Annotated in this window: 42 protein-coding genes; 29 read left to right on the top strand and 13 right to left on the bottom strand. The window is 53.2% G+C overall.

The window, feature by feature from the left end:
• Both KK062_RS26490 and KK062_RS26485 read left to right on the top strand, forming a co-directional pair.
• Nucleotides 1–184, top strand: a 184-nt coding sequence (locus KK062_RS26490; protein WP_254087402.1) for a hypothetical protein, incomplete at its 5' end; no start/stop codon positions are given.
• A gap of 192 nt (nt 185–376) precedes the next feature.
• Nucleotides 377–1045, top strand: a complete 669-nt coding sequence (locus tag KK062_RS26485; protein ID WP_254087401.1) for an OmpA family protein — start codon at nt 377–379, stop codon at nt 1043–1045.
• Between the two features lie 13 nt (nt 1046–1058).
• Here the strand turns inward: KK062_RS26485 and KK062_RS26480 are convergent, their stop codons facing one another.
• The 5 genes from KK062_RS26480 to pckA form a co-directional block, all read right to left on the bottom strand.
• Entirely contained in the window at nt 1059–2234 is a 1176-nt protein-coding gene (locus KK062_RS26480) for a lactonase family protein (RefSeq protein ID WP_254087400.1), read from the bottom strand.
• A gap of 46 nt (nt 2235–2280) precedes the next feature.
• Entirely contained in the window at nt 2281–3483 is a 1203-nt protein-coding gene (locus tag KK062_RS26475) for a family 1 glycosylhydrolase (protein ID WP_254087399.1), read from the bottom strand.
• Nucleotides 3484–3485: 2 nt separating this feature from the next.
• Nucleotides 3486–4262: a M15 family metallopeptidase gene (locus KK062_RS26470; protein WP_254087398.1), complete on the bottom strand. Its 777-nt coding sequence runs from the start codon at nt 4260–4262 to the stop codon at nt 3486–3488.
• A 215-nt stretch (nt 4263–4477) separates the two neighbouring features.
• Entirely contained in the window at nt 4478–4957 is a 480-nt protein-coding gene (locus KK062_RS26465; RefSeq protein ID WP_254087397.1) for a hypothetical protein, read from the bottom strand.
• Nucleotides 4958–5139: 182 nt separating this feature from the next.
• A complete protein-coding gene (gene pckA / locus KK062_RS26460) occupies nt 5140–6753 on the bottom strand; it encodes a phosphoenolpyruvate carboxykinase (ATP) (RefSeq protein WP_254087396.1) in 1614 nt (537 codons plus the stop codon).
• 188 nt (nt 6754–6941) lie between these two features.
• On the opposite strand from pckA, the gene KK062_RS26455 reads away from it, so the two are divergent.
• From KK062_RS26455 to KK062_RS26445, 3 genes are all read left to right on the top strand, one after another.
• Entirely contained in the window at nt 6942–8441 is a 1500-nt protein-coding gene (locus KK062_RS26455) for a peptide MFS transporter (protein WP_254087395.1), read from the top strand.
• Between the two features lie 27 nt (nt 8442–8468).
• Complete coding sequence (locus tag KK062_RS26450; protein WP_254087394.1) at nt 8469–10517, top strand: OPT family oligopeptide transporter; 2049 nt, start codon at nt 8469–8471, stop codon at nt 10515–10517.
• 170 nt (nt 10518–10687) lie between these two features.
• Nucleotides 10688–11941 carry a hypothetical protein gene (locus tag KK062_RS26445; protein ID WP_254087393.1) on the top strand — a complete coding sequence of 418 codons (1254 nt, stop codon included), beginning with the start codon at nt 10688–10690 and terminating at the stop codon, nt 11939–11941.
• A gap of 530 nt (nt 11942–12471) precedes the next feature.
• On the opposite strand, the gene KK062_RS26440 is transcribed toward KK062_RS26445, so the two are convergent.
• The 6 genes from KK062_RS26440 to miaB all read right to left on the bottom strand — a co-directional run bounded on the left by KK062_RS26440 (nt 12472) and on the right by miaB (nt 18084).
• Entirely contained in the window at nt 12472–13323 is an 852-nt protein-coding gene (locus tag KK062_RS26440; protein ID WP_254087392.1) for a transketolase, read from the bottom strand.
• 143 nt (nt 13324–13466) lie between these two features.
• Entirely contained in the window at nt 13467–13826 is a 360-nt protein-coding gene (gene secG / locus KK062_RS26435; RefSeq protein WP_254087391.1) for a preprotein translocase subunit SecG, read from the bottom strand.
• A 3-nt stretch (nt 13827–13829) separates the two neighbouring features.
• Nucleotides 13830–14783 (bottom strand): DUF8458 domain-containing protein, encoded by a 954-nt coding sequence (locus tag KK062_RS26430; RefSeq protein ID WP_254087390.1) that lies wholly within the window; start codon nt 14781–14783, stop codon nt 13830–13832.
• A 34-nt stretch (nt 14784–14817) separates the two neighbouring features.
• A complete protein-coding gene (gene lptE, locus KK062_RS26425) occupies nt 14818–15366 on the bottom strand; it encodes an LPS assembly lipoprotein LptE (RefSeq protein WP_254087389.1) in 549 nt (182 codons plus the stop codon).
• Nucleotides 15350–16612, bottom strand: a complete 1263-nt coding sequence (locus KK062_RS26420) for a sigma-54 interaction domain-containing protein (RefSeq protein ID WP_254087388.1) — start codon at nt 16610–16612, stop codon at nt 15350–15352. The genes lptE and KK062_RS26420 overlap by 17 nt, the downstream gene beginning before the upstream one ends.
• 14 nt (nt 16613–16626) lie before the next feature.
• Entirely contained in the window at nt 16627–18084 is a 1458-nt protein-coding gene (gene miaB / locus KK062_RS26415; protein WP_254087387.1) for a tRNA (N6-isopentenyl adenosine(37)-C2)-methylthiotransferase MiaB, read from the bottom strand.
• Nucleotides 18085–18254: 170 nt separating this feature from the next.
• Between miaB and KK062_RS26410 the strand changes: the two genes are divergently transcribed.
• The 10 genes from KK062_RS26410 to KK062_RS26365 all read left to right on the top strand — a co-directional run bounded on the left by KK062_RS26410 (nt 18255) and on the right by KK062_RS26365 (nt 27901).
• Entirely contained in the window at nt 18255–18764 is a 510-nt protein-coding gene (locus KK062_RS26410) for a gamma carbonic anhydrase family protein (RefSeq protein ID WP_254087386.1), read from the top strand.
• A gap of 182 nt (nt 18765–18946) precedes the next feature.
• Complete coding sequence (locus KK062_RS26405) at nt 18947–19465, top strand: hypothetical protein (RefSeq protein WP_317195814.1); 519 nt, start codon at nt 18947–18949, stop codon at nt 19463–19465.
• Nucleotides 19466–19537: 72 nt separating this feature from the next.
• Nucleotides 19538–20161: an OmpH/Skp family outer membrane protein gene (locus KK062_RS26400; RefSeq protein ID WP_254087384.1), complete on the top strand. Its 624-nt coding sequence runs from the start codon at nt 19538–19540 to the stop codon at nt 20159–20161.
• A gap of 98 nt (nt 20162–20259) precedes the next feature.
• Entirely contained in the window at nt 20260–23418 is a 3159-nt protein-coding gene (locus KK062_RS26395; RefSeq protein WP_254087383.1) for a cyclic nucleotide-binding domain-containing protein, read from the top strand.
• Nucleotides 23415–23603, top strand: coding sequence for a hypothetical protein (locus tag KK062_RS26390; RefSeq protein ID WP_254087382.1), 189 nt, complete (start codon nt 23415–23417; stop codon nt 23601–23603). The genes KK062_RS26395 and KK062_RS26390 overlap by 4 nt, the downstream gene beginning before the upstream one ends.
• A gap of 593 nt (nt 23604–24196) precedes the next feature.
• Complete coding sequence (locus KK062_RS26385; RefSeq protein ID WP_254087381.1) at nt 24197–24556, top strand: hypothetical protein; 360 nt, start codon at nt 24197–24199, stop codon at nt 24554–24556.
• A 6-nt stretch (nt 24557–24562) separates the two neighbouring features.
• Nucleotides 24563–25105: a YceI family protein gene (locus KK062_RS26380; RefSeq protein WP_254087380.1), complete on the top strand. Its 543-nt coding sequence runs from the start codon at nt 24563–24565 to the stop codon at nt 25103–25105.
• Nucleotides 25106–25109: 4 nt separating this feature from the next.
• Nucleotides 25110–26018 (top strand): DUF5777 family beta-barrel protein, encoded by a 909-nt coding sequence (locus tag KK062_RS26375; protein WP_254087379.1) that lies wholly within the window; start codon nt 25110–25112, stop codon nt 26016–26018.
• Nucleotides 26019–26087: 69 nt separating this feature from the next.
• Entirely contained in the window at nt 26088–27485 is a 1398-nt protein-coding gene (locus tag KK062_RS26370; protein WP_254087378.1) for a high affinity choline transporter 1, read from the top strand.
• On the top strand, nt 27482–27901 hold the full coding sequence (locus tag KK062_RS26365) for an OsmC family protein (RefSeq protein WP_254087377.1): 420 nt from the start codon (nt 27482–27484) through the stop codon (nt 27899–27901). The genes KK062_RS26370 and KK062_RS26365 overlap by 4 nt, the downstream gene beginning before the upstream one ends.
• 83 nt (nt 27902–27984) lie before the next feature.
• Here KK062_RS26365 and moeB read toward each other — a convergent pair whose 3' ends face one another.
• Nucleotides 27985–29145 carry a molybdopterin-synthase adenylyltransferase MoeB gene (gene moeB, locus KK062_RS26360; protein WP_254087376.1) on the bottom strand — a complete coding sequence of 387 codons (1161 nt, stop codon included), beginning with the start codon at nt 29143–29145 and terminating at the stop codon, nt 27985–27987.
• Nucleotides 29146–29734: 589 nt separating this feature from the next.
• Here moeB and KK062_RS26355 point away from each other — a divergent pair.
• The 12 genes from KK062_RS26355 to KK062_RS26300 all read left to right on the top strand — a co-directional run bounded on the left by KK062_RS26355 (nt 29735) and on the right by KK062_RS26300 (nt 46804).
• Entirely contained in the window at nt 29735–31150 is a 1416-nt protein-coding gene (locus KK062_RS26355) for a hypothetical protein (protein ID WP_254087375.1), read from the top strand.
• Between the two features lie 13 nt (nt 31151–31163).
• Nucleotides 31164–32579, top strand: a complete 1416-nt coding sequence (locus KK062_RS26350) for a hypothetical protein (protein WP_254087374.1) — start codon at nt 31164–31166, stop codon at nt 32577–32579.
• Between the two features lie 9 nt (nt 32580–32588).
• Nucleotides 32589–33998, top strand: a complete 1410-nt coding sequence (locus KK062_RS26345) for a hypothetical protein (protein WP_254087373.1) — start codon at nt 32589–32591, stop codon at nt 33996–33998.
• Nucleotides 33999–34016: 18 nt separating this feature from the next.
• A complete protein-coding gene (locus KK062_RS26340; protein WP_254087372.1) occupies nt 34017–35411 on the top strand; it encodes a hypothetical protein in 1395 nt (464 codons plus the stop codon).
• Nucleotides 35412–35453: 42 nt separating this feature from the next.
• The gene (locus KK062_RS26335; protein ID WP_254087371.1) at nt 35454–36851 is read left to right on the top strand and encodes a type 2 periplasmic-binding domain-containing protein; all 1398 of its coding nucleotides are present in this window, start codon (nt 35454–35456) and stop codon (nt 36849–36851) included.
• Nucleotides 36852–36891: 40 nt separating this feature from the next.
• On the top strand, nt 36892–38307 hold the full coding sequence (locus KK062_RS26330) for a hypothetical protein (protein WP_254087370.1): 1416 nt from the start codon (nt 36892–36894) through the stop codon (nt 38305–38307).
• Between the two features lie 53 nt (nt 38308–38360).
• Complete coding sequence (locus KK062_RS26325) at nt 38361–39770, top strand: hypothetical protein (protein WP_254087369.1); 1410 nt, start codon at nt 38361–38363, stop codon at nt 39768–39770.
• Between the two features lie 683 nt (nt 39771–40453).
• Entirely contained in the window at nt 40454–41230 is a 777-nt protein-coding gene (locus KK062_RS26320) for a hypothetical protein (protein WP_254087368.1), read from the top strand.
• Between the two features lie 46 nt (nt 41231–41276).
• Nucleotides 41277–42707 carry a hypothetical protein gene (locus KK062_RS26315; protein WP_254087367.1) on the top strand — a complete coding sequence of 477 codons (1431 nt, stop codon included), beginning with the start codon at nt 41277–41279 and terminating at the stop codon, nt 42705–42707.
• Nucleotides 42708–42753: 46 nt separating this feature from the next.
• Complete coding sequence (locus KK062_RS26310; protein WP_254087366.1) at nt 42754–44181, top strand: hypothetical protein; 1428 nt, start codon at nt 42754–42756, stop codon at nt 44179–44181.
• 49 nt (nt 44182–44230) lie between these two features.
• On the top strand, nt 44231–45655 hold the full coding sequence (locus KK062_RS26305) for a hypothetical protein (RefSeq protein ID WP_254087365.1): 1425 nt from the start codon (nt 44231–44233) through the stop codon (nt 45653–45655).
• 144 nt (nt 45656–45799) lie between these two features.
• Nucleotides 45800–46804 (top strand): hypothetical protein, encoded by a 1005-nt coding sequence (locus tag KK062_RS26300; RefSeq protein WP_254087364.1) that lies wholly within the window; start codon nt 45800–45802, stop codon nt 46802–46804.
• Between the two features lie 72 nt (nt 46805–46876).
• Here KK062_RS26300 and lhgD read toward each other — a convergent pair whose 3' ends face one another.
• A complete protein-coding gene (gene lhgD, locus KK062_RS26295; protein ID WP_254087363.1) occupies nt 46877–48073 on the bottom strand; it encodes an L-2-hydroxyglutarate dehydrogenase in 1197 nt (398 codons plus the stop codon).
• 462 nt (nt 48074–48535) lie between these two features.
• Here lhgD and KK062_RS26290 point away from each other — a divergent pair, with 462 nt between their 5' ends.
• Nucleotides 48536–49039: a YfiR family protein gene (locus tag KK062_RS26290; protein WP_254087362.1), complete on the top strand. Its 504-nt coding sequence runs from the start codon at nt 48536–48538 to the stop codon at nt 49037–49039.
• Nucleotides 49040–49047: 8 nt separating this feature from the next.
• Nucleotides 49048–50364, top strand: coding sequence for a HAMP domain-containing protein (locus KK062_RS26285; RefSeq protein WP_254087361.1), 1317 nt, complete (start codon nt 49048–49050; stop codon nt 50362–50364).
• Nucleotides 50365–50374 lie beyond the last annotated feature (10 nt).

Genomic DNA, 50374 nt, shown 5'->3' with positions numbered 1-50374 from the left:
CCTCTTCGGGGGACAAGCGGAAAAGCAAAGCCAAAGCCCAAACCTCAACCCGGAGCCAAGCCAAAGCCAAGCAGCCGACCAAAAAAGCGAAAGTAGCGGCGAAGAAGACGCCTCGAAAAAAGCGGTAGACAATGACGGTGACGAAGGCGACATACTCGGCGCCGGGCAAACCGTAGAATGGTAAAGAAGCGCAGCCTGCCATGCGGCAGTAGCTGTCACAGATAAAAGACGCCGGACACCCTGTTCTTAGACAGTGGTTTCCGGCGTTTGCTTTTTAGCCCGTTAAAGCTTCGCTTGCGGCGGTATACATCCTTGATTGGCAAGGACTTTGCAAATAGAACCTGTAAGTTTGCATTTTAAACTAAAAGCAACCCCCATGAGAACGATTGGAATGACACTTGTTTTGCTCACCGTGTTTCTGCCGGCATTTGCACAGACGGACGAGATGCTGGCGCAGGGCAAAATAATGGATTCGCGTACGGGCAAGGGCGTGAAGGCCAGCATCCGTTACAGCAGCATTCCTACCGGCAGTATATTCGGCCGTTTCAATGACAGCACGTTTTCATTCCCCATCTTTGGCACCGCCAAGTACCAGATTACGGCAGGTGCGGAAGGCTATAATCCGAAGACAGTGATTGTCGACCCCAAAGATGTTGACGGTAGCAAACGCATTTTGCGCGACATCACGCTGACGCCCAAAGGCCAGACGGTGGTGCTGAGCAGCCTCATCTTTGCACAGGGTAAGGCAGCCATCGACCCGAAGTCGTATGGCGAGTTAGACGAGCTGGCGCAGATGATGAAAGAGAACACGAATATGGAGATTCAGCTGGAAGGTCACACCGACAACACCGGTAGCCCGAAGGCCAACCTGGAGCTTTCACAAGATCGCGTCGATGCCGTGAAGAAATACCTGGTGGAAAAGGACATCGCCAAAAAACGTATCCTGACGAAAGCCTTCGGCGGCAGTCAGCCGCTGCGGAATGAAATGACTCCCGAAGCGCGCGCCGCAAACCGACGGGTGGAGATGCGTATTCTGAAAGACTAACGCAACGGGCGCACTAGTGCGTCAGCATTTTTAAGCATACCGGCGACGGGACTTTAACGGGTTTGCCCACTTGTGTGAGCAGACCCGTTTTTGCGTTTATACGGAACAGCACGATCGTGTCGGTGTCCTGGTTGGCGGCAAAGAGGTATTCGCCCCGCGGGTCGATCATGAAATTGCGCGGGGTCTGACCACCTGTGGGCTGCTGGCCCACCAGCTTGATCTTGCCGGTAGCAGCGACGGTAAAGATGCTGATGCCATTAAAGCCGCGGTTCGACATGTACAGGAACTTGCCATTGGGGGTGATGTGTATATCAGCGCTGCTGTTCTTGCCGGTGAAGCTCGCGGGCAGGGAAAGTACCGAGTCTTGCAGCACGGTCAGTGCACCGGTCTTCTTATCGATCTTAAAGGCGCAGACAGAAGAAGTCATCTCTTCTGACAGGTATAAGAAGTTGCCGTTCGGGTGAAAGGTAAAGTGCCGTGGGCCTGAGCCCGGAATGACGGCGGCTTCTTTCTGCTGAGAGGGCTCGAGCTTGCCCGTGTTCAGGTTGAAGTTATAGCTATAGACTTTGTCGGCGCCCAGGTCGGCCGCATAGAGAATACGGTTGTCGGGTGAGATCAGGGCCGAGTGAATGTGCGAGCTTTCCTGCCGGGCGGGGTTGACGCTGCTGGCAATATACTTTTTCGAATCGGAGGGGTTGCCAACCAGGCCGTCTTCAAATAACGGCAGTACCACCAGGTTGCCTTCGCCGTAGTTGGAGACAAAGGCGTATTGACCGGTTTTATCAAAGCTGATGTGGCAAGGATCGGCACCAAAGGAAGAACGATTGTTGAGATCACTGAGGCGGCCGGTCTTGGCGTCGATGGCAAAGGCACTGACGGAGCCTTCCAGGTCACTGTCCTTCGCCCTGCCGCGGTTGACCGAGTATAAGAATTTGCCGGTGGGATGAATGCCCACAAACGACGGACTTTCGGGTGTCGGCGCGGTTTGTACCAGCGTGAGCGTGCGCTTGGCGCGGTTGAAGTTATAGACGTACAGCCCGGCACTGCCGCGCACACTGAAGGTGCCTACGTAGAGAAGCTCTTTTTTACCCGAGGTCTTCGTTTTTTGTGTTTTGGTTTGTCCCCATCCCCATATGGTTGGGGCAAGCAGACACAGGATGACTGGCAACAGGCGTAGTTTTCGGTACATAGGTTCTCAAGGTTCAGGTCGCTTGCCGGAAGGTACTTAACAAATGTCAGATTGCCACTTCCTGGTATTGCTGTACAGTAATTTTCTTGGAGTGCGCCAGGGAGGCGTAGAGGGCGCCGCTGGGTTTCATAAAACGATTACGGGTCTTGGGGTCGGTTTGATACAGGCCGAACCGCATAGAAGGACCGAGGTGCCACTCGACATTGTCCCACGTGCTCCAGTGGTAGTACCCCTGGATGTCGATGCCGTCGTGAATGGCCTGGTGTATGATGGCGGCGTAATCCTGGATGGCCTGTAGCCGCAGGAAGTCGCTCTCGTCGCAAACGCCGTTTTCAGTGATGATAATGGGCTTTTTATACTTGTTCCAGTACCGGTCCAGGCAGGTGCGCAGGCCTTCCGGATAGTACTCCCAGATGTCGTCGTGTTTGCGGCCCAGGTCTTTGATCTTCTGCGGGTGGTTGAGGTAGGTAATCGGCAGCGGGTCGTGCGAAATGCGGCCATAGTAGCTCATGCCAAAAAAGTCAACCTTTTCGAAATGCTGGGGCACGTAGTCCATGAACCACCAGTCGCTGAGGCGGGCGGGGAACCAACCCAGGATGTTTTCGGCTGCGAAGACGGCGCAGTTGTGCGAAATGCCCACGGGGTGGTGCGGGAACCGCGATTTCAGGTAGTCGTAAATCTGGTCGTGGGCCTTGCCCATGTTGACGACCACTTTGCCGGCCGCCAGCGGGTTGATCTTAAACGGGGGAAAGAAGCCCGTGAGCCATCCGAAGCTGGCGTATACATTCGGCTCATTAAAGGTATTCCAATACGATACATACTCGCCGTATTCGTCGATGACACGGCGGGCGTAGTCGATCCAAAGGGGGATATTTTCCTCCTTTTCCCAGCTATTACGTTTGGAAAACCACAGTGGGTTGGAGAAGTGGTGCAATACCATCATGATGGATACACCACGGGCTTTCAGGCTTTTAAGGAGGGTATGATAATGCAGGCGTGTAGCTTCGTCGAAGGCGCCGTAAGGCTCGCGCTGCAGCTTGCTCCACATGAGGCTCATGCGGTAGCTCGGGGCCAGCGTGGCGATGATGTTCACATCTTCTTCCAGTCGCAGCTCGTGGTCGGTCGTTTGATCGAACACGTGTCCATCACGGCACTTGATGCCCTGCCAGTCGTGCTCGAAGGCCGTCTCGACCTGCACGGCCGCGGTGCTAGTTCCGAAGATAAACTTTTCGGGAAACGTTAGCCTCATGATTATTTGCGTGTCACTGCGCTCTGCGCAGTCTCCCATTCTTTCCAATACCGGCGCAGCACGCGAACGTCTTGCGCCATGCACGGATAGAGATCTTCTACCCTGGGAACAGGCGGCAGTACGCCGACGGCCAGGTGGGAGGAGGTAAGTCCGCCAGTCCACTCGAAGTGCCCCGGGTCATACGGCTTGCGCCAGCGACCGCCCCAGCGGAGGCCCAGCTTTTCGCCTTCCACGCCCACGCTTTTCCAAAGGGCTTTGTTGTCCCACACGGCTACGCCGTTCACCACCGGAACAACGTCCACCGCCAGGCCATACTGATGTTTGGATTTGCCGGCGCCCGAGTTGGTATATTTCTTTCCCATGACCTTGTATTCGTTTTGTTTGGCATGGGTGCGGTATGATTCTACGACTGCCAGGGTAATGCCCTTGGCTTCGCACGTTTCGATCAGGGTTTTGATGCGGTCGCGGAAGTAGGGGTGCAGCGCATTCAGATCGGTGATCATGGGCATGGCACCACGGTCTTTTCCAAAATGAAAGTTCTCCACATACTGCCAGTGTTTCCAACCATTCAGCGTATCGATGGCCTCGACGGCTTCTTCCACCTCCAGCGACACCGTAACGTCGGCATCGGTTACGATCACTTCCTCTACCGGGGCGCTGTAAAAAAACTCGGCGTGCTCGCGGCAATCATAGGAGGCAAACAATGAGCTGTGTTGCGCCTGGGCAGTGAAGCATATGCTGCACAGCAGGGCCGCGGCAAGTAGGAGGGATTTAGGCATTTTTTTCAATGTCATACAGGGCACAAAGATATGACTTTTAGCAATTTAGCACTTTATCCAAAAGTTAAGCTTCGAAGGGGATTTTACCGGTGTAATATTTTCGGCATTACAGATGGTCGCATTCGTTTCCGAACGCTGAAAGTGTACAAAACGAAAGAGGCCGCCCGGAGAGCAGCCTCTTGTATGCCGGTTGACGGTATCTGGTCGTCAGGCCGTTAGTTGACAGCGTTGTCTTTGCCCAGCTCATCCATCATGGACTGGTATTTGGTCTTCAGGGCTTCGTCCGTTGTAAGGGCTTTCTTCACTTTGTTAAAAGAAGCCACTCCCACGTAGTCCTTGGCCAGCAGTTGATACGTTTCCTTGATCTTGGCAGTACCTTGCTCGCGAAGGGCAATGACTTCTTTTACAAAGCGGATCTCGTCGGTCGTTGCCTGGGCTTCGAGCAGTTTGGTCTCGTCGCCAATGATCTTGTACAGCTCATTGTATCGTGCCACAGGCATGGCCTGGTTGTCTTTCACCATGGTCTTGATTTCACCTGACAGTTCAGTCTGCATCTCGTTGATCGAGTCCATGGCCACTGCATACTTCTTCAGCTCTTCATCGGTTACGGCAGCCGCGCTCTGCGCATCTTGTGCAAACAGTGGTGCGGAAGCCAGGGTCAGGAAAAAGATTCCCGTTAAAAATGTTGACTTCATACTCGCGATGGTTTTTTTATTGTTGTAGATACGTTTAATAAGCATGATACTAACGCAAAAGCTAGAAGCCATCGTGTTTCCCGTGAGCGGTTAATTTTGCTTTTTATTGGAAAAAAAATGCCACCCCAGACAGTGGGGCGGCATCGATCAATCCCTTCTATTCACAGCCAACAACAGTATTATCAGGCGTCAGCCTTGAGCTTGGGTGCGCCGGCGAGTATTTCGACGTCGGCCAGGGCGGCGAATTTCTCAAAGTTCTTGAGGAACGCTTCTGCCAGGTACTGCGCCTTGTGGTCATAGGCATCTTTATCATTCCACGTTTCGCGTGGGTTGAGCAGGCCGTCTGGCACGCCCGGGCAGGCGAGGGGTACGGCCAATCCAAAGATCTCGTGGTTTTCGTATTCGACGTTATCGAGCTTGCCTTCCAGTGCAGCGGTAATCAGTGCGCGGGTATATTTCAGGCTCATGCGCGTGCCGGTGCCATAGGGGCCGCCCGTCCAGCCGGTGTTGACCATCCATACACGCACGCCCGCTTCCTGCATCTTGTTGCTGAGCATGGTGGCATATTTAGCCGGATGCAGCGGCATGAACGGCGCACCGAAGCAGGCCGAGAAGGTCATGGTCGGCTCCGTCACGTCGGCTTCCGTGCCCGCTACCTTGGCAGTATAGCCGGAGATGAAGTGGAAGGCCGCTTGCCCCGGCGTGAGTCGCGCGATGGGCGGTAATACGCCGTAGGCATCGCACGTCAGGAAGAAGATATTCTTCGGGTTCCTGCTCAGAGACGGCTGCACCGTGTTACAGATGTAGTCGATCGGGTAGCTCACGCGAGTATTTTCGGTGCGTGTGCCATTGGCGAAGTCAACCTCGTCGGTGCCTGTTTTATAGCCTACGTTTTCGAGGAGGGCGCCGGCGCGTATAGCCCGGTAGATGTCAGGCTCTTTTTCTTCCGTCAGGTCGATCGTCTTGGCGTAGCAGCCGCCTTCAAAGTTGAAGATGACGTTGTCGGGTGTCCAGCCGTGCTCGTCGTCGCCGATGAGCTTACGATTGGGGTCGGCCGACAGCGTGGTCTTGCCCGTGCCCGAAAGGCCGAAGAAGATGGCAGTGTCGCCGGCCGCGCCGACGTTGGCTGAGCAGTGCATGGCGAGGACATTCTGCTGATGGGGTAAGATGAAGTTGAGCACGGTAAAGATGCCTTTCTTGATCTCACCGGTATACCCGCTGCCACCGATCAGGATCACCTTGCGGGTGAAGTCGATGATCGAGAAGTTATGCTGGCGGGTGCCGTCGACAGCCGGATCGGCGTGAAAACCCGGCGCGTTCAGCACCAGCCACTCGGGCTCAAAGTTGCCAAGCTCTTGTTCGGTCGGGCGGATGAACATATTGTGCACAAACAGGTTCGACCAGGCGTATTCGTTGACCACGCGCACACGCAGGCGATAGCGTGGGTCGGCGCAGGCAAATACATCGCGCACGTAGAACTCCTTGCCTTCCAGATACTGCAGCATCTTCTGATGCAGTTGGGCAAACTTGTCGGGGGAAAAGGGGATGTTGAACTGGTTCCACCACACGGCGTCCTGCGTCAAAGCGTCCTTGACGGTAAACTTGTCTTTTGGAGACCGCCCGGTGAACTCACCCGTGTCGATTGCCAGCGCGCCACTTGTCGTCTTCTTCGCTTGTCCCAGCTTGAGCGCTTGCTCCGCCAGCGCACCGGGCGATACATTCCAATGCGCTTTTCCTCTGGGAATACCAAAGCTGTCCGTCCCGACGGATCGGGACTTAGTTCCGGATTCTAACATGTTTGTTGGGTTAATGAGTTGAACAAAGTTAGGTATTTTGATAGTGTTTCAATCGTTTGCAATGAATTTTTTGTTTCCTTTGCGCCCGGAATGGTCATTTGCGAAAACCAAATTCTCGCCCTACTTTCGGGCGTTTTTGGAATAACATTTTGCCGGAAGACCTATACCTAAGCTGATCATCTGTTTTCATGAGTACAGACAAAACTTTTTTTGGCCACCCCCGTGGTCTTGCGACGCTGTTTTTTACCGAAATGTGGGAGCGATTCAGCTACTACGGGATGCGCGCCTTGCTCTTACTCTTCATGGTTGCCTCCGTTGAAAACGGCGGCATGGGCCTGGATGACAAAACGGGCGGCGCCATTTACGGCCTTTACACCATGTTTGTGTACCTGTTGGCACTGCCCGGCGGGTGGTTGGCCGACAAATTCTTCGGATTGCGCAAATCGATTTTTTATGGAGGGTGTATCATCGCCCTGGGCCACTTTTGCCTGGCATTTCCTTCACAAGAGACATTCTTTGTAGGCCTGCTTTTTATCGTGATCGGTACGGGGCTGTTGAAACCCAACATCAGCAGCATGGTGGGCGAGATCTACCCGCCGGAAGATCAGGTGCGACGCGATGCAGGATTCTCTATATTTTTCATGGGCATTAACTCCGGCGCGCTGGTCTCGCCGATCATCGTCGGCTACCTGGGGCAAAATGTAAATTGGCACTATGGTTTTGCGGCCGCGGGCGTCGGAATGATCCTGGGCGTCATTCAATATAAACTGACGGAAAACTATCTCGGCACGGTAGGCCTGGAACCGGCACGCCATGCGGACCCTGCACAGCAAAGAACGCAGGAGAGAAACATCCGCTATGCTTTGTGGATCATTGGTTTGGGCCTCGTAGCGCTGGTGGTATTATTGTGGACCCGCACGATTACCATCAACCCGGTGGCTTTTGCACAAGGCTCCGGCGTGGTGTTGCTGATTAGCGTGCTGCTATACTTTATCTACGTGTTTATCTTTGAAAAGCTCAGTGCCGATGAAAAGAAAAAGGTGCTGGCCATTTTTATATTCTTTGTCGTGACGACGGCATTCTACGCTGGCTACGAGGGACAGGGCTCTTCGCTCAACCTGTTTGCCGACCGTTATACGGACCGGCTCTTTGGCAGCTTCAACATGCCGGCCAGTTGGTTGCAGTCTGCGCCGCCCATCTTTGTCATCTTGTTTGTACCGGTCTTTACCTGGTTGTGGTCAACGTTGGCCAAGCATAAACTGAATCCGATCACGCCTGTGAAATTGGCTTTGGGCCTATTCTGGATGGGCCTGGGCTACCTGGTCATGATGGGCGCCGCCGAGATTGTTATGAACGGTAATAAGCCGGGCATTTCGTGGCTGGTGATAACCTATATGTTACATACCTTCGGTGAGATCTGTTTATACCCCATTGGCCTGAGCGGTGTGACCAAGCTGGCGCCCAAACGGTTGGTGGGCCAAATGATGGGGGTGTTTTTTATGGCGTTGGCCCTGGGCAACTTGTTTGCCGGGTTGTATGCCGGCGAGTTTAGCGAAGACGTGCTCGCAAAAAATCCTTCGCTGATGATCGACTTGTTCGCACTGATCGTGAAGATCATGTTTGTGGCCGGTGTGATCGTGCTGGTGTTTGCCAAGCCTATTCGCAAGCTGATGGGCAACATCCGCTAATGACTGTGTAACTCATTATACCTACCTATGGATGTAAATAAAACGTTTAAGCCGTATGTGCCGCCGGAGACCACCATGGCGGAGTTTACGGTGAAGTCCGTATTGGTCGGCTCGCTGTTCGGCATTTTGTTCGGCGCGTCGACAGTATACCTGGCGTTGAAAGCGGGACTCACGGTGACGGCCTCGATTCCCATTGCGGTTATTGCCATTACGCTGGGACGGAAATTTCTCAAGACCACCATTCTCGAAAACAACATCATTCAAACCACGGGTTCGGCGGGCGAGTCGATCGCCGCAGGCGTGGTGTTTACGCTGCCGGGCTTTTTGTTCTTGTCGCCCGATGCCAGTGGCGAGAGCATTGGCGAGCACTACTTCAATTACTTAACAATCCTGATCCTGGCGGCCTTTGGTGGTATGTTGGGTACGCTCATGATGGTGCCGTTGCGCCGGTCGCTGATCGTAAAAGAACATGGCGTGCTGCCATACCCGGAAGGCACCGCCTGCGCATCTGTGCTGCAGGCCGGCGAAAAGGGTGGGGTGTTTGCACAGACCGCCTTTATCGGCATGGGCGTGGCCACAGTCTACGCCTTGCTGCAAAAAGTACTTCACGTCATTGCCGAAGTGCCGTCGTTTGTCACGTCGCAGGCCAATAAATACTGGCCGTCGGCAGCGACCCGCGGTGAGATCACTCCGGAGTACCTGGGTGTGGGCTATATCATCGGCCCCCGCATTTCCGGCATCCTGGTGGCCGGCTCGGTGCTGGCCTGGTGGGCGCTGACGCCACTGTTGACCACGCTGGTGTCGCCTGATACTATAGCCCTCCAGTTGGTAAAGCTGGGCTACCTGGCCGACATCAACACGTCGGGTGGACCCGGCGCGTGGGATGCCGGTGCGCATACCTTTGGTAGCTATGCCGATGCGATCTACCGGGCGTACATTCGCCAGATCGGTGCGGGTGCTGTGGCCGCCGGTGGTTTTATTACCCTGCTCAAGACCATTCCAACGATCGTTTCTTCCTTCCGCGAAAGCATTGCCTCCATGCGCAGCGACGCGGGCACGCAGACCAACGTGGTGCGTACGGAACGTGATCTTACCTTTAAGGTCGTCATCATCGGTAGCATTGCCCTGGTATTGCTGACGGCCATGCTTCCGGATAACATCATCCCCGGCGACAATATTTTGCAAAAGCTGATCATCGGTATCCTGATCGTCGTCTTCGGGTTCTTCTTTGTAACGGTCTCCAGCCGCATCGTTGGTTTGGTGGGCACGAGTAACAATCCTATTTCGGGTATGACCATCGCCACGCTGATGGGTACATGTTTGATCTTTACCAGCGTGGGCTGGTCCGGTAAGTTTTATGAGCCACTGGCACTGGTCGTAGGCGGTATGATCTGTATTGCCGCTTCCAACGCCGGGGGGACTTCGCAAGACCTCAAGACGGGTTATATCGTGGGGGCTACACCACGTTACCAGCAGCTGGCATTATTTATCGGTGCCATCGTTTCGTCGGTTGCCATTGGTGTGGTCGTGCAGATTCTGGATACGCCTACACCCGAGATGGTCGCGCAAGGCCTGCAGCATGCGATTGGAAGCGACAAATATCCGGCTCCGCAATCTACACTCATGGCTACGCTGGCCAAGGGCATCCTGTCGTATAACCTGGACTGGCAGTTTGTGATGGTCGGGGTGTTTATCGCCATTACCATGGAGCTGTGCGGTATCAAGGCATTGGCGTTCGCCATCGGGCTGTACCTGCCGCTCTCCACTACGTTGCCCATCTTCGCCGGTGGTGCGCTGAAGGGATACATTGACTGGAATGCAGAACGCAAGGGTGAGAAGAAAGAAGAAGACGAGCTAAGCCGTGGTAGCCTGTTTGCCACAGGCCTGATTGCCGGTGGCGCCCTGACGGGCGTGCTGGTTGCCATCCTGGCCGTATTCCTGCCGACAGTTATGGACTCGATGAATGTGGAGCACCACCTGGTGGCTGGTATCGGTACCGATGTGTACCAATTGCTTGGAGTTGCGTTTTTTGTTGCGATGATGTTTATGTTGTATCGTTTGGCGAAGGAGAAGTAATTCGTCGGTCGACGACACGATAGTATCAAAGTATAAGGCCGCTCCCGGGATGGGGCGGCCTTGTGCTTTTATACGGGTATAAACTTAATATTGGGAAGACGGAGATTGGCCCGATATTGGCATCATGCGGGATATAAAGTTATTGATATACGTTAAATCTCTACAGACACATGATACGGAAATGGCTACCGTTACTGGTTGGACTGGTGACACTGTTCGGTTGTGACAACGACGACGATCCAAAGAGCAATAAGGTGCTGCGCTTTTCGGCACCGGATGATTTTCAGCAGGAGGAAAGTTATTGGATCGTTATATCAGACGCCGGGGGCAATGTATTGGATACAAAGCAGCTTCACGGCATGAGCACCTATACATTCGGATTCCCGTCGAACCTAACAACCGAGTCGGTTACGATGACGCTGGTTCGTAATTTTACATTCGGGGAATTGGGATCAACTACCTTTGTCACAACGTATACGGATGTGCGCCCGGGAGACTATCATTTTCCAGACTATAACAATACAAGCGGATATCGTAATACTGCATACCTGACGCTTCCGGGTTTTCGGACGGAGGATGACCGGTTTGACTGGATCTTTCCCGGGGGCTTAACGGTAGAGGATGTAGAAGGTCCGGAACCGGCGTCGGAAGCCAGGGTGTGGTACGAAGGCGACAAGTCAGGATTTTTGCTGATGTCAAAGGAACGACCATATCGATATCAGTATACGGAGTTGTTTAAGGACTTCCCGCATTATACACTGAATCCAGATTACCTTGAATTCTGCAGCCATCGAACAATTGGCAGGCCTGCCGGCGACATTTCATACTTACGGGTGACCGGTATTAATCCATACGGTGAGTTTCCGTACTATTTCACACAAGACCAGCAGATATTAGCGGGAACAAGCCTTGAGGTTCCTGTCATGCCTCCTTCTGTTTTCAATTCGTATGCGCTTGCTTTTTTGTTAAAGAATACTCAAACAGGCAAAATGTATGGTGCCTCTTGGAGATACTCCGAGCTTCCTGCCGAATTGCCGGTGCTGGAAAGCAACGTAGAGAATTTCGCCGTAGGCGTAAACAGTGTTCATTGGGAGACAAGCGCTACCCAGGCGCTGGACGCTGTCAGCATCGTTGCTTCAACTTCTTCCGATGATAACAGCGTGAGCTGGGAAATAAATGGTGCCAGTGGCAAACAACGCGTCGTCATTCCTGATATTCCGGACCAGGTTCCTATGTCGGGCATACGCGATCAGGAGGCACTAAGAAAGTTTACGACATTGGCGCATGAAAATGGAGCGCAGGTCACCCTGATAGCGTCTCAGGACTTTAACGGATATTGGGAATACATTTTAAAAGAGGCTTTGCAAAAAACGGAATTCACCACACGCTACTGCCTGACCATGACACAATTCGTAACGCCGTAGACGGACTACACCCCAGGTTTTATCACAGAAGGCCGCCTCATTCGGGCGGCTTTTTCATATGTAAATGCTTGTTTAGTATCAGTATAAATATTAACTGGAGTATAAGATTATATATTTCGGGTAAGGAATCCTGGCGGCAATACGAAATTATTACCTGTATATACTTGAGTGTGCACATACATGGCAGACGTTGCCCGTGCCCGTGGCACATGAAGGGCGAGTGTACGAAGCATGTATATTTACCTATATAACTATTAATCCTTAAGTATCTATGAAAATGAAATGTTGGCCCCTGGTTGTGCTACTGGCAACGATTTCACTACGAGCTTAAGAGAATATCCAGAACATACCAGTTACCTGGACGTAGATGTAAAGCCGAACCTGGTGCCAGGCATCTCGTTAACCTGGACGGAGTTTTTGACTAAGTCGGAACAGGTGATCCCCCAATAACATTATCCAATCCGTACAAACAAAAAAAGCCTGGCCGTCGATTGACAGCCAGGCTTCTTTTATGATGAGATGTTTAAGGCTTAGTAATCGCCAAGTGTTTCTTCCAGCTGTGCAAGCGCTTTTTTCAGCTCTTCGTCGTTGGGGGCAACACCGTGCCACTTGTGCGAGCCGACCATGTAGTCGACGCCGTGGCCCATTTCGGTTTTCATAAGGTTCATGACGGGTTTACCGCCTTTGGCAAGCTTCTGGGCGTTCTCCAGGCCGGCTACGACCTCGTCCATGTTATTGCCATTGAACTCTTGCACGATCCATCCGAAGGATTCCCACTTGGCACGCAGGTTAAGCAATGGCAGGATCTTATCTACGGGGCCGTCAATCTGCTGACCGTTGTAATCGACGGTCGCTATGAGGTTATCTACCTTGTTTGCGCCAGCGTACATGGCGGCTTCCCAGACTTGTCCTTCCTGAAGCTCGCCGTCGCCCATGAGGACGTATACAAAACGGTCGTCGTTGTTCAATTTTTTGGCTTGTGCTGCGCCGTTGGCTACGGAAAGACCCTGGCCTAACGACCCGGAGGCTATACGAATGCCCGGCAGGTGCTCATGCGTGGCTGGGTGACCTTGCAGGCGGGAGTTCAGCATACGGAACGTAGCGAGCTCTTTTTTATCGAAGTAGCCGGCATGTGCCAGCGTAGAATAAAACACCGGCGAAATGTGGCCGTTGGAAAGAAAAAATATGTCTTCACCCTTGCCGTTCATGTTGAACTTGGGGTCGTGCTTCATGATCTTAAAATACAGGGCCACAAAAAAGTCTGTACAGCCCAGCGAGCCGCCCGGGTGGCCTGATTGACAGGCGTGTACCATGCGAACGATGTCTCTGCGGACCTGGGAGCTTAACTGGCGAAGTTTATTGATGTCTGTTGTCTGGCTCATGCAAATGGCGATGTTTGGTCGCGAAGATGCTGTAAATTTTGGAGAAAACGAAAGCGGCCTTCCCAAAAGTCAGGAGCCCTCCAAACAAAAAAACCATCTCGTTGCTGAGATGGTCTTTTCTATATTCTTAAGTCGTTACCTTCTTACGGAGCAGGTGTTTCAGTGGCCGGTGCGCCGGCAGCGCTGTCGGTACCGAGGTTCATGTCCGGAGCGGTTTGTGCGGGAGCTTGCTCACCAGCACGGTCCAGCATTTTGTTGGAGCCTTCTGTACCACGGCTTACGCCGATATAGTTGGTAGACAGTACCAGGATCATGATGGCGATAATGAACGTCCAGGTTAGTTTTTCAAGCAGGTCGCCGGTCTTCTTTACACCAATGATGTTGCTCGCGGCAGAACCGCCAAATTGGCTTGTAAGACCACCGCCTTTAGAGTTTTGGGCCAGGACGACAAGCACCAACAGTACAGCGAACAGGATGATCAGGCTAATGACAATTGTATACATAAGTTATTTTTTCAACTCTTCAATTTGAGCCGCAAAGTAAGCCTTTTTTTGTGGAAACTTCCAAATAAGCTTCTTTAAAACCTCGATGGCTTTGTCTTTCTTTCCTTGCTTGAGCAAGATTTCGACCAGCGTCTCGGATACGATGTTGTCGCCAAACTCGCCGGCCTTGATGGTAGAAAGGTCACCTTGCGGCGGCGGCAGGGGTTTTTCTTTGGATTGTGCAATGCTGGGCGCACTCCTGATGAAATGATCGATCATTTCGAGCTGCTCTTTCAGCTTCTCGTTTTCGGGTGTGAGCGTTTCTTTATTGGCAATCTCATCGATCAGCTCTTCGCCGTTATTGTCCTTCTTCTTGCGTCTACGTGCGGCGGCAGGCGTTTCCACTTCCTGACTGGCGGCCCGCGCCAGCTCGATGATACGCTGCTTTTTGGACTTTATCGGGCTTTGGTCATTGTCCGATGCGGCAGTATCGTCGTCGTCCGTGTCTTCATCACCAATCGGAGACAAGACAGGAGTGGAGGGTACTTCGGGCACCGCCATCGTGGACGGGGTGTCGGAGAACAATAATTCAAAATTTGCCTTCAGTACATGCAGGCGTTCCAGGTCCTGGATCACCTCTTGGGCTAGATTGTCGTCATCCTCTTGTGTAACCGTAGCGGGCAGATTGCCATACGTAACGGAGGGGATGACGCCAAGCGCACCCGGTGCCATTTGCCTGGGGGCTGTTTCCGCCGTCATCATTTCGCGGAGCACACCGCGGTCAGCCGCATACACGGCTGCCTGTTGCAGCTCGGCTTGATGATTGATGAACCCGTGGTCTTTGGCCACGCGGGCAGAAAGCGTGTGCAGCAATTGGCTGTAGGGGAAAGCCTCCTTCAAAGAAAGGACGGCCTGCGCTTCCGCCGCAGAGCTCTCGGGGTAGCGTCTCAGTACGTGTATGAAGAGGTTTTTTTCCACAGTCAAGGGGCCTGATTGGTAAAAATACTAAATTTTACCAGTTGGCAACAGACGCGTTGTAGATGTCGTTGACGAGACGTGCAAAAATGTCTTTAGTCAGTCGCTCTTCTATGTCAGTGAAATTTTGGTCGTTCGTAAAATCCTGATAAAACGAGAACGATTTGTCCTTGAAGGACATGGTCTCGTCCAGGGTATTGACGTACGTAACCTTTATCGTGATCGTCAGCCGTGTCGACGAAGCGTTGCTGAACTGGCCCTGGTCACCCGTGGCTACCGGCGCGATCGGGGTCAGGCGAAAGTCGGTGATCTCCCCGTCCATTTGCAGTTCGCCATTGTCGGTTATCACCGACAGGTTGGAGTTCTGAATGAGGTAGTTCTTCAGGTCGTTGGTAAAGGTCTGGCCCATGTTGGCAGGCCCCAGGTCGGCGTTGTTGTAAAACTCGCTCATCGAAATGGTCTTGGCCTGGGTGGCCGACCCGTTGAACGAGTATACGCCACATCCCTGCAATACAACGGCCAGCACGGCCACAAGGGTAAAGGCCTTCACCTGCGCAGAGGCGATGGTATTATTCTTCCAAATCATACTGTTTGATTTTACGGTATAGGGTTCGTTCGGAAATACCCAAATCCCGTGCCGCATATTTACGACGGTTATTATTTTTTTGAAGCGCCCGCATGATCAGCTCTTTCTCCTTCTTCTCGATCGAGAGTGAGTCGTCCTCGGTCTCGTGGGTGATGTCATGTACATCCTCTACGTTGGCGTCATCATCGGGCAGAGACGACGACACATTTAGCAATACCGGTTCAGAGGCTGTAGCCGGGTGATGCTCGTTGGCATCAAGGCCTTCAAACAGATCCGGGTGGTCTTTCACCACCTGTGCCTTGCTCTGGTTGGAGTAGTTGTCCAGCACAAGCTTCTTCAGATCATTGAAGTCCTTCTTCATGTCGAACAGGACCTTATATAGTATGTCGCGTTCCGACACGCCGTCCTTGTCGTTGTTGGCCGTTTTATAAAGGGCCGGTAAGCTGTTTTGCTTGGGCAGGTAGCGCAGCAGGATGTCGGCATTGATCTCTTTCTCGTCTGTCGACAGCACGGAGATTTGCTCTACGAGGTTTTTCAGCTGGCGAATGTTGCCGGGGAAGCGATACTTCAGCAGTACTTCCTTCGCGTCGTCCGTCAGTGCGATGGGCTTGACACGATACTTGTCGGCAAAGTCCGATGCAAACTTGCGGAAGAGCAGCTCGACGTCGCGGCCACGCTCGCGCAGCGGCGGTACGTAGATCGGCACGGTGCTAAGGCGATAATATAGGTCTTCGCGGAACTTGCCTTCCTCTACGTTGCGCATCAGGTTGACGTTGGTGGCCGCGACGACACGCACGTCCGTCTTTTGTACTTTCGAAGAACCGACTTTCAGGAACTCTCCATTTTCCAACACGCGCAGCAGGCGCGCCTGCGTACCCAGAGGCATTTCGCCAATTTCGTCCAGGAATATAGTGCCCCCGCTGGTCACTTCGAAATAACCTTTGCGGGCTTCGTGGGCCCCGGTAAAGGATCCCTTTTCGTGTCCGAAAAGCTCGGAGTCGATCGTGCCTTCGGGAATGGAGCCACAGTTAATGGCGATGAATTGTCCGTGCTTGCGCGCGCTCAGGTGGTGAATGATCTTCGAGAACGATTCTTTACCACTACCGCTTTCGCCGGTGATGAGGACGGACATATCGGTTGGTGACACTTGAATGGCCACACTTACGGCGTTGTTCAGTAGCGGCGAGGTGCCGATAATGCCAAACCGCTGTTTTACACTTTGTATTTCTGCGTCTGTAATTGCCATAACTCGGTTGTTTGTTATTGCACCGCGCGGCCAATCAGCGTGCCGCCGGTACACTCGTCTACCAATACCTGTACATACTGCCCTTTCTGGTATTGTTCACGCGGGAAGACGATCACCTTGTTCGCCGTGTTACGGCCATGTAGGAAGTCTTCCGATTTTTTTGAAAATCCTTCGATCAGTACTTTGTGCACCTTACCAACATCGCGTAGGTTGCGTTGTAGCGAGTGCGCGCGTTGTTTGACAATGATCTCGTTCAGGCGACGGGTCTTTACCGCCAACGGAATGTCGTCGGGGTACTTCTTCGCCGCTGGCGTGCCGGGGCGTTCCGAATAATAGAACATATAGGCAAAGTCATACTGCACGGCGTCCATGAGCGTGAGCGTGTCCTGGTGTTCCTCTTCGGTCTCCGAGCAGAAGCCCGCGATCATGTCAGATGACAGACCGCAGTCTTCGCCGAGGATACGGCGAATGCTGCTCACTTTTTCCAGGTACCATTCGCGCGAGTAGTCGCGGTGCATCAGGTCGAGCACACGCGTGTTGCCACTCTGTATGGGCAGGTGTATATTTTTACAAATGTTTTCGTGACGCGCCATGGTGTGTAGCACGTCGTCGGTAATGTCTTTGGGGTGGGAGGTCGAGAAGCGAATGCGCAAGTCGGGGCTCACCTGTGCCACCCGGTCCAGCAGGTCGGCAAAGGTGATCACGTCGTTGGCGCCGCGTTTTTCAATCCACGCCTTGTTGTTATTCTCGGGACTCCATTTGTAGGAGTCTACATTCTGACCCAGCAGTGTTACCTCGCGGTAGCCACGGTCGAAGAGATCTTGTGCTTCGGCCAGGATCGACTGCGGATCACGGCTGCGCTCACGGCCGCGGGTGAACGGCACCACGCAGAACGAGCACATGTTGTCGCAGCCCCGCATAATAGAAACGAAGGCCGTAACACCGTTGGAGTTCAATCGTACCGGGCTGATGTCGGCATAGGTCTCCTCGCGCGACAGAAACGTATTGATGGCTTTTTCACCTTCGTCCACCTGTCCGATCAGGGCCGGCAGGTCGCGGTAAGCATCGGGGCCGGCGACGAGGTCGACAATCTTCTCTTCCTCCAGGAACTTCGCCTTCAGGCGCTCGGCCATACAGCCCAGCACACCCACCAGCATCTCAGGTTTGTGTTTCTTTAAGCCGTTGATGTGGTTCAGGCGGTGGCGGACGGTTTGCTCGGCCTTTTCGCGAATAGAGCAGGTATTTAAAAAAACCACGTCGGCCTGCAGGATATCCGAGGTTGTGTCAAATCCCTCTTTTTGTAAGATGGACGCGACGATCTCACTGTCGGAATAGTTCATCTGGCAGCCGTAGCTCTCAATGTAGAGCTTGCGGGCTTTGCCGGTATTTTGATCCTTGGACACCTGGAAAGTCTCGCACGCTTCGGTCTCACGGGGCGTTATGACGTCCAGGTCTTCGATCAGGTTTTTCATGGTCGATGGTCGTTGCTCAGTAAATCGCAAAAATACAATTTTTAGTGTTTAAAGTGACATCTTGTCAGTAAAACCTGTCTTGGATAACGCGATTTTACGCCAAATGCGCGTAGTCACTGTGGATTCCGGTTTGTACCTTGCCGCCAATATCGTACTGACAACCTGATAACATGGCGCTGATTAAATCCGTTCGTGGACACGAGCCCCGCTTTGGGAAAAACTGTTTTCTGGCCGACAACGCCACGGTGGTGGGAGAGGTTGTCATGGGCGACAATTGCACCGTGTGGTTTAACGCCGTGGTGCGCGGCGATGTACACTCCATCACCATTGGCGACAACACCAATATCCAGGATGGCGCGGTGATCCATTGCACCTACCAAAAGGCTAAAACGGTCATTGGCAGCAATGTATCCATTGCCCACAACGCTATTGTGCATGGATGCACCGTGCACGATAATGTGCTGGTCGGCATGGGCGCGATCGTCATGGACGACGCCGAGATCGGCAGTGATTCGGTTATTGCCGCGGGCGCCGTGGTGCTCGCAGGCACCAAGGTGGAGCCGGGCAGCATCTATGCGGGCATGCCGGCGCGCCGGGTCAAAGACATTACCGACGAGATGCGGGCGGTGATTCGCCGTACGGCCGGAAACTATCCGATGTACGCCGAATGGTTCAAATAAACACATATTTGACATTGCTTTTTTACGTAAGCCCCCGGAAATTGCAACGAGAATAAAGCCCTTCATTGCGCCGTAAAGCGTGCGGCGTTTACCATTTTATTTTTTAAATTAAAGCAAAAGACATCCTTAAGGATAATCGAGGTATGGCAACACCAGAGAACATAGGGTTTACCCAAGACGTTTTGAACGACTACCGGGCCCAGATAGAAGCTTCGGGCAGAAGCTTTGTTTACGACGACGAAGACGAGAACTCGGACGAATACGCCCATTTCTACTTTATTGGCAAGTACGAAGGTCGCGACGTAGTATATGACGCCGTGATCTATACGCTTCGGCTACAGCACGAAAGCGAGCTTTACGAAATTGCCGAACACCGCGCCGCCAAACATTTCCCGCAGTATAAAAAGATCTCCTACGAGGAAGACGAGAACGGGAACCTCGCAGCGCTTGACCCGCTCGAAGAGGAGATCGGCCTGTTTATGGCCGAAGTAATCATGGAGCTGGAGGAGGATGAAGCCGTCAAGGTAAAGGAGCACGTCGATGTCGACGCCAATGTCGAGTTTGGCGTAAGCCTGGATGCAGGCCTGCATGTGGAGGTCATCAGCCCCAAGGTCATCGATAAGTTCATTCGTGAATTCAACGACGACACCCTCAAGCTGGACGCCACCCTGTATACGTTTCAGACCCAGGAAGCCGATTAGGATCAGCGGGGCGCCCCGTTTGCCATTTATTAAATTCTGACCATATTTGCGCCCTGAACTTGAACCTTAACCATGAAGAATCTTTCATTGATCCTTAACATCGTGCTGCTGATTGCGGTTGGTGTCCTGTTTTTCCTGCATTTTTCAAAAGATAAGCCGGCTGGCGGCACCGCAACCTCTGCACTGGAGCCCGGTGATCTGCAAGTAGCCTACATCGATTCTGACACCGTACTTAAATATTACGAGTATCTGAAGGTGAACAAAGCCACCCTGGAAGAAAAGACCCAGAAGATGGAGCAGGATTTCCGTAACCGTGCACAAGGCCTGCAAAATGAGATCGCGGCATATCAACGCAACGTATCCAGCATGACCCTGGGACAAGTACGCTCGACGGAAGAAGAGCTGGGCAAGAAGCAACAGAATCTGCAAATGTACCAGCAGAGCCTGAGCCAGGCGTTGATGGAAGAAGAAGCTAAATTGAACCGTGAGCTTTACACCCGCGTAACCGAGTACCTGAAGAAATACGGTAAGGACAAAGGCTTGCAGGTGGTACTGAAGCACGACCCCACCAGCGACGTGCTGTGGGCCAACAACGCCCTGGATATCTCGCAAGATGTTATCACGGGCCTGAACACCGAATACACCGCTGAGAAGAACGGCACCACGCCGAAGAAAGACTCGGCCGCTACAAAATAACCCGGTAAACCCGTAAGGGTATACGGACAACACTTCTAAAATCCGGCTCTGATGTTTCATCGGGGCCGGATTTTTTTATCTTTGATGATTATCCCCGTATGGCAAAAGGGTTAGCGAACGCGTTGCGCATCAAAAGCGAAGAGCAGAAGCAGATTGTACTGATGCTCTGCACAGGCTTTTTTATGGGGGTGTTTATTGCCACCTACCAGGTAACGGCCGACTCGCTATTCCTGAACCGCATGGGCAGTTACCTAGACAAAGCTTTCCTGGTGGCCGGGGGCCTGGGCATCATCACGACCTCTACCTTTGCCTTTTTTCAAAACCGCATCCGGTTTACAACGCTGGCCTTGGGGGCCGTTAGCCTGATTTTGGTGTTTACCCTGGGTGCCTACTGGCTGCTGAACTTTGGTGACCAGGCCTGGCACAATTACTTCATCTTCGCATTGTACTGTATGTCCGGCCCCATGACTGCCATCTTGCTGCTGAGCTTCTGGGGCATCTTCGGCCGGCTGTTTAACTTCCGGCAATCCAAGCGTATCATCGGCTGGATCGACACCGGCCAGCTTATTGCCGCCATCCTGGCGACGCTGGTAGCCATTCCGTTCACGTCTGAAATTATAGAGGATACTTCCGACTACCTGTTGGTTTGTGCCATCAGCATCGCCATCGTATCGATCCTGCTGCTCGCGATCGCATCGTCGTTTACGTTGTCCAAAAATGACCCGCGTGAATTCGGGCAGGCTGTCCGCCGCGAGACACGACTGGTCAAGCTGTTTGGCGACAAATACATTCGCACCCTGTGCGTGTTTCTGCTCATCTCCATGGTTATGTTTGTGCTCGGCCAGTACTCCTTCCAGGAGCTGGTAACCAAACAATATACCGACGAGCGATCGCTCACGAACTTCAACTCATTCTTTGTGGGCGCGGTGTACGGCATCAGCCTCATCATGCAGACGTTCGTGAACCAACGCATCATCAGCAGCTACGGTCTACGTGTATCGTTGATCATTTTGCCGGCTGTAACCGCCTTGTTCGCCGCAGGCTGTATCGGCTTCGGCCTGAGCTTTGGCTTTGAAAAAGAGCTGGCGCCCACGGGCTTCATCTATTTCTTCCTGTTTGTGGCCCTGACACGCCTCTTCAACTGGACGCTGCGCGACTCCCTGGAGAACCCGGTATTTAAGCTCTTCTTTATTCCCCTCGACAACCGGCTGCGTTTCAGTGTACAATCTAAAGTAGAAGGGTTGATGAACGAGGTGGCGCGCTTTGTCGCCGGTCTGGCCATCTTTGGGTTGGCCTTCGTGCCGTTCTTTAACATGCTGTATATCTCAGCGTTTCTCATTCTGCTGGCCGGGGCCTATTTCTTTGTCGTGGGCGGCATGTACCACGGATATCGCAACAAAATCCGCCTCAAGCTCGAGGGATCGGACATCCGCCAGGAGAAGCTTGAAAAAGGATTTACGCTAATCACCCAGAAGCTGGAGCGCATGCTCGACATCCCCCAGGGATCAAAGGCCGTCTTTTCGTATAAGCTCCTGGAAAAGATCAACGCCGGACAGGTCCGGGTGTGGGTGAATAGCCTGATGAAGAACGAAGCAGAGCCCGTGCGTCACTACGCGCAGGAGAAAATGAACGAGCTCAAAGGCCTGTCGGTATCCGACCAATACGTCATTCGTTTGGACGAGAACAAGGTAGACGGCGCGCAAAAAAACATCCTGAGCCGGAGCGAGCTGCAGCTTATCATTCAGCACGGCGGCGACATTACCCAAGCCCGCATTCGCAAGCTGGCACGGTCGAACAACTCCAACGACCGCCTCTATGCGTCCGAGCTGTTGCTGCACACCTCGCGGGAAGAATGTACGTCGTTCCTCATGGAGCTACTGATCGACAGCGAGCCCACCGTGCGCAATACGGCCATCAAAACATCCATCAAGAAATATACCCCCGAGATCATCAATGCCGTGATCGAAAACCTCGGCAGTCCCATCTATAGCAACCAGGCCATGAACGCGCTGGTGCAGATCGGTGCGCCGACCTTGCAAGCACTCGACACTGCGTTTTACCGCAGTGGCCAGAGCACGCAGATGATGCTGCGCATTGTACAGGTTATTGGCCGGGTAGGAGGGCAGCGGGCCAAAGAGATCCTTTGGAACAAGATCGACTATCCCAACAAGGTGGTGGTGTCGCAGGTACTCCTCTCGTTGGGGGAATGCGGTTTCAAAGCAGGTATATCGCAGATCACCCGTATCAAATACGCCATTGAATCCGATATGGCCGACATTAGCTGGAACCTGAGCGCCATACAGGAAGTCGGCAGCGAAAGCTTCAGCGAGCAGATCAAAACAGCGCTGCAGCACGAGATCAAGGGTGACATCGAGCACATCTACATGCTGCTGACGATGTTGTACGACACGCGCTCGATCCAGCTTGTAAAAGAGAACATCGACAGCGGTACGGCTGAAGGTGTGACGTATGCCATCGAGCTACTTGACGTCTTTTTGTCTGAACAGCTCAAGCAACGCGTGATTCCCATCCTCGATGACATATCCGAAGCCGAGCGCATCAGCCGGTTGGAGAACTTCTACCCGCGCATCAAGCTCGACTCGCGCCTGGTGCTGAAGTTTATCATCAACCGTGATTTTACCCAGTCCAACCGGTGGACGAAGGCCTGCGTATTGTTCCAGATCGGCACGCAACGCATCGAAGAATTTAAGCTCGACCTGATCGCGCAGCTGTTCAACCCCGACCTGCTCATCCGGGAAGTGTCGGCGTGGGCGTTGCACCAGATCAATGCGACCGAGTACGAGATGAACACGAAACGGCTAGGCGCCGACATCAAACGTGATCTCGATACACTTATCATCCACTCACGGCGCATGACCCGGTTTGAAAAGATACTCTTCTTCCAGAAGAGTGATATTTTTGAAGGTGTGCCCGGCGTGACCCTGTCATACCTGGCCGACCTAAGCGAAGAGCTGCGGCTAAAAAGCGGCGAATCGCTGACGCTGGACGAACGAGCCAATAACCACTTTTACGTGCTCGTAAAAGGAGCGGTGGCGTTGCAACAACGCGGTGAGCACGCGGCCAGCTTCGCGCCGGCGCAGTTTATCGGCGAAATGCTGGGTTTTCCCAACGACGTGAACACCAATATACTATTGGCGACCTCCACGGCGGTGATCTTGAAATTAAATAAAGACCAGTTTTACGAGCTGCTGTCCGACAACGTCGAGCTGGCGGACAAAGTAGTAGAGTATATATGACACGTAGTAAAAAGATTTTTGCCGGCATGGCAATCGTGTTTGTGTTGGGCATCGCCTGGATAAGCTATGACATCAGCCGGCGGACCACTTTTCCGGGCTCAAAACCGCAATTACAGGAGCGTATCAAGGACACCTATCTGCAAAAAAACGACACGCTCGCCGCCGACTCGGCAACCCATCGGTAACGTTGGAAATCGAATAATAATTTTGGGGAAACGGTCAGGTGATAGAAATTTTGTACAATTTCTTGCGCAATCGGTTGTAGAAATCGAATTAAACCCTAATTTTGATACAGATTAAAGCCAACTATAGACATGACAATCCCCCTTAGTCGAGAACTTCGGGGGATTTTCAATTATATAGACCGTTGTTAAATGCTCTTCATCGCCCATAACATTCCATTCATCTGCGATATTTTCAAGTGGTCGATTTAATGCTGGCGGAAAAGCCCCCGTACTATATCTTTGATTCAAGATTAAAGCCAACTATAGACAGTGATTATCCCCCGGAATCCAGGATTTCGGGGGATTCTCATTTTATACCGTTTTAGAAATTACCGAGCTTTTCTGCGTTTACCCGATTTTTTAAGGTGTCTGCTCATCCCGAAAGGTATCCATAGCTTTGATATAGGTATGACAGGCAGGGGTCATACCCGTATCAAAGCCGTACAAAAGCCCTACTAACGCCCTACTAAAGGCATCCGTAAGCCATCCCAAGCTCACGCCGGTTTTCCGGTCCTGCGCTCACTCTCACGCTGTTTTTTGCTGTATATTTGAGTATGAAGACCCTTCTGTGCGCCTGGATACTACTGCTTGCCGCCATGCAAGCCTGTGTCTACCACAACCTGGACGAGCCGACTCCCGGCGGCGTGAACTGTACCACGGTCGACGTGCAATACGCCGAAAACATTGTCCCCATTATCGATACCAAATGTGCTTTTTCGGGCTGCCACGACGGTGCCAGCGGAATTCCTAACTGGAACGTGCTCACCAATTTACAAGAGCACGCCGCGGAAATCCAGCGTCGCACCCAGTTGCCGGCCAGCGATCCTGCCCACATGCCGCGGGTGGGGAGCCTCACGGAGTCTGAAAAGAACGCTTTATATTGTTGGATCGAAAACGGGGTAAGGGGGGATTAGGTGCGCATGAGGTTTACAGTTTTATTCCTGATTGGCCTGTTGCTCACCTCCGTGCAGGGCTTTGCACAGCATCGGTTTGTACTGGAGCAGTCCACCATATCCTTTTATTCCGACGGCGTTATTGAAGACATCGCCGCCACCAACACCAAGGTTAGAAGCATCTTTGATGCTTCTAAAGGCGATATCGCCTACCTGCTCAATATGAAAGATTTTCAGTTTCAGAAGAAACTGATGCAGGTGCACTTTAATGAAAAGTATGTAGAGTCGGAAAAATATCCGCAAGCTTCCTTCCAGGGACAGATCGTGGGGTTCGACCCGGCGGTGGAAGGTGTGCAACAAGTTAACGCCGTCGGTAAGATGACCATTCACGGTGTGACCAAAGACATACAGTTTCCCGGAACCGTCGAACGCAAAGGCGGTACGCTGGCCATGAAGTCGAACTTTATTATCAAGCTTCAGGACTATGCCATAAAAGTGCCGCAAATTGTCTGGCAGAATATCGCCCAGCAGGTGGAGGTCACCGTCGATTTTAATTACCGCGCCCAATAACCCTATGATCACAAGAATTCTATTTTTTGTCACCCTGTTGCCGCTGCTGGCGCAAGCCCAAGACGACCTGCTGGACGAGCTCAACAAAACCAAACAAGAGACGGATTATACCATCGCCACCTTTAAGGGCACACGGTTGGTCAACGGGCATACCATCGAGACCAAGCAGGCAGGTACGCTGGAGTTTATCTTCGCCCACCGCTTTGGCCCGCTCGACGGTGGCTTGTACGAAATGTTCGGCCTGGACGAAGCCTTCGTGCGCCTGGGGTTGGACTATGGCATTACCGACAACCTGTCGGTCAGCATCGGTCGCAATTCCGCCGACAAGATCATGGACGGCTACCTGAAGTATAAAGCCTTATCGCAGCGCACCGGCAAGAACAGCTTTCCCTTTACCTTGACGGCCCTGGGCGGCGTGGCCTATAGCATTTCGCCCAAGCGCGATAACGAGCCCGAAGGGTTCGGGACGGCCGACCGCCTGGCGTACACCGCGCAGCTATTGCTGGCGCGCAAGTTTTCGCCTCGCTTATCCCTGCAGCTCATGCCGACATTTATTCATAAGAATGCCGTTCGCAAGACCGTTGAGCGCAACGATCACGTAGCGCTCGGTATCGGAGGCCGGTTAAAGCTTACCCGTAGCGTGGCGCTGACCACCGAATATTATTACCGCATCGATCCGCCCGACAACGATGTGCTCGAGGCCCGGGAGCTCTTGCCCCGGTACAACGCGCTGGGGTTTGGTGTCGATATCGAGACCGGTGGTCACGTGTTCCAGCTGGTGCTGACCAACACGACCAGCCTGACGGAGCGTACCTTCATTACCCAGACACAAGGCGATTTCTTTGACGGTAAGATCCACCTCGGATTTAACGTCACGCGCACCTTTCAGCTGAAGAAACAAGACCGCCGTTAGGCGGGGAGGCATGCGGAATTCCGGTGATCTTTTCTAATTTTAGCAGTCATGCCATAACCTTGTAGTACGTTGCTGCTTGCTTTTATCATCACTTACCTGATCCTGACCGTACTGGTGGGAATCTGGGCATCCCGCCGGGTGCAAACCACCGGCGATTTTATGCTGGCCGGCCGAAGCCTGCCCATTGCCATTTCCTCGGCCGCTTTGTTTGCCACCTGGTTTGGGTCGGAGACCGTCTTTGGCGCCTCTTCGGAATTTATCCAGGGCGGCCTGTATGCTGTTATGGAAGATCCATTTGGCGCCTCACTCTGTCTGCTCTTATTCGGGTTGTTCTTTGCCCGCAAGCTGTACAACATGAACCTGCTTACGCTGGGTGACTTCTTTAAGACACGCTATGGCAGGACCACCGAGCTTACCGCCAGCCTGTTCCTGGCCATTCCCTATATAGGCTACATCGCGGCACAGCTGGTGGCCATGGGCCTGGTGCTGTGTGCTGTCACGGGCCTGGTGCTGTGGCAGGGTATCGTGATCAGTGCGGTAGTCGTCACGTTATATACCTATATCGGGGGGATGTGGGCGATCTCGATCACGGACTTTATCCAAAGCATCATCATCATACTCGGCATGGTCATCCTCGCCGTAATCCTGACGGCCAAGGCGGGTGGCCTGGACAATATCATAAAGGACGTACCGGCCGGGACCTTCCGCTTCCTGCCGGCATGGGATGCCCGCGAGATCGTGACCTACCTGGCCGCGTGGGCCGTACTGGGCCTGGGGTCCATTCCCTCGCAAGATGTGTTTCAGCGGTCGATGTCCGCCAGCTCCGCGCGCACGGCGGAACTTTCCTGTTACTTCGCAGCGTTTCTATATCTGACGATTGCCATGTTCCCGATCTTTATAGGCCTCTGCACCAAACACCTCTATCCGGAAATGACGGCCGGTGACCCGCAGATGGCCTTGCCCAATATGGTGCTGGCACACACGGCACTGCCGGTGCAGATCTTGTTTTTCGGATCGCTGCTGTCGGCGATTATGAGTACAGCCAGCTCCGCCATTTTGGCCCCGGCCTCGATCTTTTCCGAAAACCTGGTCAAGCCGCTGACCAGGCACCGCTACAACGACCGGCAGTTGCTGCTGCTCACGCGCCTTTCGGTGCTCGTCTTTAGCGCTGTGGCGACGGCCATGGCATGTATGCGCAGCAATATTTATGAGCTCGTCGGCGAGTCGTCCATCCTTAGCCTGGTGTCGCTGTTTGTGCCGCTCACCTTGGGAATCTACTGGAAGCGGTCCAGCAGCACCGGTGCCCTGTTGGCCATGGTGCTGGGGATGATCACCTGGATTATCTTTGAAGTATACGAAACGGAGTGGCCCAGCCTGGTGCCGGCCACCCTGGTAAGCCTGGCGGCGATGATAACCGGCAGCCTGGCCCGGCCGCAGCAGCAAGAAGCAGAAGTAAAAGCATTATGATAAAGATAGAAGTAAATCGCCTGAACGACGCCTACCACATGGAGGCAGTAAATGAGCAGGGCAACCGCGTGGAGATGGACGGCTCGCCCGACATCGGCGGTGGCAACCACGGTATGCGCCCGATGCAGATGTTATTGGCTGCCATGGGTGGCTGCAGTGGCATTGACGTCGTCAGTGTACTAAAGAAACAACGCCAGGACCTGCGCGACATAAAGATTACCATTACCGGCGAGCGTGAGAAGGACGCCGTGCCGGCATTATATACCGAAGTGCATGCGCACTTTCGTCTTTACGGAAACGTCGACCCGCAGAAGGCCGAGAAGGCCGTGAGCTTATCTGTAGAGAAATATTGCTCGGTGGCGCGCACGCTGGAGAAGAACGCCAGGATTACCTACAGTTTTGAAGTGCTGGAATAACGCGAAGTGATATTCTGAAAAAGGCCGCCCGGATAGCATCCGGGCGGCCTTTTTTATTTGTAATTGCGCGCTCGCGCTATCTTCTAGTAGGTCGGCATTTCAGGATCAATGTCCCGGGCCCACGCCAGAATACCACCTTGCAGGTTGTAAAGATTGGTAAAGCCGTGGTTCTTTTCAAGCCACTGTACCATGTTGCCGCTCCGTGCGCCACTGCGGCAATGGATCACTACTTTTTTATCTTTTGAAATACGGTCTACGCTGTGCGGCACGTCGGCCTGGGGAATGAGCTCTCCCTGCAGGTTGCAGATGTCGAATTCGTGCGGCTCCCGCACATCGATCAGTTGAAAATCTGCTCCGGAGTCTATCATCTCTTTCAGCTCCTGTACGGTAACTTCTTTCATGGTATGTTCTTGATTATTAACGTTCAAAGATTTGGATTTATCAGCACTTATCCCACAGAATTCATCATAATCCAGCAAATGTTTTATGCTGTTGCGGGTGCCCTGGGGCTTGATACGAATCACCTGCTGGCGCATGGTGGTGCTCTCCAATAACAACAGTCTGTCGGCCAGCGGTTCGCCCACGCCGCTAATTATTTTAATGACTTCGTTGGCCTGCATACTGCCGATCATGCCGGGCAGCACGCCCAGTACACCCGCCTGCTCGCAGTTAGGTACCGACGCCGGGTCGGGCGGCACGGGAAACAGGTCGCGGTAGTTGGCGCTATAGTGTCCGTCGGCATACTGCCAGTTAAAGACGGCAACCTGGCCTTCAAACCGAAGGATCGAACCATATACCAGGGGCTTGTCCAGCAACACGCAGGCATCGTTCAGCAAGTACCGCGTGGGAAAGTTATCGGTGCCGTCTAACACAACGTCGTACGCAGTAATGAGCTCGAGTGCATTGGCCGCTGTGATGCGCGTAGTATGTGTATGCAGGGTGATGGTAGGGTTAAGCCGCTGCAGCCGCTCGGCCGCGGCCATGGCTTTGTTGCGACCAATGTCTTCTGTCGTAAACAACACCTGTCGTTGCAGGTTCGAAAGATCAACTGTGTCAAAGTCGGCAATGCCCAGTGTGCCCACGCCGGCGGCGGCTAAGTAAAGTAGGGAGGGAGAGCCTAATCCGCCCGCGCCCACCACCAACACTTTGGCGCCCTTCAGACTTTGTTGACCGTTTATGCCAAACTCTTCTAACACCAGGTGTCTGCCGTAGCGTTTGATCTCTTCGTTCGTAAGTGTATTCATGTCTGTGTCAAAGGTACGCGTGTTGCTGAAAATACCCAATGTTGGGTAACCGTTTGTATAAGCGTTATAACGCTTGTAGAGTTCCTTAATTTTTATTCTTGCCGGCGTAGCGAATACCATATTTAATCCTACATTTATATACTCTTCCAGGGATTAGGTGATATTGAGTCTTCTGGTGATGGTCGTGATCAGACCCTGCGAGAATTTCCTTTTCAGGTCCAGTTTTATACCCGGCATTTCTTTTTTTTCCTAACGTCTTTAATCTTGTTTGGTAATATGTAATCACACGTCAAACCCCCACTGTCTATGAAAACAAGTTGCTGGCCTTTTTGTCGACTGCCCCGCGCGGCGCCCTCCTTCGTATTTTCTTCTATAAATCTGGCCTGGCCCTGTGCCCGTCTGCCAGATATCGTATCCTGATATAATCTATCCATGTGTGTCAACGCCCTGTGCCGGCGCTGAGCACGGCTGAATTGTCTCGTAGGCTTTTCACGCTATCGCTATGTCCATACGTCAACAACGTGTGGGGCGGTAGCGGCATGCCCTTTTCGACCTCAAATAAAGTACCCTCTTAACACAAACACGCAACATGAAACAGATTAGTTGGCTCGTAAGTCTTTTGTTACTGGCTACTGTTTTCCCGAGCTGCCGGGAAGATGAGCCTGCCAAACCCGGAAACATCCGGTTTGCCCTTAACCCGACCGTGGTGAACGATGGTCAGGGACGTAAGGCAACTTCCCTGCCCGACGGTGCCTCGGTATATGTCACCATCCGGCGCGTCAGCGGCGACGAAGTATATACTCTGCAACACGTGCGGCTGCTCAAATTGGGCGATGAATACATCAGCGAACCGTTGCCCCTGGCCGGTGGAAATTATGAGCTGACAGACTTCCTGGTGGCCGACGGTGATGGGAACGTCGTGTATGCTGCGCCCAAAGAAGGATCGGAGCTCGCCTCGTGGGTAGACGACCCGTTACCACAGACATTTGCCGTAAGCGATAACGACATTACCCCGGTAACTGTGCAGGTGCTGCCGACCGATGCGCACCAGCCCGAGCAATTCGGGTATGTTACCTTCCACGTGGACGTGGTGCCGCTTCCCCGCTTCCAGCTCTCCGTCTTTCGCGCCGACGGCACCGCGCTGGTATTTTCGCCGGCGCATGTATACATACTCTCCGACGGAGACACGATCTATCATCGCCACCTGCCCGCCGGCACGCAACCGATCGACTTCGCCGGTGAACCCGGGGCGACGTATACGCTCGTCGTACAGGAAGACGCCTTGATGACGTATAGCCGCACCTTTGTATTAGTGGAATTACTGTCAGAACTAAACGGTGCGCCATTGCAAGTAACATTAGACGCCGCCTTTACCTTTACAGCATTGGCCCGCACGGATTTCTTTTCGTACTGGTTGACGACCGATGTGACCGTGCCCGATGCTTTTTTTACGATAAACTGGGGCGACGGTACGGTGGAAGATTATACCGTAAATACCTATCTGGCTTTTGAGCACCGGTATGGCAGTCACGGAGATTATCATGTCAGCATGTCCGGCGACCTGACCACCGTGCGTTGGTTGGCACTGGTATTTGGATATGGCCTTGCCGACGATATTTCACTGCAAGCCCTGCCGGGTCTGGAAAGCATCTCGGTGTCATACAGCGACGCGGCCGATACATTAGATGTTTCGCACAACCCCAACCTGCAAATGCTGGCGATTGCACACTCCACCATACAATACGTGGATATACGCCACAACCCGAAGCTTACGTTCCTGGACGTCACCGCCAACACCGCCTTGCCGGCGTCTGTGTTGAACCAGCTGATTACCGATCTGCACCACAACGCTGTGGAGCAACACATAGAGCAGGGCGAGCTTTACCTGGAGACATCCTACGATTCGGGCGAGATTCTTGGACCACCTTCTTCCGACGCCATGGCGATGCTGGTATACCTGAACCAGACCCTTGGATGGACAGTACGTCCATCGCCTGGTATTTAGACAATACGACGCCATGAAAAAGACCCTTAGATGGAGTATCCTACTCGTGCTGGCATTCGCATGGCAGCACTGTGCCGACGATCAGGCACCGGCCCGGCCGGGTACCATACGCTTTGCGCTGCGCGCCACCGTGGCGGCCAGCCAGGGACGCGTGGCAACGTCGCTTCCCAACGGAGCTTCGTTGTACGTAAGCGTCCGCCAGGCGGGTGGCGACGACGTATATACGCTCGAGCCCGTGCAGTTGCTGAAGCTTGGCGACGAGTATATCAGTGAACCGTTGGTCCTGCCGAACGGAGAGTATGCGCTAACAGACTTCCTGGTGGCCGATGGCGACGGCAACATAGTGTACGCCGCTCCTAAGGAGGGATCCGAGCTGGCTGCCTGGGTGGACGATCCGTTGCCCCAGCTATTTACAATTAGCAACAACGCCATTGCCCGGGTTGATGTGCAAGTGGTGTCGGTAGAGGCACACCAGCCCGCGCAGTTCGGTTACGTCGCCTTTCAAGTAGACGTATTGCCGTTCCCCTTCTTCCAGCTTTCAGTCTTTCGCGCCGACAGCACGCAGCCGGTGTTCACGCCGGCCGATGTATACTTGTTCCTGGACGGCGATACGGTGTACCATCGCCAGCTGTCCGCAGGGAACCAGGCCATCAGCTTTCCGGGCAATCCCCGGGCGACCTATACCCTGGTGGTGCGAAGCGATGCGCTGACGACGTATAGACGCACCTTTGTACTGCAAGAGCTGGTGGCCGAGCTCGACGGCGTGCCTTTGCAGGTGACACTGCAACCGGCGCTGACCTTCACGGCGTTGTACCGACGCGACTTTTTCCAGTTTTGGATGTCACTGAACGAAAATATGCCGGAGGGTTCACTGACAATCGACTGGGGCGATGGCGCCGTGGAAGAGCTTGAATCCGACAACTACGGATATATAGAATTCCATCATGTCTACGCCACCGCGGGAGACTATCATGTTTCCGTGTCCGGTGGACTGGATAATGTTTGGGCGTTTGCATTGGTGCTTGGCTTTGGTAACGCCGACGACATCTTTCTGAATGCCTTGCCTGATCTGAGGAGCTTTTCGAAGGCAGAAAGCAGCGAAGGTGCCGATTCTCTTGACCTTTCGCACAATCCCGAGCTGCGGTACCTGGGTGTTTCGGACTCCAATATAAAATATTTTGATATCGCTAATAATCCCTGGATGCAGGGGCTGGAGATGTCGGGTGCCAATGGCATTCCCGCATCGGTCGTGAACAAGGTGATCGCCGATCTGTATCAGCATGCTGTAGCGCTCCACCTGGAGCACGGGTATATATACATGGAAGGCGACAGCTACACGGTCATCGGGCCACCCTCGCCCGAAGCGTTAGAAATGTTAAGACGCCTGCGCCAGGATCTTGGCTGGACAGTTTTTCCTGAATCGATTTAACCATATGCTATGAAAAAGATCTTTCGAATTTTGGGTATCCTTGTGCTTTCCCTTCTGTGGCAGCACTGTTCCGACGATCAGGCACCGGCCCGGCCGGGTGAAGGCAACGTACGGTTTGCCCTGCGGACGAAGTCAGCCACAACGGGCCGCACCGCGACATCCCTGCCCGAAGGCGCCTCGCTGTATGTCAGCATTCGGCGGGTGAGTGGCGACGAGGTGTATTCGCTCGAGCCGGTGCGATTGCTGAAGCTCGGCGACGAGTATATCAGCGAACCCCTGGCATTGCCGGGCGGCAATTATGAGCTAACGGACTTCCTGGTGGCCGACGGTGATGGCAACGTCGTGTATGCCACACCCAAAGAAGGCTCAGCGCTGGCCTCGTGGGTGGACGATCCGCTGCCACAAGCTTTTGCGGTGAGCGATGACGGCATTGCGCAAGTAGACGTACAGGTGCTACCGACAGATGCACAGCTGCCCGAACAGTTTGGCTATGTCACCTTTAAGATCGACGTTGTGCCGTTTCCGTACTTTCAACTGGCCGTTTTCCGTGCGGATAGTACCGCGCCGGTGTTTACGCCAGCATATGTATACTTACTCCTGGAGGGTGATACCGTGTATCATCGCCACCTGCCCGCGGGTAACCAGCCGATTCGCTTTCCGGGTAACCCTGAGGCGACCTATACGCTTGTGATCCAGAGCAATGCGCTTGCAACATACCAGCGCACGTTTGTGCTGCAAGATTTGGTGGCGGAGCTGAATGGCGCACCGTTGCAGGTAGTGTTGCAGCCGGCACTGACCTTTACGGCGCTTTACAGGTTCGACTTCTTTCAGTTCTGGACCGAAAGTATGCCCGGAAGCTCGTTTACGATCGACTGGGGCGACGGCACTGTGGGGGAATACACGGCCGACAACGGATATATAGAATTCCATCACATCTACCCCGGCTCCGGAGATTATCATGTGTCCGTGTCGGGTGACCTGGACGTTTTGTGGCGACTGGGGTTGGTATTTGGCTTTGGCGCCAGCGACCAAATTTTTTTGAACGCTTTGCCTAACCTGAGAAGCCTGGGCACAGGTTCGGGATATGACTTTGGCGCCGACTCCCTCGACCTGTCACACAACCCGAAGCTAGAGGTGCTCAGTTTGTTTTACTCAAACGTGCGCTATTTCGACATCAGCAACAATCCACAAATAATCGGGCTGGAGCTAATAGGTTCCGATGACATTTCCACCGCACTGCTTGATCAGGTGATCGCGGACCTGCATCAGCACGCTTTTGAGCTGACCCTGGAGCAGGGATATGTCAACCTGGAAGGCGGCGAAAGTAGCATCATTGGCCCGCCTTCATCGGAAGCCATAGAATTATTACGGGATCTGAAAAACAACCTCGGCTGGAACGTCCTCCCTGATCCCAATTAACCTGCCAAAATTTACACGATGAAAAATACAAATTGGTTAGTAACCGTATTACTGTTAGCGCTCTTCCCAGCAGGCTGCCGCGAAGACGCCGTTGTGAAACCGGGTGTTATTCGCTTTACATTGAACCCGAGAGTGTCCGACAGTCAGGGGCGCCAGGCAACGTCGCTTCCGGAAGGCGCCTCGCTACACGTCAGCATCCGGTACGCTGGCGGCGAAGAAGTATACAATCTGGAGCCGGTGCGATTGCTCACGTTGGGCGGCGAGTATATCAGCGAGCCGCTGGCCCTGTCGGGCGGTGACTATGAGCTTACCGATTTTCTGGTGGCCGATAGCGACGGCAACGTCGTGTATGCCACACCCAAAGAAGGTTCTGAAATGGCCAGTTGGGTGGACGATCCGCTGCCGCAGGCGTTTACCGTGAGCGATGATGCCATTGCCCGTGTCGATGTGCAAGTGCTGCCGACCGATCCCTATCAACCAGGCCAGTTCGGCTTTGTCACCTTTACGGTGGAAGTAGTGCACGTTCCGTATTTTAAACTCTCGGTGTTCCGCGCGGGAAGCACCCGTCCGGAGTTCGCGCGGGTACAAGCCTACCTGGTGTCCGAGGGTGACACGTTGCTTCAACGTTACCTGCCGGCCAGCATCAACGACATCGCGTTTGCCGGCGATATGGCATCGACGTACACGCTCGTACTGATGAAAGAGTCATACAAAACCTATACGCGCACGTTCGTGCTGGCGGATCTTCTCGCCGAGCTGAATGGCGCGCCGCTACAGGTGACGTTGGAGGATGCGCTGACGTTTACGGCATTCTATGATTTGCCATACTTCCAGTTTCAGATGAGCGCAAGCGGCGCGACCACACAGCCGTTTATCGTAAACTGGGGTGACGGCACCGAAGAGGCAATAAGACCCAATAGCGACAACATAAGCTATTCGCCACAGCATACCTATGCACAGCCAGGGAGGTATCATGTAAGCCTGGTGGGTGACCTTACCGCTGTGGATAGATTGAGTTTCATCTATACTTCAGTCGACAACTTCGCCCTGCGCGCCTTGCCTGCGTTACGACGTTTCGGAATCTCAAATGTAAAGGAAGCCGATTCGGTCGACCTTTCGCACAACCCTAAGCTGGAGGCTCTAAATCTATCGTACTCCGACATACGGTACTTTGACATCTCTCACAATCCTTTGATCAGAGAATTGGTTCTGGAAGGTAGTGTTGATATCCCTGTACCGGTGTTGAATCAAATGATTCAGAATCTACACGACCATGCGTTTGAGCAACAGATCTACCAGGGCGAGCTGAATTTAATGGTGGATCGCCGTGGAGGGCTTCTCGGACCGCCTTCTCCCGAGGCCATGGACCTGCTGGGCCATATGGGCGAGCTTGGCTGGATTATATACCAATAGGTATTCCGTGTTAATAACGAACAACTTTATAACGAGTCATACATGAAAACAAAATACTGGCTTCTATATTTTATACTGGTGGCATTCGTGTCGGGATGTAGCGATGAGCAGCAGCCGACCAAACCTGGTAACGTTCGCTTTACGATCAATCCCGCCACCGATCCCCGCGGGCGCATATCCGCATCGCTACCCGAAGGCGCTTCCCTCTATGTCAGCATTCAGGAGGCAGGTGGTGGCGATGTATATACCCTGGAGCATGTCACGTTGCTGAAGATGGGCGACGCGTATATCAGCGAGCCCCTGTCGCTGCCGCCGGGTCATTACGATCTGACTGACTTCCTGGTCGTCAATGTGGCCGATGAGGTGATTTATGCCACACCCAAAGAAGGCTCGGATATGGCCGGGTGGGTGGACGACCCGTTGCCGCTGGCCTTTGGCGTGAACGACAATGCCATTACCGGATTGAGCGTACAGGTGGTGTCAACGAGTGCGTATCCACCGGCGGCGTTCGGCTATCTCACGTTCCAGGTAGGCATCGTACCCGGAACGTCGTTCCGGCTGGCGGTATTTAAACCAACCCCCACGGGCTTCATCTTTTCACCGGCACAGGTATACATTCTCGACGGTGCGGACACCATCTATCGTCAGCACGTCAGTGCGGCGCCCGAGGCCATCCTGTTTGACGGCGACCTGACCCGCACCTATACGCTGGTCGTGATCCAGGCGTCGTATAAAAAGTACACGGAGACATTTATCCTGGGTGATTTGCTAGCCTCGCTGGCCGGAGGGCCGCATACCGTCTGGCTGGAGCCCGCCTTTACCTTCCGGTTAACGTACCACGAAGTTAGCTTCCAATTGCAAGGCGATATCGACACCCTGTATATAGATTGGGGCGACGGCACGCAAGAGATCATTACCCAGCACGCAAGCGAGGGCGATCCGGAACATGTCTATGAGAGCCGGGTAAGCCACTTCGTTAGCATCTCCGGCGCCACGTTGAATAAAATCGAACGGGTGGCGTTTGTTTACGACCTCGGCAGCACCTCCGAGATCTCGCTGGAATATCTGACCGGACTAAAAGACTTCGTAGCGACCTTTGCGCACACGCCGCCCACGGTAGATTTCTCGCACAACCCCGCCCTGGAACGTATTGAAGTTGCCGTCAGTGACATTGTGGAGCTGGACCTGTCGCATAATCCGAAAGTACGCGAGGTTTCGATATTCGGCAATTTTGATTTTTCGGTACCGTCGCTCAATGCCATGATCCATCATTTATATACCACTGCCGTGCACTATAATCACATACATGGCGCGTTCGTGGCGCACAGCTTTCCGGTCTCCATGACGACGTTCATTGGCCCGCCGTCGCCCGAGGCGATGGACGAGCTTCGCATCTTGCGCGATTATTATGATTGGTACATTGACCCTGTCAATTTTTAGCAGGATACCGATCGCACGTGTCAACCCTAATCTAGTTCAAATGAAAAACAATAGTTGGATTTCGTTCGTGGTGCTTTTTATACTGACGGTCCTGGTTTCGGGATGTCGCGATGAAGCACAAGGCCCGGTCACGCCGGGAAATGTACGCTTTACCATCGATGCCCGTGCGGTGGCGGATGCCAGTCACGGCCGGATCGGAGCGGTCGTGCCAGCCGGTGCATCGGTATATGTAACGATCGCGGATGCCGGTGGCCACGATGTATATACACTGAAGCAGATCAATTTGCTTGCCCTGGCCGGCGAGTATGTCAGCGAGCCGCTGCTGCTGGCGCCCGGCGCGTATACACTGACAGAATTCCTGGTTACGGACGCTGCCGGTAACACCCTCTATGCCACGCCCAAAGAAGGCTCGCCGTTGGCCGCGTGGATTACCGATCCCTTGCCGGCGTCATTCTCGGTAGGCGAAGACGCTATTACGGGGCTGGATGTGCAGGTGCTGGCCATTGGTGAATACAGCGCCGATGAATTTGGCTATGTTACCTTCCATGTCGATGTCGCGCCCTTTCCATACTTCAGGCTTTCGGTGTTTGCCTACGACAGCACTAATGCCCTGGTGTTCTTACCGGTGCGCGTCTGTATACTGGATGGAACGGATACAATCTATAAACAGTCGCTCCCGGCGGGTACGCAGGATATTGCTTTTGTCGGCGATCCTTCCCGGACGTATACCTTGTCGCTGACGCAGCCTTCGTATCGCCAGCATAGCCAGACGTTTGTGCTGGGCGAACTGCTGGAGGCGCTTGACGGCGCGCCGCTTTCGGCGACACTTACGCCTGCGTTGACGTTCACCGCCTATGGTACTTACTTCTATACTTTCCGGCTGGAGGGCAATGTGGCAGACCTCGCGATCGACTGGGGTGATGGTGTTGTGGAGCCGATGATGACCACCATGTCCGGATCCGTTGTGCATTATTACACCGATAATCAGATGCTGCATTTTGTCAGTATTTATGGTGACCTGGAGAGTATTACGGCACTGGAATCGTACGGGTATGGGGCCACGACGGAAATTTCGCTGGTGAACCTGCCCAATCTTCTGATCTTCGCGGCAGAAGAGACACGATCGCCCGTATACGTGGATTTCAGACACAACCCAAGGATCAGCTTGCTTTCATTTCCCCATAGTGATATCCGCTCGTTCGATCTGCCGGAAGATGCGCGGCTGAGTATTGTCGGCCTGGTCGGCAACGCGGGGACGTCGGAAGCATCGCTGAGCGCTGCCATTCGTGCTGCCTACCGAGGACAAATGACGTATGGATACGAGGGCTATCTATACTTCAGTGTGATGTCCGACGGGACCGGGGGATTTGTGGGCCCCGTTACCGAAGAGTCACTGGCGATGCTGCGTGAACTACGGGACGTGCATGAATGGTTTATTTGGCCATACGAATTTTAGCGCGCGGGCATAACGTTTCTCCAATAACCATTTTCACACTAAACCCATATCGTATGAAAAAAAGCAATCATTGGATTTCGTTTGTCATGTTACTCGCCCTGGCTGCCCTCGTTACAGGCTGCCAGGACGAGGCGCAAGGTCCGACGCAGCCTGGAAATGTACGTTTTACAATCGATGCCCGTGCCGTGGCCAATGCCAATCACGGTCGGGTGGGGGGCACCCTGCCTGCCGGTGTATCGTTGTACGTTACGATCGCAGATGCGGGTGGTCACGATGTATATACATTGAAACAGATCACCTTAATTACACTGGGGAGTGAATATGTCAGCGAGCCGCTGCTGTTGCCGCCCGGAGAGTACACGCTGAAAGACTTCCTGATAGCAGATACCGCCGGTAATACCTTGTATGCCACGCCGAAACAAGACTCGCCATTGGCACGCTGGGTAGCAAATCCGCTACCGGTATCATTTTCCGTCACGGAAAATGCCGTCACGGGCCTGGATGTACAGGTACTGGCCGTCGGCGAGCACAGTGCCGGGGAGTTTGGCTATGTTACCTTTCGCGTCGATGTCGCACCCTTTCCGTACTTCAGACTCTCGGTGTTTGCGCATGACAGCGCCCATGCCCTCGTGTTCTCGCCGGTGCGCGCGTGTATACTCGATGGCATCGATACAGTCTATAAACAAACGCTGTCTGCGGGTACGCAGTATATTGCTTTTTTCGGCGATCCCTCGCGGACCTATACCTTGTCGTTGACGCAGCCTTCTTACCGTCGCTATACCCAGACATTTGTGCTGAGCGAGCTGCTGGCGACATTGGACGGTGCGCCGCTTTCGGTAACACTCACACCCGCATTGACATTCACCTCGGTGCATCACGGCGGTTATACCTATATTTTTGAGCTGGTTGGTGACGCAGACCTGATGATTGATTGGGGCGATGGCGTGGTGGAACCCATCGGAATCCAGGAGCATGTCTATGAAGATGGTCATTTGCTGCACTTTGTCAGCATCTATGGCAATCTGGAGAGTATCACGGAATTGAAATCGTACTACGGCTATGGAGCCACCACGGAAATCTCCCTGGTAAACCTGCCTAACCTTCGAATGTTTGCGGCAGTAGAGACACAATCGCCGGCATATATGGATTTCAGACACAATCCCCTGATCGAAGAGATTTCATTGCCCTATAGTGATGTCCGCTCGTTCGATTTGCCGGAAGGTGCGCGACTGAGTCATGTAGACGTGGTCGGCAATGAAGGATTTTCCGAGTCTACGTTGAATGCCGCCATACGCGCTGCTTATCTGGGGCAAATTGAACGTGGATATACGGGGTCCCTGTATCTCAGTTTAATCCCCGGTGGCAGTGGCGGATTTCCGGCGCCCGTGACGGAAGAGTCCCTGGCGATGCTACGTGAGCTACGCGACTGGTATGGATGGTTCATTTGGCCATATGAATTTTAGCGCGCCGGTATAATCCAGGGCTGCGCCACTTCGATGTTCTCTTTAGTGATCGGTTGGAAAATATGGCCACTGGAATTTTAAGGTATTGTTACAACGTATATGATGTACGTAATGGAAGGCTCCACCCCACATCCATGGGGGCGGGGCCTTCCATTACATTTCCTAAATATTTTTTCTTTAGCCGGGTTAACAATTGACGGCAATTAGTGATACATTTACATACTCCCGTTGAGATGCCAGCAAGAAAGTGTTGAAGTGTAAGAACGTTGATAGATCTTCCCGGGAGTCTCTCGCATATAGACTGGTTGTAGAAACGCTTCCTCATAGGAGGAAATAGCAGTATATAGATATGCCATAGCGTCTCTCTTCCTTCGATGCGTAATAGCAGCAATCGATAATACTTTAATCCCCTATAATATGAAAAGCTATAGTCGGCATCTTAATCTTGTTTCACCCGCCAAGGCCTTCCTAACGCCGGAAGAGGACCCTGTCCTACACCGAATTTCTCCGCAGGGTCTGTAAACAGATTACCTATTTGCCATAAAAGGGCAAGCAGCACACACACACACACAATGTGCTGTGACGGCTACTGCATGCTCTTTTCTCATGCTAGTCCTTTTGGCACGCGCGAAATACGCGCGTGAGTGTTCTATATTTTTTAAAAATTACCCTCTTAGTATGTTATGAAAAAAAATAGTTGGTTCCTTTCTTTTTGCATGTTTATGTTTACGATCCTGTTGTTGGGCTGCCAGGAAGAAGTACAGCCGGAAACGGCACAGGACAACGCACCCCTTACTGAACGTAGCGGCGCACACGGCCGCGCCGGAGCCGTAACACCCGAATTTACGTTCACCGCCTTACGTGGCGGACAAGTTCCCTTTCGGTTTTTTCCCTACGGACCCTTCACACAGCTTTCTATTGATTGGGGCGACGGCACGCAGGAAGTGATCAACGGCGAGCCGATGGAAGGCATCTCACATAGCTACGCAGCCACCGGTGAGTATGCCGTGCGTATTGTAGGCGATCTTGGAAACATCGGTGTCCTCAGTTTTTACGAGGACGGTCCCACGCGGGAGATCAATCTTGAGCATCTGCCTTCCTTGCAGAACTTCTCTATGCACAATGTGTCCACGCCACGCATCCTCGATTTCAGGCAGAATCCTTTCATCGCCTTCATCGATGTCAGCAGGACCGATGTCCAGAACATGCTGTTCTCCGCGAATGCACCGCTTACACTGGTTAACATCCTCGACAACTCGCGGTATTCCGAAAAAGGCTTTCAGGATCTTATTCACCAGGCATACCGGTCGGCAACAAATAACCGGATCGATTACGGCGGGCTCTACATTGGCTTACAAGCTACCTATGAATTGATCGCACCACTCACTCCCCGGTCAAAGGCGGAGCTACGGGTACTGCGCGACATATTCCAGTGGGACATCTACCCGAATAACTTTTAACTCCTTTCTCTTCACAGCGTCAACACAACCAACCCCCCTATATGGTATGAAAAAAGTCAGTTGGATCTTTTATCTGAGCATGTTTGCATGCGCTATCCTTTTTCCGTCGTGTCAGGACGAGGAAAAAAGCCCGATCAAGCCGGGCGATGTACGCTTTACGATCCGTTCGCGCCCGCTCGACAGCAAGGGCGGCAGAGCGGCGTCTGTGTTGCCCCCGGGTGGGAAACTCTACGTCACGGTGTTAAAAGCTAACGGCGACGTAGTATTCGACCTGCAGGAGATCCCCATTGCCATCCTAAACGACTACGTCATCAGCGAGCCGGTAACATTACCTCCTGGCGAGTATACGGTTACGCAGTTTATCATCTCCAATGGTGGGAGTGGTACCTACGCGGCGCCGCTGGAAGGTTCGTCGGTTGCCGAGTGGGTAGACGACCCGTTGCCGATACCCTTTGCGGTGTCAAACGGAATCCTGACGGGGCTGGAAGTTCAGGTCCTGCCGTTTAATGAAGAGCGTTTTACACCCGAAGACTTTGGTTATGTATCCTTTGGCGTAAAGGTGGTGCCTTATCCTTACTTCCGCCTGGCTGTCTTTAAACCGGGGCCCGGTGGCCCCGTGCTCGATGCGGCACACGCGTACCTACTCGACGGTGCCGATACGCTCGTGAATAAGGCGCTGCCGCCCGGTACGCATGAAATTGCCTTTGTGGGTGATCGCAGCAAGGCCTACACGCTCGTGCTGGAAGATGAAACGTATGGTGTATACGCGCAAAGCTTTGTCTTGGATAGTTTGCTTAACAGGCTGCAAGGCGAACCCTGGGCTGTTACGATGAAACCGGCCGTTACGATTGTGTCGGACGACAACGGCTGGAATTTCTCTGGTATGCACCTGGAGGGATGGCGCGGTGAAGTGTCGGTGGACTGGGGAGACGGTACCCGTGATGTATACGGAAGTGACCTGGGGTATAGCACCGATGTTCCGCATGAGTACGACGTTGTCAGGCACCGGGTGGTTAGTATTACCGGTGACCTCGAGGAAGTTTCGACGGTCCACGTGTATTCCTGGGCCGGCATCCAGCGGCTTAACCTCGATCATTTGCCGTCGCTCTTGAATTTGGGTATCACTACGTACACCAGGACAACGCCCACGGTACTCGACCTGCGCAAAAACACGGCGATCATGACTATCAGCGCGAGCGATAGCGAATTCCAATCGGTCTATCTGCCAGAACCTAACCACGTAAGCCAGGTCGTTTTTACCGATGGAGCGCTGACGTCCGATGGGCTCAACGAACTGGTGCACGCCATCTATACTTCGGTCGTAGCCAGCGGCGTGCGCGGTGGCCTGCTTAGCGTGGACCGCTATATAGACGGAGAGTCCGTTGATTTTGTAGCGCCGCCATCCGCACAAGCGCTGGAAGAGTTGCGTATCCTGCGCGACGAGTATCAATGGACCATCAAGCCGGGCAACTTCTAATGCTACCGGCGCACAAAAAATATACAATATTAAAAATGACAAGATCATGAAGAAGATATATGGATTCTTTTGTCTTACCCTGGTAGCCTGCGCCGTGTTATTGTCTTCCTGTCAGGAGGACGAGAAAAGCCCAGCTAAGCCGGGTACCGTTCGGTTTACACTTCGACAAAAGGCTGCCGGTACCAACGGCCGGATAGCGCAAGGCCTCCCGGAAGGAGCCAGGTTATACGTCAGCGTCGAAAACACCGCCGGAGAGCAAATCTACAATCTGAAGGAAGTGACCCTGGTCAGCATGGGGGACTATGTCATCAGCGAACCGCTGGCGTTCAATACCGGCGACTATGTGTTGACCGAGTTCATGGTGGCCAATGAGCAGGTGTCGTACGTGACACCCAGGGAAGGTTCGCCCCTGGCGCAATGGGTGGACGATCCGTTGCCCATCGCGTTTTCCGTTCAGGACAACACCATCGCCGGCCTGGACGTACAGGTATTGCCTTTTGAAGATGACCATACTCCCCAGGACTTTGGTTACATCGGTTTTGACATCGTGGTGGCACCATATCCCTATTTTAACCTCTCGGTGTTCGCGCCGACGGGTGATGCGTTTAAGTTTATACCGGTGCACGCTTATATCCTCGAGAGGGACGATACGATCTACAGCGAGGTGTTGCCTGCCGGTACAAACAAGATCGCGTTTGTCGGAGATATGCAGACTATTTATCGGTTGGTATTGGAGCAGCCCGGGTATAGCCGGTATGTCATGTATTTTTCGCTCTCAACATTGTTAGATGGTCTGGCAAGCCTGGGCAAAAGAGCCTTGGACGTTACGTTGCAGCCGGCCCTTACCTTTGTAACGTGGTCCAACCGTGGTGCTGCCTTCCGTTTCTACGGAAGCTCCACGGATGAGCTGACGGTCGACTGGGGCGATGGTACGGTGGAGCCGCTCCAGCCACAACTGGAGAACTATGCGGAGCATGAATACGATGGTAGTCAGGAACATTATTTTGTCAGTGTATATGGAAACGACCTGAGCAACATAGACGAGTTAGGATTCGCATATGATTTCGGATCGTTAGATGAGATTACGCTCGACCACCTGCCGGCGCTCAAAAAATTCGAGCTCGGGTTTGCCCAGGCGCCTCCGGTAGTAGACTTCACCCATAACCCCCAGATAGATGATATCCAGTTGATCGTGGCCAACGCCCGCGCTATCGTGCTGGCGGAAGATGCGACCGTGGGTCAAATTCTTCTGATGGGGAACAACAATACCTTTTTACAGAGCTCACTCGACCATGTCATCGACGTGTCCTATCGGGCGGCGGTAGAGGGGCGACAGCCCGTAGGCACGTTGGGGCTTGTAACGTTGTACATGGCTCCGCCCAGGTTGATCGTAACCCCTTCGCCCGAAGCGCTCGAAAAGCTGCGCGCCCTGCGCGATGTCTATGGATGGAACATCTCACCGGATGAATTTTAGCAATCCCTTTTAATACAGCATATCTCTTAAAATTCAACCCCTAAATCGTATGAAAAAAGTCAGTTGGTTTTTTTGTCTGAGCATGCTTGCATGCGCTATGCTCTTCCCGTCGTGTCAGGAAGATGAGAAAAGTTCGGTCAGGCCGGGCGATGTTCGTTTTGCGATCCGGCCCCAGTCGGGTAAAGATGGCATCGCTGGAAGAAAAGCTTCCGCCTTGCCTTCGGGCGCAACACTGTATGTCTCCGTGGTAAATGCCGCCGGTGAAGTGGTGTATGATCTCAAGGAAGTGACGCTGATCAACGTAGGCGACAACGTCATCAGCCAGCCGCTTTCGCTGGAGCCCGGCAATTACACGATTACCGAGTTTATTGTGGCCGACAGCCAGGTGTCGTACGCCACCCCGAAACAAGGCTCGCCGTTGGCGCAGTGGGTGGACGACCCGTTGCCTGTACCGTTTACGGTGTACGACGATGACGTGACCGAGCTGGGAGTAGAAGTGCTTCCCTTTACGGATGGCTATACGCCCGAGGATTTTGGCTATGTCAGCTTCAACATCACCGTAGCGCCGTTCCCGTATTTCAAACTGTCGGTATTCAAACCGGAAGGGGAGACGCTGGTGCTCACGGCCGCACATGCTTACGTGGTCGACGGCGTCGATACGATCTACAGCCAATCGCTGCCGGCGGGTACCCACGACATTGCCTTCATCGGCAACATGGAGCGGCCCTACGAACTGGTGCTGGTGCAACCCGGTTATAGGAAGTATACCCGGCCATTTATCCTGCAAGACCTCGTTGCCGACCTGGCAGGAGATCCATTGACGGCGACGCTCGAGCAGGCATTCACCTTTGTAACCCGCTGGGGCAACGACGTTGCCTTCCGCGTGCACGGCCCCGCCACCGACCTGTTGATCGACTGGGGTGACCATCACGTGCAGCCGATCTCGGCGATCCGCGACGGCACAAACCACATCGGGCATTCCTATGGACGCGAAGGTCAATTCTTTGTCAGCATCTATGGTAGCGACCTAAGCAGCTTGTATGGCCTGGAGTTCTACTATGGTGATGGCTCCGCGTTAGAAGTAACACTCGATCACGTGCCAGCGCTCCGGCAATTCGCGATGTCCTTTGCCGATACCCCCGGGGTAATTGATTTTAGCCACAACCCACAGATCTCTTCCATTGAGTTGTCGGTGAGCGATGTGAAGAAAATTATACTACCCGAGCACGCGCCGTTACACGATGTGAGCCTGGTCTACCAAACCGGTTTCTCGCAGGTGTCGCTGGGTGAGATCATTCACGCTACGTACGTACACGCCGTGGCGAACAACGTGCAGGGTGGCTGGCTGTACCTGACGGACACGCCGTATGGCTCCAGCCTGATCGCGTATCCCTATCCCGCGGAACAGGCGTTCCAGGAACTGCGGACGCTACGCGATTCCTATGGCTGGGAAGTATGGGGATACATTGATTAGCATCGCCGCGAAAAAACTCCCGCTCCACCATGCACGTGGGGTGGGAGTAATGTCAGGCCCTTTTTTTTACAGGATCATGTACACTCCCCACACAGGATTTCCCACACCCATTAGCATATAACCAACATCTCAAATAACAAGCGTATGAAGAAAATCAACTGGACAAATGGTGTCGTCATCGCGGCGGCACTCGCTATTACACTTTCAAGCTGCAAGGAAGACGAGAGCGTGAAGAACGCAGCCGACACAGACGGTATTTCCATTCAACTAAACGCCCCGGCCGCGAATGGCAGAAGGTCTGCCGCGACGCCAGAGAAGGCTGCCCGCGTATATGTTCTCGACGGAAAAGACACCGTGTACCGCCAATCCCTTGTAAAAGCAACCGACCGCATTGCCTTCCACGGCGCGCCGGACAAACTCTACTCGCTGGTGGTAAAAGCAGATGCCTTCCGAAAGGTTGTGAAGACCTTCACACTGGCGGCACTGCGAAACGAGCTCAAGGGCCGCGTGCTTAACATCAACCTGGAGCCGGCACTCACCTTTGTTACAAATGGACAGGACGAAATACAGATAAGCCTGGGCGCTACCGACGCCGACCTCTCGATCGATTGGGGTGATGGTTCCCCCATTGAAGTAACGAACTGTGGGTGCTATTTGACCCATTTGTACGATGGTCCTGGGTACTACTTTGTCAGCGTTACGGGTGACCTGAACGACATCGAATCGCTGGGCTTCTATTATAGCTATGGCAACCTGGCCGACATCACCCTGGATCACGTTCCCAATTTGTTGAATTTCGGCAATGCCTTTGCTATATCCCCCACGTACATCGACTTCTCAAACAACAGCCTGTTGCAAACCCTCGAGCTAAGCGCAAGCAAAACCCGTTATGTCACGGTGCCGGTCGACAACGACCTGTTAAACGTACGCATGTTTCTCGACTCGGGCTTCTCTGCCGCCAGTCTGAACAACGTCATCCACCGGGTATACATGGCGTCGCTGGCCGAGAACCGCACGGGCGGTCAAATGTACCTTAGCCAGCAGCCGTTTGGCTCTGTCTTCATTGCACCGATCTCCAACACCGCCAAAGACGAGCTGCGCGTATTGCGCGACAGCCTGGCGTGGGAGGTATGGCCCGATCAGTTCTAACAACTAACCGGCATAAAACAAAGAAGCCTTCCGCAACAACGGAAGGCTTCTTCATGTCAGGGCCTATACGGCCTAAAGTCTTTTCAACGCTAAGTGTGAAACTGTTTCGCCAATGGAGAGGGAAGAGGTTGCTGCCGGCGACGGCGCATTGCACACGTGTATCGCACGGGCTTCCTCCAGGATCATAAAGTCATCGAGTAGCCCCCCCGTGCGATCGCAAGCCTGCGCACGTACACCCGCGCCACCTGTTTCTAAATCTTCTTCGCGAATCTCGGGCATGAGCTTTTGCAGCGCTTTGGTAAAAGCGGCCTTCGACCAGGAACGATACATCTCGCCCATACCGGTCTGCCAGTATTTTGCCACGATCTTCCGGAATCCAGGCCAGGCTAACGTCTCGCCCAGTTCCGGCAGGTTGATCGCCGTTTTAGTATAGCCTTCCCGTCGGAACGCCAGTACCGCATTGGGCCCGCACTCTACGCCGCCGCCGGGCATCGTCGTGAAGTGAACGCCCAGGAATGGGAAGTTTGGATCGGGCACCGGGTAAACAAGTGTCTTGACCAGGTATTCCTTTTCCTTTTTGAGCTTATAGTATTCGCCACGGAAGGGAATGATGCGAACGTTTAGACCAGGCGTCGTGAGACGCGCGAGTGTATCGGAATACAAACCGCCGCAGTTCACCACCAGCTTGCCCGTGTAGGTAGCGGCAGATGTCACAACGTCTACCGTTTCGTGGCTCGTGCGGATGTCAACCACTTTCTCGCCCAGTTTAATCTCGCCACCCTGGCGACGGATCACGTCGGCGTACTTCTCGGCCACCACCCGGTAATCGACAATGCCGGTTTGCGGCACATGGATGCCCGCAATACCCGCTACGTGGGGTTCATACTCGCGCACCTCGTCACCGGTCAGCATCTTTAAACCAGCCAGGCCATTCTGCTGGCCACGGTCGAAGATGTTCTGAAGCAATGGCAGCTCATTTTCTTCTGTTGCAACAATTACTTTGCCGCACAGGGTATGCGGTATGTCGTGCTCGCGGCAGAAGTCCAGAAGCAGCTCATAACCATGAATACAGTTGCGAGCCTTCAAACTTCCGGGCTTGTAATAAATACCCGAGTGGATGACATTGCTGTTGTTGCCGGTCTGGTGACGGGCCACTGCCGTTTCCTTCTCGACCACCACCACCCGGGCCTTCGGCTGCTGACGAAGAATTTGCACTGCGGTGCCAAGCCCCACGGCCCCTGCACCAATAATTATAACATCGTACTGCACGACTATTGAAAATTTTGCGAAGCTAAGGATTATCCATTAGATTTTACCATCGGACACACCACCAACCGCAAGCCCATACGGTGGATTGCTGCGGGTAAGCATTACGTACCTTCTGTACGCTTATTGCCAGATTTTTAAGAAAGCCATCGTGTTAAAACGCGTTACAAAAGAAATTTTCCACATCCGGACGATTTAGTAACTTTAATCAATACTCGTATGAACATACTATCTGCTGAATGAAAGCAGCGGTTGGTGGCCCGGATGGCATCCGCTTTGCTTTACACCAAAGGTAGACGATCTGCAGGCATCATCAGAAATGCCGGGAATTGCGTGGTCCTAAAAATTGACTAACTTCTTGCAATACCCACCAGACGTTAGAAATCAGCGAAATTTTAAACATTTTAGATTATGAACGGGCATATTTTTGCAAGCATATCAAAGAAGCAGTATACTTACCAAAGCATGAGAAAGACTCTATCCACTCTACTCTTCTTTTTTGCCTTTCTGCCGGGATTCACGCAAACACACAAGTTCCAATCCGTTTTCATTTACAGCTTCACACGCTACGTGCAATGGCCGGATGCCTACAACCAGGGCGACTTTGAAATCCTGGTGCTGGGCGACTCGCCCATCTACGACGAGCTGAAGAACATGGCAGCCGCTAAAAAAGTAGGAGGTGATCGCACCATCAAGGTGACAAGGATCAGTAGCCCGGGCGAGATTCGCCGGTGCCATATCCTCTACGTGCCTTCGCACAAGTCGACGCAGATCGATAACGTGTTGGCCAAAGTTGCCTCCCAGCCAATTCTCATCGTGACCGAAGAGCCGGGGCTTGGCATTAAAGGCAGCGACATAAACTTTATCGTCAAAGACGGTAAATTGGCTTTCGAACTAAACCAGGCGGCAGTAAATAGGCAAAACTTAAAGGTCAGCAACGAGCTGACCCGGCTGGGCATCATGATCTAAACTAACCTATGGAAGAAAAAGAACAGAAGAAGTTGCGTCTTCGATTAACCATCGGCAACAAGATACTCGGTGGTTTCAGCATCCTGATTGTACTGTTTATTTTCGTTGTTGTCCTCATTTTTTTGAAGGGTAACGCGATTGATAGCGTTATCAAGAGCTCTAACGAAAACTATCGTCCTTCTCAGGAAGCCATTAAAGAATTCAAGCTCCTGGTAACTCGATCTAAAATGCTGGTGACCAACTGGGTGTACCTGCAAACCAACCAGGAAGACAAAGAGGCCCTCAAGCAACTTCAAAAGACCGACTATCCCGCCGTATACGACAAACTCTCAAAGCTAATGCCCTTGTGGGAGGCGGAAGAGCAGCGCCGCGCCATGGATACCGTGTTCCTCAAGTTCGATACACTCATCAACATCCAGAAGGAGTCCATCATGGCTCCGCTTCAGTCGTTTGAGAACTACGAAGATCCCATCACCAAGCTGCTGGCCGAAGATGTTATTGAAAGCCAGATCATTCCGCGTACGTCTGACCTCATCCGTCGTCTGGACCATCTTGACAAACAACAGGCACTTATCACAGCTGCTTCGAACGATGAGGTGATTGATTCGATCGCTAGCCTGAAGACCTTTACAGTCGTGCTCGGCGTCGGCATTATCCTGATCGCGATTGTGAGTGCCATATTCCTGATGCGTGCTATCACTCGTCCCGTAAATTTCCTCAAGAACGTAGTGGTCAAGCTCGGCCGTGGCGAGCTGGTAGAAGACAAGCAAGCCAATGTCAGCAATGACGAGATTGGCGAAATGGCCGTGGCCATGGACAACCTGGTAACAGGCCTGAAATCGACCAGTCTCTTTGCCGAAAACATCGGTAACGGCAACTACCAGATGGAATTTCAGCCGTTGAGCGAGCACGACGTACTGGGTAACGCCCTGATCAACATGCGCGACAATCTCGCGAAAGTTGCCGAAGATGACAAAAAGCGTAACTGGGCAACCGAAGGACAAGCCAAGTTTGGTGAGATTCTTCGTACCAACAATACCGACCTCAACAAGTTGGCCGACGAGATCATCGGCAACCTGGTGAAATACCTCAAAGCTAATCAAGGTGCGCTCTACATTGTAGACGACGCGGCGGCCGACGAAGAAACTACCATGTCCATGAAGGCATGTTATGCCTGGGACAAGAAGAAATACCTCAACCATAAGATTCATCGTGGCGAAGGCCGGGCCGGCCCCGCCCGGCCGCCGGGGGCCCCCCGATACATTGAGGGACGACCACAGGCGCAAATAAACAACTCACCCGGCCCCCCCACTTTGGGGGGGTGATATCCGGGGG

Source organism: Dawidia cretensis (assembly GCF_018598175.1).
Classification (GTDB): domain Bacteria; phylum Bacteroidota; class Bacteroidia; order Cytophagales; family Cyclobacteriaceae; genus Ohtaekwangia; species Ohtaekwangia cretensis.
Note: the sequence above shows the minus strand (reverse complement) of the source record. Positions and strands in the feature narration are given on the sequence as shown.

Excerpts from the sequence above, each read along its gene's own strand:
- KK062_RS26355 (WP_254087375.1), top strand. The coding sequence starts at position 29,735 with ATGAAACAGATTAGTTGGCTCGTAAGTCTTTTGTTACTGGCTACTGTT.
- KK062_RS26335 (WP_254087371.1), top strand. The coding sequence starts at position 35,454 with ATGAAAACAAAATACTGGCTTCTATATTTTATACTGGTGGCATTCGTG.
- KK062_RS26325 (WP_254087369.1), top strand. The coding sequence starts at position 38,361 with ATGAAAAAAAGCAATCATTGGATTTCGTTTGTCATGTTACTCGCCCTG.
- secG (WP_254087391.1), bottom strand. The coding sequence starts at position 13,826 with ATGTATACAATTGTCATTAGCCTGATCATCCTGTTCGCTGTACTGTTG.
- KK062_RS26420 (WP_254087388.1), bottom strand. The coding sequence starts at position 16,612 with ATGGCAATTACAGACGCAGAAATACAAAGTGTAAAACAGCGGTTTGGC.
- miaB (WP_254087387.1), bottom strand. The coding sequence starts at position 18,084 with ATGAAAAACCTGATCGAAGACCTGGACGTCATAACGCCCCGTGAGACC.
- KK062_RS26320 (WP_254087368.1), top strand. The coding sequence starts at position 40,454 with ATGAAAAAAAATAGTTGGTTCCTTTCTTTTTGCATGTTTATGTTTACG.
- KK062_RS26300 (WP_254087364.1), top strand. The coding sequence starts at position 45,800 with ATGAAGAAAATCAACTGGACAAATGGTGTCGTCATCGCGGCGGCACTC.
- KK062_RS26450 (WP_254087394.1), top strand. The coding sequence starts at position 8,469 with ATGGATGTAAATAAAACGTTTAAGCCGTATGTGCCGCCGGAGACCACC.
- KK062_RS26400 (WP_254087384.1), top strand. The coding sequence starts at position 19,538 with ATGAAGAATCTTTCATTGATCCTTAACATCGTGCTGCTGATTGCGGTT.
- KK062_RS26310 (WP_254087366.1), top strand. The coding sequence starts at position 42,754 with ATGAAGAAGATATATGGATTCTTTTGTCTTACCCTGGTAGCCTGCGCC.
- pckA (WP_254087396.1), bottom strand. The coding sequence starts at position 6,753 with ATGTTAGAATCCGGAACTAAGTCCCGATCCGTCGGGACGGACAGCTTT.
- KK062_RS26395 (WP_254087383.1), top strand. The coding sequence starts at position 20,260 with ATGGCAAAAGGGTTAGCGAACGCGTTGCGCATCAAAAGCGAAGAGCAG.
- KK062_RS26340 (WP_254087372.1), top strand. The coding sequence starts at position 34,017 with ATGAAAAATACAAATTGGTTAGTAACCGTATTACTGTTAGCGCTCTTC.
- KK062_RS26480 (WP_254087400.1), bottom strand. The coding sequence starts at position 2,234 with ATGTACCGAAAACTACGCCTGTTGCCAGTCATCCTGTGTCTGCTTGCC.
- KK062_RS26330 (WP_254087370.1), top strand. The coding sequence starts at position 36,892 with ATGAAAAACAATAGTTGGATTTCGTTCGTGGTGCTTTTTATACTGACG.
- lptE (WP_254087389.1), bottom strand. The coding sequence starts at position 15,366 with ATGATTTGGAAGAATAATACCATCGCCTCTGCGCAGGTGAAGGCCTTT.
- KK062_RS26475 (WP_254087399.1), bottom strand. The coding sequence starts at position 3,483 with ATGAGGCTAACGTTTCCCGAAAAGTTTATCTTCGGAACTAGCACCGCG.
- KK062_RS26315 (WP_254087367.1), top strand. The coding sequence starts at position 41,277 with ATGAAAAAAGTCAGTTGGATCTTTTATCTGAGCATGTTTGCATGCGCT.
- KK062_RS26445 (WP_254087393.1), top strand. The coding sequence starts at position 10,688 with ATGATACGGAAATGGCTACCGTTACTGGTTGGACTGGTGACACTGTTC.
- KK062_RS26380 (WP_254087380.1), top strand. The coding sequence starts at position 24,563 with ATGAGGTTTACAGTTTTATTCCTGATTGGCCTGTTGCTCACCTCCGTG.
- KK062_RS26455 (WP_254087395.1), top strand. The coding sequence starts at position 6,942 with ATGAGTACAGACAAAACTTTTTTTGGCCACCCCCGTGGTCTTGCGACG.
- KK062_RS26465 (WP_254087397.1), bottom strand. The coding sequence starts at position 4,957 with ATGAAGTCAACATTTTTAACGGGAATCTTTTTCCTGACCCTGGCTTCC.
- moeB (WP_254087376.1), bottom strand. The coding sequence starts at position 29,145 with ATGAATACACTTACGAACGAAGAGATCAAACGCTACGGCAGACACCTG.
- KK062_RS26470 (WP_254087398.1), bottom strand. The coding sequence starts at position 4,262 with ATGCCTAAATCCCTCCTACTTGCCGCGGCCCTGCTGTGCAGCATATGC.
- KK062_RS26365 (WP_254087377.1), top strand. The coding sequence starts at position 27,482 with ATGATAAAGATAGAAGTAAATCGCCTGAACGACGCCTACCACATGGAG.
- KK062_RS26375 (WP_254087379.1), top strand. The coding sequence starts at position 25,110 with ATGATCACAAGAATTCTATTTTTTGTCACCCTGTTGCCGCTGCTGGCG.
- KK062_RS26440 (WP_254087392.1), bottom strand. The coding sequence starts at position 13,323 with ATGAGCCAGACAACAGACATCAATAAACTTCGCCAGTTAAGCTCCCAG.
- KK062_RS26350 (WP_254087374.1), top strand. The coding sequence starts at position 31,164 with ATGAAAAAGACCCTTAGATGGAGTATCCTACTCGTGCTGGCATTCGCA.
- KK062_RS26385 (WP_254087381.1), top strand. The coding sequence starts at position 24,197 with ATGAAGACCCTTCTGTGCGCCTGGATACTACTGCTTGCCGCCATGCAA.
- KK062_RS26485 (WP_254087401.1), top strand. The coding sequence starts at position 377 with ATGAGAACGATTGGAATGACACTTGTTTTGCTCACCGTGTTTCTGCCG.
- KK062_RS26345 (WP_254087373.1), top strand. The coding sequence starts at position 32,589 with ATGAAAAAGATCTTTCGAATTTTGGGTATCCTTGTGCTTTCCCTTCTG.
- KK062_RS26285 (WP_254087361.1), top strand. The coding sequence starts at position 49,048 with ATGGAAGAAAAAGAACAGAAGAAGTTGCGTCTTCGATTAACCATCGGC.
- KK062_RS26290 (WP_254087362.1), top strand. The coding sequence starts at position 48,536 with ATGAGAAAGACTCTATCCACTCTACTCTTCTTTTTTGCCTTTCTGCCG.
- KK062_RS26390 (WP_254087382.1), top strand. The coding sequence starts at position 23,415 with ATGACACGTAGTAAAAAGATTTTTGCCGGCATGGCAATCGTGTTTGTG.
- KK062_RS26410 (WP_254087386.1), top strand. The coding sequence starts at position 18,255 with ATGGCGCTGATTAAATCCGTTCGTGGACACGAGCCCCGCTTTGGGAAA.
- KK062_RS26305 (WP_254087365.1), top strand. The coding sequence starts at position 44,231 with ATGAAAAAAGTCAGTTGGTTTTTTTGTCTGAGCATGCTTGCATGCGCT.